General features: G+C 62.3%; 55 protein-coding genes and 1 tRNA gene (2 of these 56 running past the window's edge). 37 read left to right on the forward strand and 19 right to left on the reverse strand.

Annotated features, from left to right (window positions below; translation table 11 throughout):
• A protein-coding gene (locus ACE3PP_RS20150; protein WP_374385086.1) for an AraC family transcriptional regulator crosses the window boundary here: on the reverse strand, positions 1–4 show its beginning. It extends 1,100 nt beyond the left edge of the window; only the first 4 of its 1,104 coding nucleotides appear in the window; its start codon is at positions 2–4; its stop codon lies off the left edge, out of view.
• Between the two features lie 62 nt (positions 5–66).
• Between ACE3PP_RS20150 and ACE3PP_RS20155 the strand changes: the two genes are divergently transcribed.
• From ACE3PP_RS20155 to ACE3PP_RS20245, 19 genes are all read left to right on the forward strand, one after another.
• Positions 67–1,179: a sugar ABC transporter substrate-binding protein gene (locus ACE3PP_RS20155; protein WP_374385088.1), complete on the forward strand. Its 1,113-nt coding sequence runs from the start codon at positions 67–69 to the stop codon at positions 1,177–1,179.
• A 60-nt stretch (positions 1,180–1,239) separates the two neighbouring features.
• Positions 1,240–2,751 carry a sugar ABC transporter ATP-binding protein gene (locus ACE3PP_RS20160; RefSeq protein ID WP_374385089.1) on the forward strand — a complete coding sequence of 504 codons (1,512 nt, stop codon included), beginning with the start codon at positions 1,240–1,242 and terminating at the stop codon, positions 2,749–2,751.
• Positions 2,748–4,754, forward strand: coding sequence for an ABC transporter permease (locus ACE3PP_RS20165; RefSeq protein ID WP_374385090.1), 2,007 nt, complete (start codon positions 2,748–2,750; stop codon positions 4,752–4,754). Before ACE3PP_RS20160 ends, ACE3PP_RS20165 begins: the two co-directional genes overlap by 4 nt.
• Before the next feature lie 16 nt (positions 4,755–4,770).
• A complete protein-coding gene (locus ACE3PP_RS20170; protein ID WP_374385091.1) occupies positions 4,771–5,298 on the forward strand; it encodes a cupin domain-containing protein in 528 nt (175 codons plus the stop codon).
• 26 nt (positions 5,299–5,324) lie between these two features.
• A complete protein-coding gene (locus ACE3PP_RS20175; protein WP_374385092.1) occupies positions 5,325–6,236 on the forward strand; it encodes a 3-hydroxyacyl-CoA dehydrogenase NAD-binding domain-containing protein in 912 nt (303 codons plus the stop codon).
• 10 nt (positions 6,237–6,246) lie between these two features.
• Positions 6,247–7,179 carry a 3-keto-5-aminohexanoate cleavage protein gene (locus ACE3PP_RS20180; protein WP_374385093.1) on the forward strand — a complete coding sequence of 311 codons (933 nt, stop codon included), beginning with the start codon at positions 6,247–6,249 and terminating at the stop codon, positions 7,177–7,179.
• A gap of 40 nt (positions 7,180–7,219) precedes the next feature.
• Positions 7,220–7,987, forward strand: coding sequence for an SDR family oxidoreductase (locus ACE3PP_RS20185; protein ID WP_374385094.1), 768 nt, complete (start codon positions 7,220–7,222; stop codon positions 7,985–7,987).
• Positions 7,988–8,190: 203 nt separating this feature from the next.
• Positions 8,191–8,985 (forward strand): SDR family oxidoreductase, encoded by a 795-nt coding sequence (locus tag ACE3PP_RS20190; protein ID WP_374385095.1) that lies wholly within the window; start codon positions 8,191–8,193, stop codon positions 8,983–8,985.
• A gap of 19 nt (positions 8,986–9,004) precedes the next feature.
• On the forward strand, positions 9,005–9,952 hold the full coding sequence (locus ACE3PP_RS20195) for a 3-keto-5-aminohexanoate cleavage protein (RefSeq protein WP_374385096.1): 948 nt from the start codon (positions 9,005–9,007) through the stop codon (positions 9,950–9,952).
• Positions 9,945–10,952, forward strand: coding sequence for an ABC transporter permease (locus tag ACE3PP_RS20200; protein ID WP_374385097.1), 1,008 nt, complete (start codon positions 9,945–9,947; stop codon positions 10,950–10,952). Before ACE3PP_RS20195 ends, ACE3PP_RS20200 begins: the two co-directional genes overlap by 8 nt.
• 38 nt (positions 10,953–10,990) lie before the next feature.
• A complete protein-coding gene (locus ACE3PP_RS20205; RefSeq protein ID WP_374385098.1) occupies positions 10,991–11,980 on the forward strand; it encodes a sugar ABC transporter substrate-binding protein in 990 nt (329 codons plus the stop codon).
• A 101-nt stretch (positions 11,981–12,081) separates the two neighbouring features.
• A complete protein-coding gene (locus tag ACE3PP_RS20210; protein WP_374385099.1) occupies positions 12,082–14,211 on the forward strand; it encodes an ABC transporter permease in 2,130 nt (709 codons plus the stop codon).
• Complete coding sequence (locus ACE3PP_RS20215; protein WP_374385100.1) at positions 14,208–15,269, forward strand: hypothetical protein; 1,062 nt, start codon at positions 14,208–14,210, stop codon at positions 15,267–15,269. The genes ACE3PP_RS20210 and ACE3PP_RS20215 overlap by 4 nt, the downstream gene beginning before the upstream one ends.
• Positions 15,266–16,762, forward strand: a complete 1,497-nt coding sequence (locus tag ACE3PP_RS20220) for a sugar ABC transporter ATP-binding protein (RefSeq protein ID WP_374385101.1) — start codon at positions 15,266–15,268, stop codon at positions 16,760–16,762. Before ACE3PP_RS20215 ends, ACE3PP_RS20220 begins: the two co-directional genes overlap by 4 nt.
• A gap of 96 nt (positions 16,763–16,858) precedes the next feature.
• Positions 16,859–18,790 (forward strand): helix-turn-helix domain-containing protein, encoded by a 1,932-nt coding sequence (locus ACE3PP_RS20225; RefSeq protein WP_374385102.1) that lies wholly within the window; start codon positions 16,859–16,861, stop codon positions 18,788–18,790.
• A gap of 90 nt (positions 18,791–18,880) precedes the next feature.
• Positions 18,881–19,300, forward strand: coding sequence for a hypothetical protein (locus ACE3PP_RS20230; protein WP_374385104.1), 420 nt, complete (start codon positions 18,881–18,883; stop codon positions 19,298–19,300).
• Positions 19,297–19,938 (forward strand): helix-turn-helix domain-containing protein, encoded by a 642-nt coding sequence (locus ACE3PP_RS20235; protein ID WP_374385105.1) that lies wholly within the window; start codon positions 19,297–19,299, stop codon positions 19,936–19,938. Before ACE3PP_RS20230 ends, ACE3PP_RS20235 begins: the two co-directional genes overlap by 4 nt.
• Positions 19,925–20,239 carry an HNH endonuclease gene (locus ACE3PP_RS20240; protein ID WP_374385106.1) on the forward strand — a complete coding sequence of 105 codons (315 nt, stop codon included), beginning with the start codon at positions 19,925–19,927 and terminating at the stop codon, positions 20,237–20,239. Before ACE3PP_RS20235 ends, ACE3PP_RS20240 begins: the two co-directional genes overlap by 14 nt.
• 247 nt (positions 20,240–20,486) lie before the next feature.
• Entirely contained in the window at positions 20,487–21,968 is a 1,482-nt protein-coding gene (locus ACE3PP_RS20245; RefSeq protein WP_374385107.1) for a terminase large subunit, read from the forward strand.
• A 19-nt stretch (positions 21,969–21,987) separates the two neighbouring features.
• On the opposite strand, the gene ACE3PP_RS20250 is transcribed toward ACE3PP_RS20245, so the two are convergent.
• Positions 21,988–22,353 (reverse strand): hypothetical protein, encoded by a 366-nt coding sequence (locus ACE3PP_RS20250; RefSeq protein WP_374385108.1) that lies wholly within the window; start codon positions 22,351–22,353, stop codon positions 21,988–21,990.
• Positions 22,354–22,610: 257 nt separating this feature from the next.
• Here ACE3PP_RS20250 and ACE3PP_RS20255 point away from each other — a divergent pair, with 257 nt between their 5' ends.
• Entirely contained in the window at positions 22,611–23,240 is a 630-nt protein-coding gene (locus tag ACE3PP_RS20255; protein WP_374385109.1) for a hypothetical protein, read from the forward strand.
• Between the two features lie 56 nt (positions 23,241–23,296).
• Here ACE3PP_RS20255 and ACE3PP_RS20260 read toward each other — a convergent pair whose 3' ends face one another.
• Both ACE3PP_RS20260 and ACE3PP_RS20265 read right to left on the reverse strand, forming a co-directional pair.
• Positions 23,297–23,563, reverse strand: a complete 267-nt coding sequence (locus ACE3PP_RS20260; protein WP_374385110.1) for a hypothetical protein — start codon at positions 23,561–23,563, stop codon at positions 23,297–23,299.
• An 18-nt stretch (positions 23,564–23,581) separates the two neighbouring features.
• A complete protein-coding gene (locus ACE3PP_RS20265; protein WP_374385111.1) occupies positions 23,582–23,830 on the reverse strand; it encodes a hypothetical protein in 249 nt (82 codons plus the stop codon).
• Positions 23,831–23,948: 118 nt separating this feature from the next.
• Between ACE3PP_RS20265 and ACE3PP_RS20270 the strand changes: the two genes are divergently transcribed.
• The 8 genes from ACE3PP_RS20270 to ACE3PP_RS20305 all read left to right on the forward strand — a co-directional run bounded on the left by ACE3PP_RS20270 (position 23,949) and on the right by ACE3PP_RS20305 (position 30,541).
• Positions 23,949–24,632 (forward strand): hypothetical protein, encoded by a 684-nt coding sequence (locus ACE3PP_RS20270; protein ID WP_374385112.1) that lies wholly within the window; start codon positions 23,949–23,951, stop codon positions 24,630–24,632.
• A 277-nt stretch (positions 24,633–24,909) separates the two neighbouring features.
• Positions 24,910–25,344 (forward strand): hypothetical protein, encoded by a 435-nt coding sequence (locus ACE3PP_RS20275; RefSeq protein ID WP_374385113.1) that lies wholly within the window; start codon positions 24,910–24,912, stop codon positions 25,342–25,344.
• A 95-nt stretch (positions 25,345–25,439) separates the two neighbouring features.
• Positions 25,440–26,744, forward strand: coding sequence for a phage major capsid protein (locus ACE3PP_RS20280; RefSeq protein WP_374385114.1), 1,305 nt, complete (start codon positions 25,440–25,442; stop codon positions 26,742–26,744).
• The gene (locus tag ACE3PP_RS20285; RefSeq protein WP_374385115.1) at positions 26,744–27,277 is read left to right on the forward strand and encodes an HK97 family phage prohead protease; all 534 of its coding nucleotides are present in this window, start codon (positions 26,744–26,746) and stop codon (positions 27,275–27,277) included. The genes ACE3PP_RS20280 and ACE3PP_RS20285 overlap by 1 nt, the downstream gene beginning before the upstream one ends.
• Complete coding sequence (locus tag ACE3PP_RS20290) at positions 27,277–28,476, forward strand: phage portal protein (protein ID WP_374385116.1); 1,200 nt, start codon at positions 27,277–27,279, stop codon at positions 28,474–28,476. The genes ACE3PP_RS20285 and ACE3PP_RS20290 overlap by 1 nt, the downstream gene beginning before the upstream one ends.
• A complete protein-coding gene (locus ACE3PP_RS20295) occupies positions 28,473–29,153 on the forward strand; it encodes a hypothetical protein (RefSeq protein WP_374385117.1) in 681 nt (226 codons plus the stop codon). Before ACE3PP_RS20290 ends, ACE3PP_RS20295 begins: the two co-directional genes overlap by 4 nt.
• A 127-nt stretch (positions 29,154–29,280) precedes the next feature.
• Positions 29,281–29,478, forward strand: a complete 198-nt coding sequence (locus ACE3PP_RS20300) for a hypothetical protein (RefSeq protein WP_374385118.1) — start codon at positions 29,281–29,283, stop codon at positions 29,476–29,478.
• Positions 29,453–30,541: a tyrosine-type recombinase/integrase gene (locus ACE3PP_RS20305; protein ID WP_374385119.1), complete on the forward strand. Its 1,089-nt coding sequence runs from the start codon at positions 29,453–29,455 to the stop codon at positions 30,539–30,541. The genes ACE3PP_RS20300 and ACE3PP_RS20305 overlap by 26 nt, the downstream gene beginning before the upstream one ends.
• A gap of 47 nt (positions 30,542–30,588) precedes the next feature.
• Here ACE3PP_RS20305 and ACE3PP_RS20310 read toward each other — a convergent pair.
• From ACE3PP_RS20310 to ACE3PP_RS20325, 4 genes are all read right to left on the reverse strand, one after another.
• Positions 30,589–30,664 (reverse strand) — tRNA-Met (locus tag ACE3PP_RS20310).
• 32 nt (positions 30,665–30,696) lie between these two features.
• Positions 30,697–32,685 (reverse strand): RNA polymerase sigma factor RpoD, encoded by a 1,989-nt coding sequence (rpoD, locus tag ACE3PP_RS20315; protein ID WP_374385120.1) that lies wholly within the window; start codon positions 32,683–32,685, stop codon positions 30,697–30,699.
• 58 nt (positions 32,686–32,743) lie between these two features.
• Positions 32,744–34,663 (reverse strand): DNA primase, encoded by a 1,920-nt coding sequence (dnaG, locus tag ACE3PP_RS20320; RefSeq protein ID WP_374385121.1) that lies wholly within the window; start codon positions 34,661–34,663, stop codon positions 32,744–32,746.
• Positions 34,664–34,678: 15 nt separating this feature from the next.
• Complete coding sequence (locus tag ACE3PP_RS20325) at positions 34,679–35,128, reverse strand: GatB/YqeY domain-containing protein (protein WP_374385122.1); 450 nt, start codon at positions 35,126–35,128, stop codon at positions 34,679–34,681.
• 253 nt (positions 35,129–35,381) lie between these two features.
• Between ACE3PP_RS20325 and carA the strand changes: the two genes are divergently transcribed.
• The 5 genes from carA (at position 35,382) to ACE3PP_RS20350 (ending at position 41,661) form a co-directional block, all read left to right on the forward strand.
• The gene (carA, locus tag ACE3PP_RS20330; RefSeq protein WP_374385123.1) at positions 35,382–36,572 is read left to right on the forward strand and encodes a glutamine-hydrolyzing carbamoyl-phosphate synthase small subunit; all 1,191 of its coding nucleotides are present in this window, start codon (positions 35,382–35,384) and stop codon (positions 36,570–36,572) included.
• Between the two features lie 182 nt (positions 36,573–36,754).
• Positions 36,755–37,075, forward strand: a complete 321-nt coding sequence (locus ACE3PP_RS20335) for an endonuclease domain-containing protein (protein ID WP_374385124.1) — start codon at positions 36,755–36,757, stop codon at positions 37,073–37,075.
• A complete protein-coding gene (gene carB / locus ACE3PP_RS20340; RefSeq protein ID WP_374385125.1) occupies positions 37,059–40,292 on the forward strand; it encodes a carbamoyl-phosphate synthase large subunit in 3,234 nt (1,077 codons plus the stop codon). Before ACE3PP_RS20335 ends, carB begins: the two co-directional genes overlap by 17 nt.
• A gap of 155 nt (positions 40,293–40,447) precedes the next feature.
• Positions 40,448–40,921, forward strand: a complete 474-nt coding sequence (gene greA / locus ACE3PP_RS20345; RefSeq protein WP_374385126.1) for a transcription elongation factor GreA — start codon at positions 40,448–40,450, stop codon at positions 40,919–40,921.
• Positions 40,922–40,995: 74 nt separating this feature from the next.
• Positions 40,996–41,661: a hypothetical protein gene (locus ACE3PP_RS20350; RefSeq protein ID WP_374385127.1), complete on the forward strand. Its 666-nt coding sequence runs from the start codon at positions 40,996–40,998 to the stop codon at positions 41,659–41,661.
• A 71-nt stretch (positions 41,662–41,732) separates the two neighbouring features.
• Here ACE3PP_RS20350 and ACE3PP_RS20355 read toward each other — a convergent pair whose 3' ends face one another.
• Complete coding sequence (locus ACE3PP_RS20355) at positions 41,733–42,092, reverse strand: hypothetical protein (RefSeq protein ID WP_374385128.1); 360 nt, start codon at positions 42,090–42,092, stop codon at positions 41,733–41,735.
• A gap of 229 nt (positions 42,093–42,321) precedes the next feature.
• On the opposite strand from ACE3PP_RS20355, the gene ACE3PP_RS20360 reads away from it, so the two are divergent.
• Positions 42,322–43,230, forward strand: a complete 909-nt coding sequence (locus ACE3PP_RS20360) for an oxaloacetate decarboxylase (RefSeq protein WP_374385129.1) — start codon at positions 42,322–42,324, stop codon at positions 43,228–43,230.
• A 3-nt stretch (positions 43,231–43,233) separates the two neighbouring features.
• Here ACE3PP_RS20360 and ACE3PP_RS20365 read toward each other — a convergent pair whose 3' ends face one another.
• The 10 genes from ACE3PP_RS20365 to ACE3PP_RS20410 form a co-directional block, all read right to left on the reverse strand.
• On the reverse strand, positions 43,234–43,755 hold the full coding sequence (locus ACE3PP_RS20365) for a PAS domain-containing protein (RefSeq protein WP_374385130.1): 522 nt from the start codon (positions 43,753–43,755) through the stop codon (positions 43,234–43,236).
• Positions 43,752–44,240: a DUF1499 domain-containing protein gene (locus tag ACE3PP_RS20370; protein WP_374385131.1), complete on the reverse strand. Its 489-nt coding sequence runs from the start codon at positions 44,238–44,240 to the stop codon at positions 43,752–43,754. Before ACE3PP_RS20370 ends, ACE3PP_RS20365 begins: the two co-directional genes overlap by 4 nt.
• Positions 44,241–44,318: 78 nt before the next feature.
• Positions 44,319–45,644 (reverse strand): HlyD family type I secretion periplasmic adaptor subunit, encoded by a 1,326-nt coding sequence (locus tag ACE3PP_RS20375; RefSeq protein ID WP_374385132.1) that lies wholly within the window; start codon positions 45,642–45,644, stop codon positions 44,319–44,321.
• Positions 45,641–47,392: a type I secretion system permease/ATPase gene (locus ACE3PP_RS20380; RefSeq protein ID WP_374385133.1), complete on the reverse strand. Its 1,752-nt coding sequence runs from the start codon at positions 47,390–47,392 to the stop codon at positions 45,641–45,643. Before ACE3PP_RS20380 ends, ACE3PP_RS20375 begins: the two co-directional genes overlap by 4 nt.
• Positions 47,393–47,395: 3 nt before the next feature.
• The gene (locus ACE3PP_RS20385; protein WP_374385134.1) at positions 47,396–48,133 is read right to left on the reverse strand and encodes a hypothetical protein; all 738 of its coding nucleotides are present in this window, start codon (positions 48,131–48,133) and stop codon (positions 47,396–47,398) included.
• On the reverse strand, positions 48,123–49,478 hold the full coding sequence (locus ACE3PP_RS20390; RefSeq protein WP_374385135.1) for a glycosyltransferase family 4 protein: 1,356 nt from the start codon (positions 49,476–49,478) through the stop codon (positions 48,123–48,125). The genes ACE3PP_RS20385 and ACE3PP_RS20390 overlap by 11 nt, the downstream gene beginning before the upstream one ends.
• The gene (locus ACE3PP_RS20395) at positions 49,475–50,326 is read right to left on the reverse strand and encodes a class I SAM-dependent methyltransferase (RefSeq protein ID WP_374385136.1); all 852 of its coding nucleotides are present in this window, start codon (positions 50,324–50,326) and stop codon (positions 49,475–49,477) included. The genes ACE3PP_RS20390 and ACE3PP_RS20395 overlap by 4 nt, the downstream gene beginning before the upstream one ends.
• The gene (locus tag ACE3PP_RS20400; RefSeq protein ID WP_374385137.1) at positions 50,323–52,614 is read right to left on the reverse strand and encodes a glycosyltransferase family 2 protein; all 2,292 of its coding nucleotides are present in this window, start codon (positions 52,612–52,614) and stop codon (positions 50,323–50,325) included. Before ACE3PP_RS20400 ends, ACE3PP_RS20395 begins: the two co-directional genes overlap by 4 nt.
• Positions 52,615–52,620: 6 nt before the next feature.
• Positions 52,621–53,523: a calcium-binding protein gene (locus ACE3PP_RS20405; RefSeq protein WP_374385138.1), complete on the reverse strand. Its 903-nt coding sequence runs from the start codon at positions 53,521–53,523 to the stop codon at positions 52,621–52,623.
• A 170-nt stretch (positions 53,524–53,693) separates the two neighbouring features.
• Positions 53,694–54,896 carry a glycosyltransferase gene (locus tag ACE3PP_RS20410; protein WP_374385139.1) on the reverse strand — a complete coding sequence of 401 codons (1,203 nt, stop codon included), beginning with the start codon at positions 54,894–54,896 and terminating at the stop codon, positions 53,694–53,696.
• Between the two features lie 165 nt (positions 54,897–55,061).
• Here ACE3PP_RS20410 and galE point away from each other — a divergent pair, with 165 nt between their 5' ends.
• The 3 genes in view from galE to rfbD are tightly spaced (at most 7 nt apart) and all read left to right on the forward strand, a layout consistent with a single transcriptional unit that may run on beyond the window.
• Positions 55,062–56,054 carry a UDP-glucose 4-epimerase GalE gene (gene galE / locus ACE3PP_RS20415; RefSeq protein WP_374385140.1) on the forward strand — a complete coding sequence of 331 codons (993 nt, stop codon included), beginning with the start codon at positions 55,062–55,064 and terminating at the stop codon, positions 56,052–56,054.
• Entirely contained in the window at positions 56,044–56,661 is a 618-nt protein-coding gene (rfbC, locus tag ACE3PP_RS20420; protein ID WP_374385141.1) for a dTDP-4-dehydrorhamnose 3,5-epimerase, read from the forward strand. The genes galE and rfbC overlap by 11 nt, the downstream gene beginning before the upstream one ends.
• A gap of 7 nt (positions 56,662–56,668) precedes the next feature.
• On the forward strand, positions 56,669–56,989 hold the 5' end (the start) of the coding sequence (gene rfbD / locus ACE3PP_RS20425; RefSeq protein WP_374385142.1) for a dTDP-4-dehydrorhamnose reductase. It continues 573 nt past the right edge of the window; 321 of the gene's 894 nt are visible here — the first part of the coding sequence; its start codon is at positions 56,669–56,671; the stop codon falls past the right edge of the window.

Consider the following 56,989-nt stretch of genomic DNA (forward strand, 5'->3'; position numbering starts at 1 on the left):
CCAATCTCCCCCGCCGGCAAATTTCTGCGCATCCTCTCCCGAATAAACAAAGGGGAGGACAAATCCATGAAGTATCTAAACGGTGCCATGCGCGCCGCCCTGTGCGGTGTCGCCATGACGGCGGGTTTCAGCCATGCCGCGCTTGCGAAAGAGCCCTACAAGGTCTTTCTCAGCATGAGCTATGTCGGCAATGACTGGCAGGCCGAGGCTCAGAACATGGTCACGGCGATGGCTAAAGCCAACGCCGACAAGGTCAACCTGCAAATTCAAGTGGCCGGGCCGGTGGCGCAAAAGCAGATTCAGCAGATCGACGCGATGGTGCAGGCAGGGGCGCAGGCCATCATCGTCTATCCGATCTCGCCGACTGCACTGAATGCCTCGATCAAGAATGCGTGCGACAAGGGCGTTGTCGTCTTCGCATATGACAGCTCGGTCACCGAACCGTGCGCCTACAATGTGGTGACGGATCAGGTGGCACTTGCGACCGAGAGTGCTGAATGGGTTGCCGAGAAAATGGGGCACAAGGGCAACCTGATCTTCATGACCGGCGTGCCGGGAACCTCGGTCGATACCGACAGGAACAAAGCGGCGCGGGCTGTCTTTGCGAAATATCCCGATATCAAGATCATCGCCGAACCGAGCGGGATGTGGTCCCAGGCCGTCGCCCGCAAGGCGCTCACCGAGGTGCTGGCGACGACAAGTTGGGACAATATCCAGGGAGTCTGGGGGGCGACCGCTTGCGTGCAGTCCTGGTCGCTGCAGATGGAAGCCGGGATCGAGAAGCTGGTACCTTGCGGAACGGAAGGCACCAACGGCATGCGCATCATGATGCTGCCGAAAGGGTCGATCGAAGGGGCGACGGCACCCTATGCCCCCGTCGGCGCGCCCGGCATTTCGCTGGAAAGCCATCCCGGCGCGGGAGCGGTGGCGCTGAAGCTTGCCATCGACGTGCTGGAAGGCAAGAAGGTGCCGAAGACCACCCTGATGCCGCTTGAAGCGGTGACTTCGGAGAATGCGAAACTCTGCAAGACGGGCAGTTTCGAGGAGTTGGCAGCGGGTTGCAACGTTTTCGACCCCGGCATGGTGTCGTCAGGTTGGTTTGCAAACATTGCGAACCCGGCGACACCCGAAGTGGGCTTTCAGGCGGCGCTGGTCGGCCAGCCCGAAGTCAAAAACTGATCCTGCCTCCGGCGGGCGGTGCATCAGCACCGCCCGCCAGCATGCGTCAAAGGCCCCAACGTGTCCGCCGCCATCGCGCTTGACGATCTGAAGAAATCCTACGGCTCGACCCAGGCGCTTTCCGGCGTCAGCCTGTCGGTGGCCGAAGGCACTGTTCACGCCCTTTTGGGCGAAAACGGTGCAGGAAAATCGACACTTGTCAAAATTCTCTCCGGACTTGTCCGGCCAGACAGTGGACGGATCTCGCTATTCGGGCAGGAAGTCAAGTTCGATGGACCGGACAGCGCCAGCGCCCTCGGCATTGAAACAGCATTTCAGGAAGTGCCCCTGATCCCCGACCTGACCGTCACCGACAATCTGCTGATGCCCCGCCAACCGCGGAAATGGGGCGTGCTTCTTGATCGGAGGGCGGCCCGCGCCCAGATCGCGGCGCTGCAGTCCGAGTTGCACATCGACGACATTGACCCCGCCGCCCTCGCCCGTGAACTGAGCCTGTCCCAGCGCCAGAAGGTCGAGATCGCCCGCGCCATTTCCCGCAAGCCACGCCTCCTGATCCTCGACGAACCCACCGCCGCCCTGTCAAAGGCCGACGTCGACTGGCTCGGTGCACGCATTGCTGAACTTAAGCGCCGCGGCACGACCGTCATTCTGGTCACCCATCGGATGGCCGAAGTGCATGAATTCTGTACTGCCATGTCGATCCTGCGCAATGGCGGGCATGTCGGCACCTTCACGGTTGGCGAATTGCCCGACGACAAGGTCTTCGGCCTGATCATGGGCCGGTCTGTTGATGCCAGCTTTCCGCCTAGGCCCGCCAACACGGCGATGACTGACACCGCGCCGCTGATTGAAGCAAGGGATCTTAGCGTCGGGCATCAGCTTCAGGGCGTCACCCTTTCCGTGCGGCCTGGTGAGATCGTTGGCGTGGCGGCCTTGCAGGGCATGGGGCAGTTGGAGCTGTTCAACGCATTGTTCGGAGCCGAGCGTCCGACAGCGGGCGAGATTGTGGTCGGTGGCAGTCAGGCGCATTTCCGCTCACCTGCCGATGCCATTGCGGCGGGGATTGCGTTGGTGCCCGAGGATCGCAAGATACAAGGCTTGGCCCTGCACCGCAGCGGCGTCGAAAACGCCGTGACCCCGGTACTCACAAGGTTCGCCCGATCGGGATTGCTGGACCGCACGCGTGAAGCGCGCGAGGTCGACGCTGTCTTTTCTGCGGTCAACCTGCATCCTCGCGCGCTTTACCAGACACCGGCCGAATTCAGCGGGGGCAACCAGCAGAAGATCGTGCTGGCGAAATGGCTGCTGACGCAATGCCACACACTTCTGGTTTTTGATCCGACGCGCGGCGTCGATGTCGGCACCAAACACGAAATCTATGCCCTGCTCCGCCGGTTTGCCGATGCGGGGGGCGGAGTTCTGTTCCATTCCACCGAGTTGCCCGAACTGATCGGCACCTGCGACCGGACGCTTGTGCTTTACCGGGGCCGCATCGCCGCCGATGTATCCCATGCAAATTCCGATGAAGCCGGGATCGGTGCACTTATGCTGGGCGCGGAGCGGGCGGCATGAGTGACGTATGGGTCCGTCGAAACCAGGGGATGCTGATTGCCTTCGGCACGCTGGTGGCAGCCTTTCTGGTCCTGAGCCTGAATCTGGCGCGCGGCTTCGGCTATTATGAGGTCGCGAGCACCTTCGCCAGCACCACGACACTCGCCATCGCCGCCATCGGTGCCACCATCGTCGTGATCTCGCGCGGGCTCGATCTATCGGTCGGCACGGTGATTTCGCTTTCGAACTGCCTCATTGCAGTCAATGTCGGCGACAGCGCCGGTTCAATGGTGCTTTGGGTGGTGCTCGCGGTTCTGGCGGGAGCAGCGGTGGGCCTTTTCAACGCGATCTTCATCGTTCTTTTCCGCCTGCCTTCCATCATCGTGACCTTGGCCGCGATGTTCATTGTCGAGGGGCTGACCCTTCTGGTCATGGAACAGCCCGGCGGAATGGTGCCGCCGGGTTTCTCGGCATTCTTCCTCTCGGATGCCATTGCCGGCCTCCTGCCAATGCCCGCCCTGCTTCTGTTCTTAGTGCTGGGTTTGTGGATGCTCATCAAGTCGTCGCGCTTCGGCACCTTTATCTATGCCATCGGCAGCGATGAAGAGGCGGCGAGGGCCAAAGGTGTGCCGGTGCGCCGCACCAGGATGACGGTCTACATTCTTGCCGGTGCCCTCTACGGGTTGGCTGGGGTGTTCCTGACCGCACAGACCGGATCGGGCGACCCAACGGTCGGACCGCCGATGCTGTTGCCAGTCTTCGTGGCGGTCGTGCTGGGGGGCACGGCCTTTTCCGGCGGTCGGGGTGGACCTTTGGGAACGATCTTCGGGGCATTCACCCTGATGCTGATCGTGAACCTGCTTCTGGTCTTCAACGTCCCCACCTTCTATTCAACCGTCGTCGAGGGCGGACTTCTGATTCTTGCTGTACTGGCTGCGTCGGGCGGACAGCTGCGCCGGGCCGGGCAGTCGTTGAAGCTGGCGGCGCGGCGGACGTTCCTGCGCGATAGCCCCTTCCGGCCCAGCAACCATCAGCCTTTGGCCGAGCAGCGACAGGACGATACCCTGCCCGGCACCCTCTGGGGCAACTGGCTGCGCAGGAACCGGGCGGACATTCTGTCCGCATTACCCGCCTGGGCAGGCCTTGTTGCCGTGTTGATCCTGACGGCGGTGCTGTTTTCTGGCCGCCTCGGCCTTGGCAGCTATGTGAACTCGTTGTTGTTGCTGTCGTGCTTCCTTGCCGTGCTGGCACTCGGGCAAGGCGCGGTGGTGATCTCGGGCGGGCTGGATTTGTCGGTCCCGGCGGTCATCACCTTCAGCGGCGTGATGATGTGCGAATGGGCCAGCGCGGGAGGCGGGCTGTGGTCCGTGCCGGCGATCCTGGTCACCTGTACCGCAATCGGCGCGGCAAGCGGGTTTGGCGTCGGCGCGATCGGCATCCATCCCCTGATCATGACGCTGGCCGTGAACGGCATTCTGGAGGGAATGTCTCAGGTCATCACCGACGGCACGCCGCAGGGAATGCCGCCGCACGCGATAAGCTGGCTGATGACCGGCAAGTGGCTCGGCGTAACCCCGGTGATCTGGTGTCTCGCGGCCTTCGCTGTCTTTGCTCACTTGCTGCTGTCGCGCTCGACGCTGGGCCGCAGGCTTTACATCACCGGCTCAAGCCCCACGGTCGCCTTCTTCTCCGGCGTTCCGGTCGTCCGCGTCCAGGTGGCGACCTATGCGCTCAGCGCATTCTGCGCGGCCCTGGTGGGCATTCTGCTGGCAGGCTTCAGCGGACAGGCATTTCTCGACATGGGCCGGCCCTATCTTCTGCCCTCTATCGCCGTTGTGGTGATCGGCGGCGTCGCTATGACCGGCGGGCGCGGCACCTATCCGGGAATGCTTGGCGCCGCCTTGCTGCTGACCGCGCTCTCGACCGTGCTGCAGGGCATGTTGATGCCGCTCGCCATCCGCAACGTGATCTTCGGCCTGGTCATCCTGGTTGCTGTCCTGGGTCTGCGCGAGAAATATCGATGAAAGAGGAGAGAACCCCATGCTGAAACAAGTCCGCCGCATCGTCACCGAAAACGGTCCAGACGGTAAGTCGCGCGTGATGACCGACGGCATCGCCGACAATGTATTCAGCGTCTTGACCGAACTGTGGATCACCTATCCGGGCCCGCACGACCACAAGACCCCGGTCGATCTGGCGCAGCAATCCAAGCAACTGGAGCCGCCAAAGGGCGGAACGCTCTTCCGCTTCTTCCAGATCGGACCCGACAGCGCTACCTCGCACCTGCCGTGGGAAGAACGCCAGAAGCTCGGCCGCGAATGGTTCGCTTCGATGAACGGAGCGCACCTGCAACCCGACACGTCGAAGCATGAATCGATGCATAAGTCGCATACGACCGACTACATCATTCTGCTTTCCGGCCAGATCACCCTGATGCTGGACACCGAGGAACGCGACCTCAAACCCTTTGATGTGGTGATACAGCGCGGCACCAACCATGCCTGGATCAACAAGGGCACCGAGGACGCACTGCTTATGGCGGTGCTGGTAGACTCGCCTGAATCGTGACCGCCTCCCGAATGACTGTCTCCGGCATGAACGGCATCGCTGTCGTCGGCGCAGGTAGCATCGGCGCAAGCTGGGCCGCTCTGTTTCTGGCCCATGGACTGAACGTGACCGCCACCGATGCACGGCCGGAGGCTGGCGCGGAACTGACGCGCGCGGTTGACGCGATCATGCCTGCTCTGGAGCGGGACGGCACAAAGCCTGGCCGCTTGACCTTTACCCGCGACCTTGCCGCCTGCTGCGAAGGCGCAGACTTCGTGCAAGAGAACATCATTGAGCGCGAAGCCGAGAAGACTGCCCTCATCGCTCAGATCGACGCGATCTTGCCCCCCGATGTGGTCATCGCTTCATCATCCTCGGCAATTTCCGCCACTGTGCTTCAGAGAGCGTGCCGCCATCCGGGCCGCGTGATCATCGGCCACCCCTTCCATCCAGCCCATCTGGTGCCGCTCGTTGAGCTGGCGGGAGGAACTGGGACCGAAAATTGGGCACTGGACCGGGCCGAGGCCTTCTACGCAGCGCTGGGCAAACTCCCCGTCCGGCTGACCAAGGAGATCTACGGCCATATCGCCAACCGCCTGCAGGCGGCTATCTTCCGCGAGGCAATCCACCTTCTGCACACCGGCATCGCCTCGGTACGCGATATCGACCGCGCGGTAACCGAAGGTCCCGGTCTCCGTTGGGCGCTCATGGGGCCGTTCCAGACCTATCACCTGGCAGGCGGCCCGAATGGCATCCGCGACTTCATGACCCAGTTCGCACCGATGCAGGAACGGCTTTGGGCGGAACTTGGTCAACCCGTGCTCGATACGCCGCTTCGGGACGCGGTCATCGCGGCTGTCGAGGCCACCTTCGCATCAAAGTCCATTTCCGAGTTGGCTCAGGAGCGCGACCAGCGCCTAGGTGCGTTGCTCAACGCCCGGCAAGTCGCCACAGCATAAGGAACATCCGATGTGCGCGCAGAAAGTCATCATCAGTTGTGCCATCACCGGGGCGATCCACACCCCGTCGATGTCGCCTTATCTTCCGGTCACACCCGATGGAATCGCCCGCTCGGCCATCGACGCCGCCGAGGCCGGCGCCGCCATCCTTCACCTGCATGCCCGCGACCCGGCGACCGGCCGCCCGACATCTGAACCGACAGTCTATGCGCAGTTTTTGCCGCAAATCCACGCCGCGACCGATGCCGTCATCAACCTGACCACCGGCGGCGGGTTGACGATGACCATTGATCAACGCCTTGCCGCACCGATGCACTTCCGGCCGGAGATGTGTTCCCTGAACATGGGGTCGATGAACTTCGCCATCTTCCCGCTGGCCGAGCGCCCGACGGAATGGAAACACGATTGGGAACAACCCTATCTGCGCGGCACGAAGGATTTCATCTTCCGCAACACTTTTGGCGATATCGAGGGCATCATCGAGCGGCTGGGCAAGGACCACGGCACCAGATTCGAACACGAATGCTACGACCTAAGTCACCTCTACAATCTCGCGCATTTCGTCGATCGAAAGCTCATCGAGCCACCGTTTCTTATCCAGACGATCTTCGGCATTCTGGGCGGTATCGGTGCCGACTGGGAAGCGCTGGCGATCATGAAGTCCACCATCGACCGGCTGTTCGGCACAGCCGCGGAATGGTCGGTCCTCGCGGCAGGTCGCAGCCAGATGCCCTTTGCCACGGAGGCCGCGATGCGTGGCGGGCATGTCCGCGTCGGTCTGGAAGACAGTCTCTACATCGCGCGCGGGCGCCTGGCCTCCTCGAACGCCGAACAAGTCCACAAGATTCGGTCTGTCGTCGAGGCTTTGGGGCTGGAGATCGCCACGCCCGCCGAAGCGCGCGCCCTTTTGGCGCTGAAGGGGCGGGAGCTGATCAACCTCTGACACCCGATTTTCGGAAGAACACGAATCCGCAGGGAGCGATATGGAACTTGGATTGAGGGGCGCGAAGGTCATTGTGACTGCAGGTGCAGCCGGAATAGGTCGCAGCATCATCGAGCGATTCTTGTCGGAGGGAGCTGAAGTCGCGACCTGCGACATCGACGAGGCGGCGCTGAAGACCTTGCCGTCGGTCCGGTTTGCGGCCAAGGTCGACGTGGCCGACGAGCCCGCCCTCGTCGCCTTTATCAACAATGCCATCGGCGCGCTTGGCGGACTCGATTGCCTGGTAAACAACGCCGGTATCGCCGGACCGACGGCGGCCATTGAGGATATCGATAGTGCTGCCTGGCATCGTACGCTGGATGTGGTCCTTGGCAGCCAGTTCTTGACCGTGGCGAACGCGGTCGGAGCGCTCCGTCAAAGCGCAAACCCATCGATCATCAACATGTCCTCGGTCGCTGGACGGCTCGGGTTTGCAATGCGTACACCCTATGCTGCCGCCAAATGGGGCGTGATCGGACTGACGAAGTCGCTGGCCATCGAGCTTGGCAAGGACGGTATCCGTGTGAACGCGGTGCTTCCGGGCATCGTGGCCGGTGACCGTCAACGACGCGTGCTGGAAGCCAAGGCGCAAAGGCTTGGGGTTACGTACGCGGAGGCGGAAGACCTGGCGTTCAGCTACACGTCGATCAAGGAATTCGTCCCGCCCGAGGCCATCGCCGACCAGATCCTGTTCCTTGCCTCGCCGACCGGGCGATTTGTATCCGGCCAAGCGATCTCAGTCTGCGGCGACACAAGAATGCTGCTGTAGAGTCCGTAGACACTTACGTCGCTCTTCCAAGTGATGAAGAACGGGGGTCTAAGGGCCTGCGTAGTTCTGCCCTCCCAAAAATAGACTAAAGAGACGTTATTTTCCAGGTAATATGGACTTTTAAAACATAGTTATTCCCTGCCGGATCAGCTACCTAGCATCAACATTGCTAAGAAAAGTCAGACAGGGGATGGATCCGCTTGGTGGGCAGCACGAAGGCGCATGCGATCGATGTGCGTGATCTCAGAGTTCTGGTAACGGCCGGTGCCGGTGGCATTGGGCGGGTGATCGCAGAGGCGTTCGCCGCCGCAGGGGCCTGCGTCCATGTTACCGATGTCAGCGAAAAAGCCCTGGCAGATGTCATGGCCGCCGGCAGTGGCATTACCGGCACGGTGGGCGATGCGGCAAGCACGGAGAACGCGGATGCGGTCGCGCGCGACGTCGCAACGCAATTGGGCGGCCTTGACATGCTCATCAACAATGTTGGTATCGCCGGCCCCACCGGCGGTGTCGAGGCATTGAGCGATGCCGACATCGACCGCACGCTCGACGTCAATCTGAAATCCCATTTCCACTATCTCAAGCGCTGCGTGCCGCTGCTGAAGAAATCGTCGCGCAACCCTTCGGTGCTGGCGATGAGTTCCGTCGCCGGGCGGCTGGGCTATGGCTACCGGACGCCTTACGCGGCCACCAAATGGGGCATCGTCGGGCTCGTGAAATCACTGGCCGTGGAACTCGGGCCTGACGGCATCCGCGCTAATGCGATCCTGCCCGGTGTGGTCAACGGACCGCGCATGGACGGCGTGATCGCAGATCGCGCGCAAGCCCTCGGCATCAGCTTTGAGGAAATGCGCCAATCATATCTCAACAAGATCTCGTTGCGGCGCATGGTGGATGCCGAAGACGTGGCGCATCTCGCCTTGTTCCTCGCCTCCGATCTCGCACGCAACATCACCGGCCAGGCGATCAGCGTCGATGGCAATGTGGAATATCTTTAGAGAGCACGGATAGACGGGCATGCGGACCAACAAGCGCAAAGTCATCATTACCTGTGCGGTCACCGGATCGGTGCACACACCGTCGATGTCGGAACATCTGCCGGTGACGCCCGACCAAATCGCCGAGCAGGCGATCGAGGCAGCCCGCGCCGGCGCCGCTGTGTTGCATCTCCACGCTCGCAACCCCGCCGATGGCAGCCCGACGCCGGACCCTGCCGTTTTCGATCTTTTCGTGCCGAGGATCGCGGCCGAGACCGACGCTATTATCAATATCACCACCGGCGGCAGCACACGCATGTCGTTGGAGGAGCGCCTGGCCTATCCCCTGCAGGCGCAGCCGGAGCTCTGCTCGCTCAACATGGGCTCGATGAATTTCGCCTTTCACAAGGCCGGGCGCGGCATCACCACGTGGAAGCACGCGTGGGAGCAGCCCTATGTCGAGGGATCGGAGGATCTGATCTTCCGCAATACGTTCCGCGACATCAAGAAGGTGCTCGCGCAACTCGGTGATGCACATGGCACGCGGTTCGAATTCGAATGCTATGATGTCGGCCATCTCTACAACCTCGCGCATCTCGTCGATGAGGGCTTGGTCAGGCCGCCTTTCTTCCTGCAATGCGTGCTCGGCATCCTGGGGGGACTCAGTGCTGATCCGGAAAACCTGTTCCTGATGCGGAGCACGGCGGACCGGCTATTTGGGCGCGAGAACTATGCCTTCTCGGTGTTAGGCGCCGGGCGGCACCAGATGTCGCTCATCACCATGGGTGCGATCATGGGTGGGCATGTGCGGGTGGGGCTTGAAGACAGCCTCTATCTCAGTCGCGGCCTGCTGGCCTCGTCCTGCGCGGCCCAGGTTCTGAAGATACGCCGCATCCTGGAGGAATTGTCGCTGGAAGTGGCAAGCCCGGAGGAGGCGCGCGCCATGCTGCAGACCAAAGGCCAAGACAAGGTGGCATTCCGTGACTGATATCGCGGCAACACCCATCGCCAGCCGCCGCCGGAGCAGCCTGCTCGAAGTCGTGGTGGTCGCGGTGACGTTGCTGCTGGTGATCATCTTCTCATTCGCCACCGAAGGTTTTGCCACACTCGGCAATCTCCGTGTCCTGGTCTCGAATTCTGCCTCACTGATGATCCTTTCCTGCGGCATGGCGGTGGTGATCATCTCGCGTGGGCTCGACCTGTCGCTGATCGCACAGATGGTGGCGGGTGCTTGCACCTTCAGCATCCTGATCGGCGCCGGGGTGCCGGGCTTCGCCGCAATCCTTATCACTATTCTGGTCATGGTGCTGGTCGGCGCCCTCAACGGTTGGCTCAACGCCTATGTCGAGATTCCGCCGATGCTGGCGACTCTTGCTTCGGCGATGCTCACTACCGGCCTCTTCCGCTTCGCCATCCTGCGCGGCGAGTTCCTGCTGCTGCTGCCCAAGGAGAATCCGGCCGTCGTCCTGCTGGCCGGCGACCTGGTGCCAGGCGTGCCGGTGCCAGTCGCCCTCATGATCGCCACATTGATCGCTACTTCCCTGTTCCTGCGTTACACCGTGGCAGGCCGCATTGCCTATGCTATGGGCGACAATTTCCAAGCCGCGCGGCTGACCGGCCTACCCGTCCGGCCGGCGGCTGTCATTGTCCATGTCTTTGCCGCTCTCACGGCGCTGCTCGCGGGCCTGGTGGTTGCCTCGGCCAGCGGTACGGTCGACTTCCGCATTGTCACCAATGGCAGCCTGCTCTTCGAGGTGATCCTGGTCGTGGTGCTGGGTGGCATCCCCTTGCGCGGCGGGCGTGGCGGTGTGCGCAACATCCTGGTTGGCGTGGCGCTCATCGCCGTCTTGCGCAACGGCATGACCTTGCTCGATTTCACCACCCAGACTCAGGACATGCTGAAAGGCCTTGTCCTCATCATAGCCGTCGTCATCGACCGCTATCTCAACCCGCGCGAAATCGAAACCGATACCGTGGGCGATCTATAAGAACGGCAAAACAACAGGAGGAAATGATGTCGTACAGAATGGGGAACAAATTGATCAGGGCCGGGATCGGCATGCTCGCCGGAATCGGCCTCTCGCTGTCGCTTGCCGCCTCGGTGAGCACACCGGCGGCGGCCGATCCCAACATCAAGGGAAAGAAGGTCATATTCGTGCCCATCTCCATGGGCATTTCGCTGACCGAAGCCTGGGCGAAGCGGATGCGCGAGCATGCCGCCATATATGGCTATAGCTTTGACGTGCGCGATGCGGCCTTCAATACCGGCGCCATGTCGGAACTGCTGGCTAAGGCAATCAGCGAGAAGCCGGATGTGCTGGTGGTCCACAACCCCACCGTCCAGCTGCTGGCACGCCAGATCAAGCAGGCCGAGGCGGAAGGAATCAAGGTGCTGCAGATCAACCTGCAATCCAACCAGCCGTCCAGCGCTTTCGTCGGCGCCAACTGGGAGCGCATTGGCCGCGAGATCGGCGAGGATATCGTCAAGGAATGCGGAGCCGGCAGCGGCAAGTCGGGCAAGGTCGCGATCATTCCCGGTCAGCTCACCGCCGCCGACAGCGTCATCATGAATGAAGCGGCCTTCAAGGTCTTCGAGAGTCATCCGGAGATCAAGGTCGTCTCCAACCAGGCCTCGGACTGGGAGCCGGAGAAGGCCCGCCAGATCACGGCAACGGTACTGCAGCAGAACCCCGACCTCTGCGCCATTTTCGGCCATTGGGACGTACACACGATGGGGGCCGGTGCGGCCGTCAAGGATGCTGGACTGCAGGACAAGGTCCTGGTCTATGCCACGGGCGGCGGCGATGACGTCACCTGCAAGGCAGTCGAAGACAAGGTGCTTCACCGTGTCTGGAGCTATGACGCGGACGGCCAGGGACGTGACGCCGCGACGATGATCGATCTTCTGCTGCAGGGGGCTGCCGCAGCGGACGGTTCGATGATGTCGATCGAATCGCCCATGAAGATCATCAAGGCCGGGGACCCTAACGCCGCCAGCCTCTGCTGGAAGCTGTGAGGGGTTATCCTGGAACGAACCCGTCGCGGTCACTGCGTGCGGGGAGCCTTTTAGCTCCCCGCACGCTGCCTATCCAGTTTTTGATTTTGTAACAGCGCCACATGTCAACCGAGATCGACTTCACCAATCTGCCGCGCCAAAGAGTACCGGCCTTCGTGCTGTCGCCGCGCCGGATCCTCTCTGATCTGCTGGCCAAGGGCTGGATCGAGAGTGCCATTCCCTTTCTGGCGCTGAGTTTTGTCGTGGTCGGCATTCTCGCGAGCACGGATGGCTATTTCGCCGCCGCCAACCTCCGCAACCTCGCTCAATATGCGGCAGATGGCGGCCTCGTTGTTCTGGCGCTCCTCATCGTCGTCGCAGTCGGCGGCATCGATCTCTCCGTGGGGTCGAATTTCGCAATGTCGGCCTTTGCCGCCCTGTTTGCATTTCACATCCTGAATCTGCCGTTGCCGGCGGTGCTGGCGATCAGCCTCGCGACTGGCACCCTCATCGGCGGTATCAACGGCATCGTTGCCGGTCTGATCGGCTGCGGCGCGCTGCTCACCACGCTCGGCACCATGATCACGACCCGAGGTGTCTTCACGTTGGCCTCGCAGGCCTATCTCGTTGATATCTCGACCAGTATGCATGCGGATGATCTCTGGGACTGGATCGGGTTCGAGAAAGTGCTGACCATGCCAGTTGGTTTCTGGGCCTGGCTCCTTGTGGCGATCGCCGTCTTCGTCATGTTCCGCCAGACGCGATTCGGCTGGCATGTGCTGGCGGTCGGCGGCAACCGCAAGGCTGCGCGGCATGGCGGCATCCAGGTCAAGGCGACAGTGTTCTTCGCCTATGCGCTCGCCGGCCTCATCGTCGGTCTTGCCGGATTCCTGTTCGCCGCGCGGCAGAACAGCATCGGCGCCGATACCGGAATCGGCATGGAGTTCTTCGCCCTCACCGCGTTGGTGGTCGGGCTCGGCGGTTTCGTGCCGGGTCGTGGTGCCGTCGTTTCGGTGATGATCGGCTTTGCCACAGTCTACCTCCTCAACAACGCCATGATAAATGCCGGCTTCCGTGGTGATTTCGTTCAGTTTAGCCTTGGCGCTATCATCATTGCGGTCCTCGCCATCGATGTGAAATTCCGCAAGAACCGCCACCGACTGCTCGCGTCTACCTATCTCGATCCCGTAGCGATGGAGCTCGCCCCAGTTGCCGGTATGGCTGGACTGATGCCGCACGAGACGACGCCCAAGCTGCGCGGCGCCGAGATCCTGGGCGCCGGGCAGATCGATGGGCCGGAAGACGTCCTACTGGATGCCGAGGGCAATCTCTTCTGCGGCACACGGAATGGCAATTTGCTGCGGCTGCGCCCACCATCTTATGAGGCAGCGGAAGTGTTCGCCCGGATCGGCGGCCGGCCGTTGGGTCTTGCCTTCGACGCGGAAGGTCGCATCGTCGTCTGCGTTGCGGGGCGCGGCTTGGTGCGCGTGGCTATGGATGGCACGTCTGAACTGCTGACCGACCAGACGACCCGCAGCCTGATGAGCGTCCAGGACGACAGCAGTATCCGCATGGCCGATGATCTCGACATCGCCCCGAATGGAATCATCTATTTCACCGATGCGACCAAGCGATACGATATCGAGAGTTGGGGCCTCGATCTGCTGGAAGGACGGCCGAATGGCCGGCTGCTCAGCTATGACCCCAAATCCGGCAAGACACGAACCGTCTGTGACAATCTGATCTTTCCCAACGGCGTCTGCCTCACCCATGACGGCCGGCACCTGCTGGTTGCCAGCACTTGGGCGAGTTCCATCTTGATCTTCGATCTGGCCAATCTCGGTGCCGGACCGCGGGTCTTCCTGCAGGGGCTGCCGGGTTACCCCGATAACATCAACCGTGCCTCCGATGGCGGCTACTGGGTTGCCCTCGCCGGTATGCGCAACCCCGTCATCGACCAGGCAATGAAGTATCCGGGCCTTCGCCGCCGCATGGCCAAGCGCGTACCGCCGACGAACTGGCTGTTCGGCAATCTCAATATCGGCGGCGTACTGAAGATCGATGGCGCTGGCCGCATTGTCGATGCTCTTTGGGACGCGCCGGACGGCCCCCTCTACATGATCACCTCGATGCGCGAACATCGAGGGTCGCTTTATCTGGGCGGTGTCACCAATGACAAGATTGGCCGCTTGCGCTTGGCCGACGCCGATCGCGGCTGGTGCGGGGGCGAGAGTTATTGGGGGAAGAGATGAGCTTGCTGCGCCGGATATTCAGGGGCCATCAGCCACGCAGCGCGCCCGCGATGACGCTGGAAGGCGTGCTGGGGCCCAACAGCGCACTCGATGACGCGGCCGGCATTGCCGTCGACGCGCCGAATGCGCTCGCCATTGCCAGTGCCGGGCATCTGCTATTTTCATCCGGGTCGGCGATCTATGCACTTGCCGAATGGAACGACGCGCCACGTCTGTGGCGGATCTTCGAGAGGCCGGTGACGGCACTTTTTGCCAGTCCCGGCGGGCTCGTTGCTGTCGGCCTTGCCGACAACACGCTGCTCGTGCTTGATCCAGCAGGTCAGTTGGTGCCCGGCTGGTCGACGCCCGCAGATCTTGCCACGGTGAATGACGGCCTGTTCTTATCCGAAAGCGAGTTGGCTTTGGTCGAAAGTGGCTATGGCGGGCCGGAAGACGCTCTGGCACGGGCCGCCTGGGAAACTCAGCCGCGCGGTCGCGTCCTGCTGATAGGCGCGGACAGCGAGAGCCGGATTTTGGCCGGTGGCCTGCATGCGCCATTGGGTATCGCCTGCGACGACAAACGGAACCTCCTCGTCACGGAATTGGAACGGGCACGGATCCTCGATATCACCGGTAGCATTCGGCAATCCGGCTATCCCGGCTATCTCGGCCGCCTGCGACAGACACCCGGCGGATATGTCGTGACCTGCCTCGCCCGGCGCGATCCCCTGATCGAATTTCTCAAGACGGAGCATGATTTCGTCGCGGAGATGCGGGCGAAAATCAGGCCGCATCACTGGATTGCGCCCCGGGTCGATCCGAACTTCAGTCACGATTTTCCGATCGAGATGGGGGCTACGCGCCTTTTCGGCGAGATCAAGCCTTGGGCGCCCTCCTTTTCCTATGGTCTTGTCATCTCGCTGGACAAGGCGCTTATGCCGGTTGGGGCTGCCCATTCGCGCGCCAACGGGCGCCGTCATGCCATCACGGATGCCCTGGCCTGGAACGGGAATACCATCGCCATTTCTCTGGGCAGTGGCGAATTGCTAAACTTAGGCAGCGGGAACAAGCAGTCATGACCGCCCAGCCAATTGTCCGCCTCGAGCGCGTCACCAAAAAATACGGCGGCATTTCTGCGCTGGCTGATGCCAATTTCGATCTATATCCGGGCGAGGTGCATGCGCTGGCCGGCGAGAATGGCGCCGGCAAGTCGACCTTGTGCAAGCTCATCGCCGGCGTCATCACACCGAGCGAAGGCCAGCTCTGGATCGACGGGCAGCCGGTCAGCTTCGCAGCACCCAAGGATGCGCGCCGCCACGGCATCTCGATGGTCTATCAGGAAACCAGCCTGGTGCCGCAACTGACCGTCGCCCAGAACATGGTTCTTGGGCGCGAACGCATGTTCAATTCGGTGCGCAAGGTGCGCAACGCGGCGCGCCAGGTGCTGCAGCGCCTCAATTTCAACGTCGACCCGTCGCAGCTCGCTGGCTCGCTTTCGGCGGCGAAGCGACAGATGGTGGAAATCGCCCGCGCGATCTTCAACGAAGCACGCGTCATTATTCTCGACGAGCCGACCGCCGCATTGACGCCGGAAGAGACCGAACATCTATTTGCCTTGATGAGATCGCTGCGCAAGCGCGGGGTCGCCATCATCTTCATCTCCCATGCCCTGGAAGAAGCACTCACCCATGCCGACCGGATCACGGTGCTCCGGGATGGCCGCATAACGGTTACCGGACCGGCCAAGGACTTCGATCGCGAGCGCCTGATCCATCATATGATCGGCGAGGAGTTGGCGGAACGATCGAGCACCGCCGCGCTGGCACGCAGCTCCACGACAGCTCTGCCGATCCTGCGGGTCGAGAACATCCGCATGGGCAGCATGGTCAACAATATGTCATTCTCGGTGTTCCCCGGCCAGGTCACCGGCATCGCCGGCCTGATCGGCTCCGGCCGCAGCGAAGTCGCCAAAGTAATTATGGGGCACACGAAGCGCAATTTCGGTGGCGGGCGGATCTGGCTCGAAGGTCGCGAAGTGCGCTACAGCGTGCCGTCGCAGGCGATCGCCGACGGCATTGCCTATGTGAGCGAAGACCGCAAGCTGGATGGCTTCTGCGACACACTTAGCATTTCGGAAAACATTGGCCTCGGCTGGCTTGCAAAGTTCGGGCGTGCCCGTTTGCTGGCGCCGCTTGCCGAGATGCGACGCACGGCGCAGGAATGGGTCGGGCGCCTGGCGATCCGCAGCATCGGCGGCGATCAGGCTGTCCTATATCTCTCCGGTGGCAACCAGCAGAAGGTCGTCATTGCGAAGTCGCTGGCGCAGAAGCCGAAGCTCGTCATCTTCGACGAACCGACGCGGGGGGTCGATGTGGGAGCCATTGCCGAGATCCATCAGATCATCCGGTCGTTTGCCGACGGCGGTGCCGGCGTCATCCTGATTTCTTCCTACCTGCCGGAAATCCTCGACCTTTCTGATCGGATTCTGGTCGCCAAGAGCGGCACGATCGCGGCTGAGTTCCAGCGCGACGAGGCAAGCGCCGCCCGCATCCTGCAGGCGGCCATTCACTGAATTGGGCGTGAGAGTCTGGCAACGGCGTGGGCTTTGCGATAGTGCTAGGGCTTTACCATCCGGACCGTTCCCGGAGCGTCGAGGAGACCCTACCCCGTGTCCATAGACGACCTTGCCGCCGCGCTGGCGGTACTCGAGAAAGTCGCCCTGGCATCACCTGATGCCGAGGTGGACACGGCACTGGACCAGATGCGGACCAGCCTGCGAGGTGCCGAGGGTGACGAGCTCTTCGAAGGCTTTCAAGGTCATGTGAATGCGATCCGACGTATCATCAGCGGACATGCCCTGACCGAGCGGGGCCTTAACTTGCTGATCGAGACGACACACGATCTGTCCAGCACGCTTACCGTCCAGGATCTGCTGCAAACTATCGTGACGCGCGCGCGCAGTCTGGTTGGCGCCAATATCGCTTGGGTAACGATCCAGGACGAGGAGAGTGGCCTGTTCCGCACCGTGACGGCGGAGGGACACCTCTCGCCGACCACCGCGCTGATGACCAGCCGTGTCGAATATGGTGCCGTCAGCCTGATCCTCAAATCGAAGAGCTTCTTCGAAACGCAGGACTATCTCCATGACCAACGGTTCCGACACCTCCCGGAACTGGACCGGGTGTTCGAGACTGAGAACATCGTCTCACTGACTGGATTGCCGATCCTCTCGGAAGGCAAGGTGCTGGGCTTCCTGTTCGTCGCCGACCGCTATAGCCGGAAACTGAGCGGCCGCGAGATATCCGTGCTTGGTTCCTTCGCTCTGCATGCCGGTGTAGCCATGCGCAACGCCAATCTCTTCATCATGCTGAAGGAGGCGTTGGGCGAGGCGGAGCGCAACCGCAGTGCCCTCATCGAGCACATCCAACGCGTGGAGAACTCGGCAGCGGCCCATGACGAGATGACCCATCTGTTGGCCTCTGGCGCCGAGCTTGATTCTTTCCTGAAGAAGATGGCGGGACAAGTTGGGGGCGCTGTCTTTCTTTGTGATAAGCAGTTGGCAATCCGCGAGGAGTTCGCATCGGCTGCCTATGGAGGCAGCCTGGCGGCCGATCTGAAGTCTGGCAAGATAGATCCTGCTCTGCTCATCAAAGCAAATTCCGAGTCACGGCACACCGGTCGCTCGGTCCTTCTGGTGAGCCGCTCCAATGAGCAATGCCGTGCCATCGCATTGCACGGCGGAACGGAGCGCAGCGAAAGTCTCCTCATTTGCAATCAGGGCGAACTCGACGCGATAGAGGTGCGCAATCTGGAACGTAGCGCCGTGGCGCTGTCGATCGCCAAGCTGTGGAATGAGCGGCGGGAGACAGAGAAGCTCATCGCTTCCTCCACTCTGCTCCGTCACTTGGTCATGGTATCGCCGCCCGACGAGGCCACTATCTCGGCCGTACGGGATCGGCTGAATCTGCGCGCCGATTCATCCGTTCAGCTGGCGCAAATCGTCCTTTCCGGTCTCGACCGGGCGGCGCAGACGGCCCAGATCCGTGAATCTGCCGCAGGACTGAATATTCTCGTCGATCTTCTTGACGATACGTATCTTGCCGTAGGTACAGAAGCGCTCATCGATGTTTTCCTGCACAACCTTGTTCGCGCGCGTCGTGGCTGGGAGGCCGGCGGCATCAAATCCGATCTATTCACCGATCTAAGCCTGACGGGAATCCACTTTGGCCGTGTCAGCCGGGCCCTCAATGTCCTGCGCAATATGAAGCCGCTTGACCGGTTCCTCGGGCAGGGCGATGTCAACATGTTCGCAAAATTGTTTGAAGTCGGAGACGCACGCCGCATCGCGAGCTATCTCGATGAGACTCTGCGGGCGATCAATGCAGGGTCGCCACGACAAAGGGAACAGTTGAAACAGACGCTGCTTTGTTACTTCGACAGCCAGCACAACATCAAGCTGGCTGCGGAAACTCTCGGCGTGCACGTCAACACAATGCGACAGCGGCTGGACACGTTGCGGGAGGTTACGGGCGGCTGGGATGACCCGATAAAGGCGCTCGAACTGCATGTTGCGCTGAGACTGGATGCCATCAACACCTAGAGGCATCAGTCCGTCTTCAAGCAAGAGAAGCGGCAAGGCCAGAGCCGCATTTTCCAACGCCCACCACGGGCGAGATGGGGCCGGAAGGAAATGGTGGGCCCGGAGGGGCAGCAATCGAAAAGCCAAGTCAAGGACTTGGACTGTCAAACCAGCGAAAATCGTCTCATTGAAGCACAAGAGCTTTTCGCCAGATCGTCAAACCCCGAGCCGCCCGATTCGGAACGAAAAAGCCCCGACGGGCCGGCAAGCACCGTCGAGGCTGATCTTCGAAATCTAGGGCAGTCGCAGAATACTCCCACCATCAGCGACGATCAAGCCATCTGGCAAGAATACACGATCGTTCACCGCCAACCTCGCACGGCGGTCTACTGGAACACCAATGACCACGTCGTCATTCGCCAAGAGCCGCTTGAGCTCGATGAAGATGATGTCGTCGTCACGATCGATCCGGCGCACCTGCCGGCGCTGATAGAGCGTCTGAAGCAGATGCTCGAGCAGGTGGCGATATGAGCAAGAAGAAGGATCAAAACCGCTGGGGGCGCATGCCAAACGCTGCCACCTTCGATCCCAGGCTGTGCGACGAGGCCAAGCTGGTACTGATGGCTTTCGCTTCCTACGCCGACGCCGATGCCGTGTGCTATCCGGGCCTCGACACTATCGGCGACCGGTTGGATATGAGCCTCCGCACCGTCCAGCGGCATGTGAAGGACGCTACCGATTGCGGCTATCTGGAATACTTGGGCAAGAAAACCACGCCCAAAGGTCACTATGTCAAGCACTGGCGCCTTCTCTATCCAGACCCTGAAGCGAGCCCCAAGATCATCCGCGGCCTGGTTGCCAGAAGCAAAAACAGGAAGGGAAAAACGTCACCCGGTGACGCTTTTGTGGCCCCCAACCACGAGGAAAAAACGTCACCGGGTGACGTTTTCACCCCCGAAAACGCGTCACCCGGTGACATGGAAAAACGACACGATGAGAGCGAAAAAGCGTCACCCGGTGACGCTTCCCTCTTAGAAGTAGCCCATCTTAGAAGTAGCCCATCTGAAGTAGCCCAGTTTACGGCGCGACAAGCCGCGCCGTCCGAAGACGACGACATTCCCCTTGGTGATGACTACGGGTGGGAGGGCAATAGCGATGAAGCGGCCTGATCCGTTCTACCGATCCGCCACCTGGAAGCGGCTCCGCCGGCTTGCTCTTGAGCGGGATAGGGGCACCTGCACGGTCAAAGGCTGTGGTGCGCGTGCCACCCACGTCGATCACATCGTGAGCAGGCGCCAGGGTGGTGCTGATGCCCTCAGCAACCTGCGCAGCCTGTGCAGCACCCACGATGCCCAGATCAAGGAACGCCCCGACGGCACCCGCAAGCGCGGTGGCGTGGCCGTGGTGGTTGGCTGCGATGCCGATGGGTGGCCCCTCGACCCGGCGCACGACTGGAACACGAAGCGATGACGACGCAAAAAATCGCTCATAGCTGGGAGCTTCCGACCGTCCGGGAGATTTGCCTTGAGTTAGTTTCAGATCGCGAGGCCCACTGATGGGCGCTCGAGGTCCCGGCGCAAAGCCGGTGCGGGCCGGTCTGCGGGGAGGTTCTGGACCGTCCCGCAAACCTTCCCGCAAAGCCCCTGCCCGGCCCGCCTGGAAGCGTTCGGGGCTGTCCAGGGGGCAAAGGGTCATCAAGTTCGTCGAAACGCTGCGGGTGACGCTGGGGCCGGACGCCGGCAAGCTCTTCCGGCTCCGGGACTGGCAGAAGAGGATCATCCGGCGGGTCTATGACGGCAGCAATGCCGACGGCACCCGCTTGGTGCGCATGGCCCTGCTAACGATGGGCCGGAAGAACGGGAAAACCGCCTTGGTCGCCGCCCTCGCCCTGGCGCATTTCGTCGGACCCGAAGCCGAACCCCGTGGCCAAATCGTCTCGGCCGCCGCCGACAAGCAGCAGGCGGCGATCATTTTCCGAGAAATGAAGGCGATGATCCTGGCAGACCCCGGCCTGTCCGACCGGATCCTGATCCGAGATTTCAATCGCGAAATGGAGGACGCCGAGACCGGCTCGACCTATCACGCGCTGTCATCGGACGTCGCCACCAAGCACGGCCTCAACCCCTCCCTGGTGGTCTATGACGAGCTCGCCCAGGCTCCCGATCGGCAGCTATTCGACGTGCTCGAAACCAGCCAGGGCGCCCGGGCCAATCCCCTGTTCTGGGTGATCTCGACGCAATCGGCGGACCCGAACTCGGTAATGTCGGAACTGGTAGACCATGCCAAGGACGTCGAGGCCGGGGTTGTCGAAGATCCACGCTTCGCCGGTTTCGTCTTTGCGGTGCCGGACGATGCCGACCCGTTCGACGAGAGCCAGTGGCACCTCGCCAACCCGGCGCTGGGTGATTTCCGCAGCCTTGAGGAACTGCGGGCCTATGCCGCAAAGGCCAGGCGCGCTCCGGCCCGCCTGCCATCGCTCCGCAACCTCTATCTGAACCAGCGCACCGATTCGGTCGCCGGCCTGATCAACGCTCTCGACTGGAAGGCCTGCGCCGGCACCGTCGACCCCGATTCGCTCACCGGCGCCGGATGCTTCGGCGGCCTCGACCTCAGCCAGTCCAAGGACCTCACGGCACTGGTGCTGTACTTCCCCGATAGCGGCGCCGTGCTGGTCCATGCCTGGACGCCCGGCGACACCCTGCAGGAGCGCCAGGAGAAAGACCGCCAGCCCTATGCGATCTGGCGGGACAACGGTGTGCTCTATGCTCCGCCCGGCCGCGTGATCGATAAGCAGATCGTGGCAGCAAAAGCGGCCGAACTGTCGGAACGGTACGATATCCAGGGCATCGCCTACGACCGCTGGCGCATTGAGGAATTGAAGGCGCAACTCGACAAAGACGGCATCGAATTGCCACTTGAGGAATGGGGTCAGGGCTTCCGCGATATGTCCCCAGCGATCGACACGCTCGAAGATCTCGTGCTGGAGGCCAAGCTCCGGCACGGCGGCAATCCGCTGCTGACTTCGCATGTCGCCGCAGCGGTGGTGGACGTTGACCCGACCGGCGCGCGCAAACTCAACAAGCGCAAGGCGCGGTCGCGGATCGATTGCCTGCAGGCGCTTTGCATGGCGGTGGGGCTAGCCGCGCGGGCACCGGCAGAAACCGATTATGATTTCGATCGGTTGGTGATCGCGGTGTGATGGGTCATTGCGGCCTAGATCATTGGAAGCCGGGCGGCAACTTGTCGACGCATCCGAGATCCTTCCAACTCTTCGGATCGGCAGCATCGCCACCAAGGAATTCCTTGCAAGCGCGCCAATCGCCGACTTGAAGTTGCGCGGGAGAGATTATCGGTTTTTCCGGGATGCCGATCCCGAACCAAGTAAGAATTTGAAGGACTGCGAGAGCGCCGCCACAAGCAGCGGAGACAAACGTGATGATAGCCGCCGCCTTCTGCCATCCGACAAACTGAATCGCGCTACGTGTGACGATCGGCTTGTGGTTGAACATCAGCTCGGCGGTATCGATATCGACGCCAAGCTCAAACTTGTCGCCGTACTGGAAGATCGTTTCGTATTTTCCCATGACCTACTCCCTGCAGTCGTTCTTGACAGTCTCTCGGAAGGCGCGCATCGTGTCCATGGTGCTCAAAACACCTTGATTGCATAGGCGGCCACCGTCCCGACAGACTGGTGAACCCAAGCCTTACATTGTCGGGGGTGCGACGGAATAAGGCCCGCAAGGGCACGAAGAAGTCCGCGCGACCTATGCCGCGTTTTGAGCCCCCGGCGCCAGGCCGGGACCCTGGCACATGGCCTCAAAAGCCACGCATAGGAGCCATCATGAGCACGAACGCCACCCGTCACCGTGCGGCGAGGACCGCGACCCCCAACGACAACTACATCCTCGAACAATGGCGCACATGGAATGCCGCGCGGATAGAAATTTCAGCTGCTCGGAAGAAGTTAGCTCGTCTCGAGGCAAAGTTGCCGGAAGACTTGAAAGCTTGTGCGGTGAAAGTCGGCACGAGCAAAGAACGTTGGATACGACTCTGCAGGACCAATGCAGAGATCGACGAAGCATCGAAATACCAGCTTGCCACTGCCAATGGCCTAGTGCCGATGGAAAAATCCGCGCGGGCTTACAAGGCAGAGCTGAGGGATATCCAGAAGCGCCGACGTCAAGCCGTTGAGAAGCTCGGGATCAGTAAGCTTCAAACCGAGGTACTTCCACCTCTCCTGAAGACGTGGTCGGAGGCAGAGAATCGCCTGGAGAAGGTCAGAAATCCTTCCCCCTTGGCCTCCGCCATTCGACTGCATATGCAGATGGCGAACGTCTCCGAGATCTTTGACGCTTATCAAATGCGATTTAGCGCAGCAATTCTGCGCGACCTGCTGCCTGCATTGCCGGCAGAAATGACCGCTGTAATCGCTCCGCTGGTTCGTCGGGTGCAAAGGCTCGCAGGAAGCTAACAGCAAGACGGAACGAGCCACCCCAGCCCCGCCCTTACCGGCGGGGCTTTTCATCTTCAGCGGTAGCAGGCCGGCTGCAATTCCTGCTGAGACAACGTGCAACTTTCGACAGCATCTCGTGTGAAGCCCTTTGTCTTCATGCATGCTTGCATGGACTCTCGAACGGGCATCGGCGCTGTCGACGCGCCAGCATCAACAGGTTCGCCGGGAAACATCTTCATGACCTCGAACTTGCATGCGTCGAACGCCTCACTCTTCTTGCTTCCGTCATCGCAGCCGCCAAGGATGGCGGCCGCGAAAATGATCAGCTGCACTGCCCTCATGGGAATAATCCGGGGACTTCACAAGACGATCGCGGAGACCGGCAGGTCCTCCCCGGCTTCATCCGCTATTGCTCGATCTACAGCCTCGATCTGAGTCTGAACTTCCAAGAAGTCTGGCCCCCAAGCACTGCCGGCATCTGACTCCTGGGACCGCCCCATGCGCTGTCCCTGGGCCTCTTTGGCAATGTCCCTGCGTCGGCTCACGAGCGCTTGGCGCAACTCTCGAAGAGCGATGACGAATTCGTTTTCCAGGACCTCGATTTCCATCTTTCCCTCCCTGATTGCAGCACCATCCTGGCACAACCGGAGAATGTACGGAAAGGGCCCAGGATTCTGGCGTTTTTATCTTTGGGCGTAATCTGCGGGATATTCCCAAAGATTCTTCTTGACGTTCTCCAATGGCCGGCTCAATCTCTGGGGACTCCCCAAGGATTTTCTGGAAGATATCAAGATGAAGCTCAACGATCTTTGCGCCCACTTCGTGCCGCTACTCGAACTGCCGCTCTCGGACTTCACCGAACTGCTGCGGGCGCTGAAAGAGCAGAGCGACCATTTCGATATCACCAAGTATCCCGAAATGATCGAGCGGAGCGCGCTTTACGATGACTCCGGGGTCAATGCAGAAATCCTGAAAGCGCGGGCGGGCCCCGGTGGCGGCCTCAATGCCGATCCGTTTCTCGCCGCGTTCTTCCTGACTGCTTTGCTCGTCAACGGTGGCCGAAAGGATGTCGCCCACCGGACGTGGCGGGCTTGGCACATGCACGTCGCCGGCTCGGTCCTCACGGGTTGGGGTGACAACCCCAAATTTGACATCAAGACTTGCCCCCTGACCGGCCAGCACCTCTTTGGGAACGCCTTCAAGGTCATTCTCGGCGATGAACATATCGCCAGAACGATCGAAGAGATTCGCATCAGTTCCGCGCAGTTCGCTGAAATTCAGTACGACGGTGGTGCGGTTTCCAGGTTCGAGGGCAGCGGCCATAAGCTCCGATCCTCGACCGGCGTCAGCACCACGATCGCACTTTCCGGCGCCGCCATCGCAAGCATCGCCGATCTACTAAAGCAGTAGAGGAGATACATTCACCGTTCTACGCAGATCGGAGTTTCTTTGCCCCTCGCTCTATCCGGCGGCCCCGCGGTCGGGCCGAGCGAACAAAGCGCCGACCACCGAGCGCGAGGGGTCTCATCGTTAATCGAGGGCGATGAGGATTTTCATGCATGTGGAATCGGCACATGACCGCATCAATTTCGCCCGCGTCGTGAGACGCCGGCCCATAGCCAACGCCGTGATGGCGCCGGCAATCCCGGAAGGATGCTGCAGCATCCTTCCATTGATGGAGAGGTAAATGAACCAGGATCTACATTCGACCATCTACCCCAAGCGTGGCATCAGCCCCGCAGCGGCCGGTACCGACAACACCGCCTACGTTTCGCAGATCATCGATCGCCTCGGCTTCGACAGCCTCGAATTCCTGATCCTGATCGGTGCCAACACCGACGCCGACGCCACCTTCGCGGTGCTCTTCGAGGATGGCGATGATCCGGCCCTTTCCGATCATGCCGCGGTCGACGATGCCCAGCTTCTCGGCACCGAGGCCTTGGCCGGCTTCACTGCCGCCAATGATGACAACAAGGTCAAGAAGATCGGTTACGTCGGCAGCAAGCGATACTGCCGTGTGACGATTACGCCGAGCGGCAACAACTCCGGGAATATCTACATCGCTGGTGTCTGGTTGCTCGGTCATCCCCGCGAAATGCCGACGGCTAACCCGCCGGCCTAAACAGTTTGCCCGCAGCGTCGTGATGACGCCGCATCCCCGCCCCGGTCAGCACCGGCCCCACCAGCTGACCGGGGCACTGATGGAAAGGTCAGAAGATGAATCGACTTGAAGAACTCCGCGCGAAGCTTCGGAAACTGACCGCAGAAATGCGCCAGATCACCGACAACCCCGCCGCCAACGGCGAACATTCCCCCGAACAGAACGCCAAGTTCGACGCCCTCAAGGCCGAGGCCGACAGCGTCGAGAAGCTGATCGAACGTGCTGCGGTACTGGACGAACTGGAGCGCCGCTCCGGCGGCCCACAAGTCGTCACCAGCGGCGATGCCCGCTTCGATGATCTCTGTGGCCGGGTCAGCCTGTGTCGCGCCATCGCCTCGACCTTTGAAACGGGTATCGATGCCGGCCTCGAAAAGGAAGTCAGCACCGAGCTCGCCCGCCGCACCGGCAAGACGCCGCAGGGCATCCTGATCCCGCATCATGCCTTTCTCGAGCGCCGTGTCGGCCAGGTCGCTGCGAATAGCGTCTATGGTGGCGCCCTGGTACCGGACCAGTACCGCCCGGACCTCATCGTCGATCGCCTCCGCAATGCGTCGGTGCTTTCGCAGCTTGGCGTCACGACGCTCTCCGGCCTCATGGGCCGCGTCGTCATCCCGAAAATCACTGGATCGACGTCGGTGGAATGGATCGGCGAAAACGAGGAAGCGACCGAATCCGATATGGAATTCGGCAGCATGGCGATTTCACCCAAGACGGTTTCGGGCCAGGTCGCGATGAGCCGATCGCTGCTGATGAACAGCAACCCCTCGATCGAAAGCCTGGTGCGCAGCGACATCGCCAAGATAGTCGCCGAAGCTGCGGACGCTGCGGCCCTCACCGGAACCGGCGTCAAGGATCCGAAGGGCATTCTGAACTACACCGACCTGCCCACCGTCGCGATGGGAACCGATGGCGCCGGCTTCGGCACCAATCCCGCAAGCCTCGACAAAATCCTCGACCTCATCGCCAAGGTGGACGTCGCCAACGCCCTCAGCGGGAACTTGAAGTTCCTGATGAATGGCAAGACGCTCACCACCATCGCCCGCGCCAAAGACACGACGGGGCAGCAGCTTCGCGAAGCGGCAACCCTTCCCAACAGCCTGATGGGCTATCCGGTCGGCCGATCGAATGCGGTGCCATCCAATCTCACCAAGGGCAGCGGCACGAACCTCTCGGCCCTGATCTATGCCGATTGGAGCCAGATGATCCTGGGATATTGGGGCGGCCTCGATATCCTTGCGAATCCGTACAGCCGGGCGGCCAAGGGCGCGGTCCTGCTGCACCTCTTCCAGGACCTCGACGTCGGCGTCCGCCACATTGAAGGCTTCGCCGCCATCGAAGATCTCATCACCGCGAGCCTCTAATGGCTGGCCCTGAAATGGAGCGGCGCGCTATCACAGAGATGCGCGCCGCGGGGCGGCGACTGACCGGTTACGCCGCCCGTTTCCATGCCGAAGCCCGGATCGCGAATTTCATCGAGGTCATCAAGCCTGGCGCCTTTGCCGACACACTGCGCAGCAATGGCGACATCCTCGCCCTGGTCGATCACGACACCAGCAAGGTGCTCGGTCGCACCCGCAGCGGCACCTTGAAGCTGATCGAGGATGCCCGCGGCCTCGAATTCGATCTCTCCCTTCCCGACACCCAGCTTGGCCGCGACATGCTCGCCCTGGCCGAACGCGGCGATCTCGGCGGCATGTCGTTCGGGTTCCGCGTGCCGGCCGGTGGTGAGACATGGGAGGGCAAGGCCAAGCGCACCCTGACCCGCGTCGACCTTGCCGAGATCTCCGTGGTGCAGGCGTGGCCGGCCTACGACGCCACCACCGTCCAGGCGCGAACCAAGGCAACGATCAACCGCGCGGCCTACATGCGCATGGTGACGGAGAGCTTTCGCTGATGAAGATCCTCGATCTCTTCCGGCGCGAGAAGCGCAGCGCGGCCGATCGGTTCTCATCGATCATGGCGGCCCATGCCGGCGTGCCCCTGGTCGCCCTCAGCAGCATCGGCGCAGAGAACCTAAGCATGGTTTACGCCGCCACGCAGGCCATTGCAGGCGGCCTCGCCTCCCTGCCTGTCTGGGTCTATCGCGTGACCCCGAAGAGCCGGCAACTGGTCGACGATCATCCGCTGATGTCCTTGGTGCGCAGCGGCGTCAATCACCACCAGACCTGGCCGGATTTCATCGAATGGCTGGTCGCCGAAATCCTGCTGCAGGGCAACGGTCTTGCCCGCATCGAAACCGACGGCAACGCCCGCCTCACGGCCCTGTGGCCCTGCCCCTGGCGCAACTCTTCGGCCATCCTCACCGGCTCGGGCCGCCTGGTCTATGACGTCACGGAAATGGCCGGCATCTATGGTGCCGGCGGCAGGATGCTGCGGTTCGGGCAAGACGATGCCTTGCATGTTCGTGACCGCAGCGATGACGGCATGATCGGCCGCAGCCGGTTGAGCCGGGCTGGCCGCGCCTTTGCGACGGCGATGGCCACGGACGAACATGCCGAGGCGTCCTTTCGAAATGGCATGACGCCGAGCGGCGCTTTCTCTTTCGAGGGCAAGCTATCCGAGGCAGCGTTCGCGAGAGCCAAGCAGATCATTGAGGAGAGATTCGCCGGCACCAGCAATGCCAAGAAGGTCTTGCTACTGGAGAACGGGGCCAAGTACGCGCCGATCTCCGTTACACCCGAAGACGCCGAGCTTCTGGAAAGCCGCCGCTTTAGTGGCGAGGAAATCGCGCGCATCTTCGGTGTGCCGCCCGCCATCGTCGGCGATCTCACGCACGGCACCTTCACCAATTCCGAGACCGCCGGCCGCTGGTTCGCACAGCACACCTTGCGGCCCTGGGCCAGGAAGCTGCAGGCGGCGATGGCTCGGGCTCTCTTCACCGAGGAAGAACGCCGCGATCACGAGATCGAATTCGACCTTTCCGACCTCTTACGTGGCGACCCGGAAAGCCGGTGGAAATCGCATCAGATTGCAGTCGCGGCCAAGATCCTGACGCCGAACGAAGTCCGCGAGATTGAGGGATTCAATCCGCGCGAAGGCGGAGAGGAGTTCAGCGAACCAGCGGCTGCGATACCGAATGGAGGTGTCGCATGATCGCTATCCACCTTCACGGTGCCGCCGGGCAAATGTTCGGGCGCCGCTTCGATCTCGATATCAAAACACCATCCGAGGCTCTTCGCGCGCTGTCGCGGCTGCTCGCCAAGAAGAACTTCACGGAATTCCTGCGCCAGGGCGAATGGCGGGTCATCAAGGGCCCGACGAAGTCCGCTATTCGCGAGGGCCGCGATCTCGAGGCCGATCATCTCGACATGCTGTTCGGTCAGAAGCGGGAATTGCACCTCATACCTGTTGCCGCGGGTTCCAAGAAAGCCGGCATCGGCAAAATTATCGCCGGGGTCGTCATCATCGCGGCGTCAATTGTGACCGCCGGTGCAGTGGGTGCTTTTGCCACCGTCGGCATGGCGGCGACATTCGGCTCCGCTACGGCGGCAACCGCCGGCACCTTTGCCATCACATACGCCAACGTCGCCATGTTCGGCGCCTCGCTCCTACTGGGCGGCATCAGCCAGATGCTGGCCGGCAATCCCAAGGCGCAGCACGTCAACAGCCGCGAAGACAGCACGCAGCGGGTCTCCGGGCTGTTCAATGGCCCGGTCAACGTCTCCGAGGAGGGCCAGGCGCTGCCGCTGGTCTATAGCGGTCCGGATGGTGTCATCGTCGGGTCGGTCGTTCTGAGTTCCGGCATGACGACGGAACAGCGTGCCGCATGATGGCCTTCGTTCAAAGCTGTCAGATCATCTTCATTGCGCTCGGCATGCTATGGCGGCGCTGCAGGAAGGCATTCACTGACGGATATCGGGACGAGGTGCACCGTCGACGGTCGCGAGGCCTGCCCCGATGACGACGCCCCGGCACTTCACCCAAACCGATGTCGCCCGTGCCTGTAGGGGCGCGATGGCGGCCGGACTGCCCGTGGCCCGGGTTGAGATTGATCCCATAACATGCAAGATCATGGTCATCGTGGGGGCTGGCACGGCGCCGGAAGCGGCTACCGAGGCCAATGAGTGGGATGGCGCCGATGATGAGACGGCCTAGGCTGCCGTACGTGCAGGAATTCAAGGATCGGCACGGCAAGGTGCGCCGGTACTTCAGGCGCCCTGGCTTCAAGCCGCTGCCACTGCCCGGCCTCCCCGGCTCAACCGAGTTTCAAGAGGCCTACCGTGCCGCGTTGGACGGTGCCGGCGGTAAAATTGAGATTGGCATCGATCGATCGGCGCCTGGTTCGGTTGCCGCCGCGGTGGCCTCCTACATCGCCTCAGCTGCATTCGTGGCGCTGGCGGATGAGACACGCCGCACGCGGCGCAACATCCTCGAGCGGTTCCGAGAAAAACATGGCGACAAGAGAATCGCGAAGCTGGAGCCACATCACATCCAGAAGATGGTGCTCGACAAAGCTGCGACACCGAGCGGCGCGCGCAATTTCTTAAACACGCTCCGGGCATTGATGCAGCATTGCCTCTTGGTCCGACTGATCAAAATCGACCCGACGATCGGCGTGAAGCGGATCAAGATCAAGACGGATGGCTATGCGACCTGGAGCGAGGACGATATCGCCAAGTTCGAGAAGCGGCACGCGATCGGCACCAAGGCACGCTTGGCGCTCGGGCTATTGCTCTTCACCGCCCAGCGGCGCGGCGACGTGATCCGCATGGGCCGGCAGCACGTCGACAATGGACTGATCCGGGTCAAGCAGAGCAAGACCGGCATCAACCTTCAGATCCCGATCCATACCGACCTGCAGGTCATTCTCGACAAGACGCCCAGCGAGCATCTGACTTTCCTCACAACCGCATACGGCCAGCCCTTCACGGCCGCGGGCTTTACGAACTGGTTCCGGGAGCGCTGCAATGAAGCTGAGATACCCAACGGCCTATCGGCTCACGGCCTACGCAAGGCGGCGTGTCGACGGCTCGCTGAGGCCGGCTGCAGCGCCAATGTCATCGGGTCCATTAGCGGTCATGTTTCGTTGAGGGAACTCCAGAGGTATACTGCGGCAGCGGATCAAAAGCGCATGGCGGCCACCGGCATGGCCACCGTGACCAAGGCATTCCCGACCGGATCGGGAACATCGAGTGTCAAACCCAAGAGGAAGGTTTGACAATTCCGCACTTAAGTCTTTGAAACGAAAGGGCAGAAAGATGAGAATGGTGGGCCCGGAGGGACTCGAACCCCCGACAACACCGTTATGAGCGGCGCGTTCTAACCGCTGAACTACGGGCCCCAGAGGAGGCGGCGGATGCGCCGCCTCACCCTTTAGGTGTCGAGGAAGCTGCGGAGCTTCCGCGAGCGGCTGGGATGCTTCAGCTTCCGGAGCGCCTTCGCTTCGATCTGGCGGATACGTTCGCGGGTGACCGAGAATTGCTGGCCGACTTCCTCGAGCGTGTGGTCGGTGTTCATGCCGATGCCGAAGCGCATGCGGAGCACGCGCTCTTCGCGGGCGGTGAGTGTCGCCAGCACGCGCGTCGTGGTTTCGCGCAAATTCGCCTGGATGGCGGCATCGAGCGGCAGCACGGCGTTCTTGTCTTCGATGAAGTCGCCCAGATGCGAATCTTCCTCGTCGCCGATCGGCGTTTCGAGGCTGATCGGCTCCTTGGCGATCTTCAGGACCTTGCGCACCTTTTCGAGCGGCATCAGCAGCTTTTCCGCCAATTCCTCCGGCGTCGGTTCGCGGCCGATTTCGTGCAGCATCTGGCGGCTGGTGCGCACCAGCTTGTTGATCGTCTCGATCATGTGCACCGGGATGCGGATGGTGCGGGCCTGGTCGGCGATCGAGCGGGTGATCGCCTGGCGGATCCACCAGGTGGCATAGGTCGAGAATTTGTAGCCGCGGCGATATTCGAACTTATCGACCGCCTTCATCAGGCCGATATTGCCTTCCTGGATGAGGTCGAGGAACTGCAGGCCGCGGTTCGTGTACTTCTTCGCGATCGAGATGACGAGACGAAGGTTCGCCTCGACCATTTCCTTCTTGGCGCGGCTGGCTTCGCGTTCGCCCTTCTGCACCGTGTTGACGATGCGGCGGAAATCGCCGATCGGCAGGTTGACGAGCGTCGCGATCTCGGAGATGCCGCCGCGGATGTTCTTGGCCTCGTCCTTATGGTCGGTCGCGAATTTCTTCCATCCCTTGCCGGTCAGCTTGCCGACCTTGGCGATCCATTTCGGATCAAGCTCGGAACCGTAATATTTCTGCAGGAACTCCTCGCGCTTGACACCCGCCTTGGCGGTCTGGCGCATGAGCTGGCCTTCAAGTCCCATGAGGCGGCGGTTGAGGCCGTACATCTGGTCGACCAGGGCCTCGATGCGGTTGTTGTTGAGCCGCACCGTGCGCATCAGCTCGACCATTTCGAGCTTCTGCTTCTCATAGGCCTTTTCCGAGCGCGGGTTGAGTTCCTCGCCCGCTAGGATCGTTTCGAGGCGCTTCAGCTGCACCTTCTCGAGCTTCTTCTGCAGCGCCGCGATCTTGTCGAAGGTCTCAAGGACCTGCGGCATCAGCGTGAGCTCCATCGAGGCGAGCGAGACCGCGGCTTCCTCGCCTTCCTCGCCTTCGGCACCGGCGGGCTTGCCCTCGCCTTCGCCCTCAGCCTCGGCTTCCTCGGCCTCGGCTTCTTCGCCTTCGAGGTCGGCCTCGTTCTCGCGCATCATCTCTTCTTCGGTGCCGGGCACACCGCCCATGCTGGCATCGAGATCGATGATGTCACGCAGCAGCAACTCGCCGGCTTTCAGCTTGTCGCGCCATTCGACGATGCAGCGATGGGTGGTCGGGCTTTCGCCGATGCCGCCGATCATCATGTCGCGTCCGGCTTCGATGCGCTTGGCGATGGCGATTTCGCCTTCGCGCGACAGCAGCTCGACCGAGCCCATTTCGCGCAAATACATGCGCACCGGGTCGTCGGTGCGGCCGACATCGCTGTCGCCGAGATTGCCGGCGGCCTTGCCTTCTTCTTCCTCTTCGCCGCCCTCGGCCTTGCCTTCTTCCTCGCCCTCTTCGCTTTCCTCATTCTCGACGACATTGATGCCCATGTCATTGAGAAGCGCGAGCGTGTCTTCGATCTGCTCGGAAGACATCTGCTCCTGCGGCAGGACGGCGTTGAGCTCGTCAACGGTGACGTAGCCGCGCTCCTTGGCCTTGGCGAGCATCTTGCGGACGGCGGCATTCATGCCGTCCATCAACGGACCCTCGGCGGTCTCTTCCTTGGGCTTGGCGGCGTCGGCCTGGGGTTTCGCGGTCGGTTTGGTTGCCATCTAATGTCACCTGAGCTCTTTGAGCGTCTTTGTCAGTCGTGCAGGGCGGAAGGCCCGTTCAATTCTTGAATAGCGGATCGAATTCGGCGAGATCCAGGTCGCGCCGTCTACTCTCGGCTTCCAGCTTCTGCTGTTGCGCCGCTTGGAAGCGGTCGAGGTTCTCCTGAGACATATCTTCCTCCAGGGCCCGTGCCGCCGCTTCCAGCTCAACCGCAATCTCGGTCTCGCGCAAAATGGCCATAACGTGCAAAAGCCCCGCCTCAGCCTGGGGAACCCCGGCCGAAGGAAGGGCAAATCTGATCGTTCCCGTGTGCCGAACCAGAGCTTCAATCGCGGCGGAGAAACCTTGATCCATCAAATGGTTCCTGAGCTCGCTGGCGTCAAGGTCCGGATACTGGGAGGCGAGGTCTAACAAGGCCCCCTTCAGCTTGTCAAGCTGACGGTCCGGAATGGCGACCAGCGCCGCCGCTTCGCCGTGGCGGTGCAGCAGATCCGGATGGTTAATAAGGACCGCCAACATCACTTCGAAGGGCAGGCGCCGCACATTGGCGGTCCCCCGTCTGGCGGCCTCGCCCCCAGCGTCGAAATGCTGAAAAGGCATGCCTGGCAGGCGTCCTCCGGCCTGGAACCGGCCCGGCCGGGGCTGGCGTGGCGCGGCGCCGCCCGCCCTGGGGGCATTTTGGGGGGCGAACATCTGGTCCAGCCGGCTCAGGGCCTCGCGCCGGTAATCCTCCTGGACCCCCTTGTCCGCAATGCGCCCGATGGCGCCGAGGAGATCGCGCCGAAAACCTGAGCGCCGCTCGGGGGTATCGAGGGACCGGCCGGCCAGCGTTTCGGTCCACAGTACGTCGACCAGGGGCTGGGCCTTTTCAAGGACCTGCCGCATCGCGCCTGCCCCGCCACCCGCCCCGCCGCCATTGGCGGGTCCCCGGATGAGATCGTCAGGATCCTGGCCTTGCGGCAGCCAGGCAAAGCGGAGCGACAGGCCGGGTTTGAGGAGCGGCAACACCCGCTCGACGCCGCGCGCCGCCGCCTTCTGCCCGGCGGCATCGCCGTCGAAGCAGAGGATCGGCTCCTGCGCGAACCGCCACAGCAGCTGGATATGGTCTTCGGTCAGCGCCGTGCCCAAAGGCGCCACCGCATGGGGAAAGCCACCCTCAGCGAGCGCGATCACATCCATATAGCCTTCGACGACGATGATCTCGTTCTTGTCGCGGGCGGGCTTTTGGGCGTGGTTGAGATTGTAGAGCGTGCGGCCTTTGTGAAAGAGCGGCGTCTCCGGGGAATTGAGGTATTTCGGCTTCTCGTCGCCGAGCGCGCGGCCGCCGAAGGCGATGACCCGGCCTTTGGCGTCCATGATCGGGAACATGACCCGGCCACGGAACCGGTCATAGACGCGGCCCGTATCCTCGTTCTTCACCAGCATGCCGGATTCGAGCGCGATGCTCTCGGGGATGTTTTCCTTAGCGAGCTTGGATTTCAGCGCCTCGAACCCGTCCGGCGCAAACCCTAAGCGAAAGCGCTTGATCGTCTCCGGCGTCAAACCCCGGCGGCGGAAATAGTCGAGCCCCGCGCGGCCGGCGCTCCCACCCAACTGGGATTCGAAGAATTTGGCGGAAAGCTCCATGACGCCGGCCAGCGTGTCCTGGCGTTCGGCGCGTTCGCGGGCTTCCGGATTGTCGCGGGGAATTTCCAGCCCCGCTTCGCCCGCCAGCTTCTCGACCGCGTCGCGGAATTGCAGGCCTTCCGTCTCCATGACGAAGGTGATGACATCGCCATGCGCCCCACAGCCGAAGCAATGGTAATGCGGCTCATCCGGCCCTTCATAGACGTGGAAGGACGGGCTTTTCTCGTTGTGGAAGGGGCAGAGCCCGGTTGCTTGCAGGCCGCGCCGGTTGAGCCGGACGCGGCGCCCTACGACGTCGAAAATCGAGACGCGGCGGCGCAGCTCTTCCAGGAATTGCGGCAGCAGCGCCATGTGAGGCGGCGTCCCTTAGCCGAGCTTCGCCTTCACCAACGCGCCGACTTTGCCGAAGTCCAATTGGCCGGCATAGCGCTCCTTAAGAACGCCCATGACCTTGCCCATATCCTTGATCGAGCTTGCACCCGTCTCTGCAACGATGGCGGCGATGGCGGCCTGGGTATCGGCCTCGGAAAGCTGCTTGGGCAGATAGCGGTTGATGACGTCGATCTCGCCCTGCTCCTTGGCGGCGAGCTCGGGGCGGTTGCCCTTGGTGTACATCTCGATGCTCTCCTGGCGCTGGCGCACCATTTTCTGAAGCATCTCAATGATTTCGGCGTCGGAAATGCCGTTCATGTTGCCGGGGCGGGCGGCGATGTCCTTGTCCTTGATGGCGGCCGTGATCAGGCGCAGGCCGGAAAGGGCCTCGTCCTTGGCCTTCATCGCCGTTTTGACATCATCATTGATCCGCTGCCGCAGCATGGCCGCCACCTGTTTGTTCTGAAGATTGTGGAAAGGTCGGACCATATAGGATTCGCCCCCACGAGTCCATGCGGCTGATTGCTCACAAACCATTGAAAATGCTGACAATTCTTTTCAACAGGCCGCTTGACGCGGGGACTGTCACGGCTTAGAAACTCCCAACTTGCGGCCGGCGCCCGGCGATCCTTAAGCTCAAAGCGGCTGCCCAGGTTGGCCCGCCTCCCATTTCTTGAACTTAAGCAAAGGCCCGCGCATGACCGCCGCGACCAACTCTGCCCACGCGCCCGCTTCTGACGAGACCCCCGTTGCGACGGCCGTCATCGTTCTGGCCGACGGGACCGTGCTGAAGGGCCGAGGCCTGGGCGCCGAAGGAAAGGCCGTCGGCGAGATCTGCTTCAACACCTCGATGACCGGCTATCAGGAGATCATGACCGATCCGTCCTATGCCGGTCAGATCATCAGCTTCACCTTCCCGCATATCGGCAATGTCGGCGCGAACCCTGAGGATGTCGAGACGAGAGCCGTTGCCGCGCGCGGGGCGATCCTCAACCTCGACATCACCGAACCCTCCAGCTGGCGCTCGACCCAAGGCTTCGATGCCTGGCTCAAGGCCAACAACCTTTTCGCGGTGGCCGGAATCGACACCCGCGCCCTCACCCACCGCATCCGCGATGCCGGTGCGCCCAACGGCGTCATCGCCTTCAACAACAAGGGTGAGTTCGACATTCCGGCCTTGGTCAAGGAAGCCAAGGCTTGGCCCGGCCTCGACGGCATGGACCTCGCGAAGGATGTCAGCTGCCGGCAGACCTATCATTGGGAGGGCGGCCTCTGGCAGCTCGATGGCGGCTATCAAAAGGCACCGGCACCCAAATATAAGGTCGTCGCCATCGATTATGGCGCCAAGGATAACATCCTGCGCTGCCTGGCGGACGCGGGCTGCGATGTGACCGTGGTGCCGGCCAATGCCACCACCGACGACGTGCTGCGCCATCAGCCGGACGGTGTCTTCCTCTCCAACGGCCCGGGCGATCCGGCCGCGACCGGTCAGTATGCTGTCCCGGTGATCAAGGACCTGATCGCCAAAGACCTGCCGATCTTCGGCATCTGCCTCGGCCATCAGATGCTGGCACTGGCGCTCGGCGGCAAGACCTCGAAGATGCATCGCGGCCATCGCGGCGCCAACCATCCGGTGAAGGACCTCCAGACCGGCAAGGTCGAGATCACCAGCCAGAATCACGGCTTCGAAGTCCAGGCGGACAGCCTGCCGAAGGATGTCGAAATCACCCACCGCTCGCTCTTCGACGATTGCGTCGAAGGGTTGGCGATGAAGTCAAAGCCGGTCTTCTCGGTCCAATACCACCCGGAAGCCTCCCCCGGCCCGCAAGACAGCCACTACCTCTTCCACCGCTTCGTCGAAAACATCGCGAAGTCGAAGAAGAAGTGATGATGGCGGCACGAGAGAAATCCGGGACATACCCCCCTCCCCACCCCTCCCCCTCAAGGGGGGAGGGAGATCAGACCGATTCCAGCCGAGCTATCGAGTCCTCTCCCCCCTTGAGGGGGAGAGTTAGAGAGGGGGGTGCCTCTCCGCTGGCACAGGCCGCAAGCAAGAAGCTGCGCAGCAACATGACCGAAGCGGGAAAGAATTTGTGGCGCCTGCTGCGGCGAAAGCAATTCGCCGGCTTCCGGTTCCGCCGCCAGGCCCCGATCGGCCCTTACGTCGTCGACTTCTTCTGCCCGGCCGCCAAGCTCATCATTGAGCTAGATGGCGGCCAGCATGCCGACCGCATCGAACACGATCAACGACGAACTGACTATCTGACGCGCGCGGGTTATCGCGTGCTGCGCGTCTGGAACAACGAACTCAACGAGAATGAACAAGGCGTTCTGACGATCATCGGTCAGGCGCTCGGATTGGACGAGACCCATCATGCCCAAACGCACTGACATCAAATCGATCCTCATCATCGGCGCCGGGCCGATTGTTATTGGGCAGGCTTGCGAGTTCGACTATTCGGGCGCACAGGCGTGCAAGGCGCTGCGGGCTGAAGGGTACCGGGTCATCCTGGTGAACTCGAACCCGGCCACGATCATGACCGATCCGGACCTTGCCGACGCAACTTATGTCGAGCCGATCACGCCGGAAGTCGTGGCGAAGATCATCGAAAAAGAGAAGCCGGACGCGGTGCTGCCGACGATGGGCGGGCAGACGGCGCTCAACACGGCGATGGCGCTGCATAAGTCGGGGAAGCTCACGGAACTCGGCGTCGAGCTGATCGGCGCCAATGCCAAGGCCATCGACATGGCCGAAGACCGCTTCCTGTTCCGCGAGGCGATGGACCGCATCGGCCTCGAAAGCCCGCGCGGTCGCCAGGTGGAGAGCATGGACGAAGCGCTTGAGGCGCTCGATTATGTCGGCCTCCCCGCCATCATCCGGCCGAGCTTCACGCTGGGCGGTACCGGCGGCGGTATTGCGCCGACCAAGGAAGATTTCATCCGCATCGTCGAAGGCGGCCTCAAGGCCTCGCCGGTCGGCCAGGTGCTGGTCGAGGAATCGGTCCTCGGCTGGAAGGAATATGAAATGGAAGTCGTCCGCGACAAGGCGGACAATTGCATCATCATCTGCTCGATCGAAAACATCGACCCGATGGGCGTCCATACCGGCGATTCCGTGACCGTCGCCCCGGCGCTGACGCTGACCGACAAAGAATACCAGATCATGCGCAACGCCTCGATCGCGACGCTGCGCGAGATCGGCGTCGATACCGGTGGTTCGAACGTGCAGTTCGCCGTCAACCCCGATACCGGCCGCCTCGTCGTCATCGAAATGAACCCGCGCGTCTCGCGCTCGTCCGCTCTGGCATCGAAAGCGACCGGATTCCCGATCGCGAAGATCGCCGCGAAGCTCGCCGTCGGCTACACGCTGGACGAGCTCAAGAACGACATCACCAAGGTGACGCCGGCTTCGTTCGAACCGACGATCGACTATGTCGTCACCAAGATGCCGCGCTTCACCTTCGAGAAGTTCGCCGGCGCCGAAGCGGTTCTGTCGACCTCGATGAAGTCGGTCGGCGAAGCGATGGCGATCGGCCGTTCGTTTGCAGAATCACTCCAGAAAGCGCTGCGCTCGATGGAGACAGGCCTCAACGGGCTAAATGAGGTTGCGCTGGAAGGCGAAGACAAGCCGACCATTCTGGCGCAGCTTGCCAAGCAGACGCCGGACCGCCTGCTGGTCATCGCCCAGGCCCTGCGCCAGGGTCTCACCGTCGCCGAAATCCAAGGTGCGTCGAAGTTCGACCCCTGGTTCATCCGCGAGGTCGAGAAGCTGGTGAAGGTCGAGGCCGAGGTGAAGGCGAACGGCCTGCCGCAAACGAAGGCGGGCCTCCTGCGCCTCAAGAAGATGGGCTTCTCGGATGCGCGCCTCGCGCAGCTTGTCGGCAAGAAGGCGGCCGAAGTGACCGCGCACCGGCTGAAGCTCGACGTCCATCCGGTTTATAAGCGCATCGATACCTGCGCCGCCGAATTCGCCTCCGACACGCCCTACATGTATTCCTGCTATGAGGGGAACGGCCTGGAGCCGGCCCAGTCGGAAGCCAAGCCCAGCGCGCGCAACAAGGTCATCATCCTTGGTGGCGGCCCCAACCGTATCGGCCAGGGGATCGAGTTCGACTATTGCTGCGTCCACGCCGCCTATGCGCTGAAAGAGGCCGGCGTCGAGACCATCATGGTCAACTGCAACCCGGAAACCGTGTCGACCGATTACGACACGTCCGACCGCCTCTATTTCGAGCCGCTGACGGCCGAGGACATGATCGAGATCGCCCGTGTCGAGCAGAGCCAGGGCAAGCTCTTGGGCTGCATCGTGCAGTTCGGTGGGCAGACGCCGCTGAAGCTCGCCGCGGCACTCGAAGCCGCGAACATCCCGATCCTCGGCACCTCGCCCGATGCGATCGATCTCGCCGAAGACCGTGAACGCTTCCAGCAGCTGCTGCATACGCTGAAGCTGCGCCAGCCCAAGAACGGCATCGCGCGCTCGACTGAGGAAGCCGAAAAGATCGCTGGCGAGATCGGCTATCCGGTCGTCATCCGCCCCTCCTACGTGCTGGGCGGCCGCGCTATGGAAATCGTGCATGAGATCGGCCAGCTCAGGCGCTATATGCGCACCGCCGTGCAGGTCTCCGGTGACAATCCGGTCCTCATCGACTCCTATCTTGAAGATGCGATCGAGGTCGATGTCGACGCGCTCGCCGATGGCAGCGACGTCTATGTCGCCGGAATCATGGAGCATATCGAGGAAGCCGGCATCCATTCCGGCGACAGCGCCTGCTCGCTGCCGCCGCACACCTTGCCGCTGCAGGTCATCTCTGAACTGCGCCGCCAGTCGGAGAGCCTCGCCAAGGGGCTCAATGTCGTCGGCCTGATGAACGTTCAGTTCGCCATCAAGGGCGCCGACATCTATGTGCTCGAAGTCAACCCGCGCGCCAGCCGCACGGTGCCCTTCGTCGCCAAGGCGACCGGCCTCCCCATCGCCAAGATCGCCGCCCGCGTGATGGCCGGTGAGAAGCTGAAAACCTTCAACCTGAACACCAGCCTGCGCCATCATGTGGCGGTCAAGGAAGCGGTCTTCCCCTTCGCCCGCTTCCCCGGCGTCGACATCATCCTCGGCCCGGAAATGCGCTCGACCGGCGAGGTGATGGGGCTCGATTCCAACTTCGCCCGCGCCTTCCTCAAGGCCCAGCTGGGTGCCGGCCTCAATCTGCCCAAGAGCGGGACCGTCTTCATCTCGGTCAAGGACAAGGACAAGCCGGCGATCGTCCCGGCGACCAAGCGCCTCCTGGATATGGGCTTCGACGTTTGCGCGACCCCAGGTACCGCCGCCTACCTCCGGAACCAGAACCTCAACGTGCGCGCGATCAACAAAGTTCATCAGGGATCGCCCCATATCGTCGAGGCGATGCAGCGTGGCGAGATCAAGCTGGTCTTCAATACGGTCGCCGGCAACAAGGCGGTCGGCGACAGTTTCAGCTTGCGCCGGGCGGCCCTGATGGGACAGATTCCCTATTACACGACCTTGTCGGGTGCCCTGGCGGCGGTCGATGCGGTTGGTGCCCTGGCTGCGGGGGAGCTTGCAGTCGCGCCCCTGCAATCGTACTTTAAGAGCTGAACCGGAGAAGTGGCCGTCAATTGTTAACGGCCTACCGGGGTTTTTACCTCGGTCCCACTGGACAAGTCAGGCTCACCGGGTAGCGACGCGTTTTCCCCGCCGGGAATGCCGCCGCGCCCGAGGGGTTGTTTTGCTTTTTTGCTGTGGATTTGACCATGTCGAAGATTCCGATGACCGGGGACGGGTTTACCCGCCTCGAAGAAGAGTTGAAGCAGTTGAAGACGGTCGAACGGCCGGCGGTGATCCGCGCCATCGCGGAAGCGCGCGAGCATGGCGATCTCTCTGAAAACGCCGAATACACCGCGGCGCGTGAGCGGCAATCGTTCATCGAGGGCCGCGTGATCGAGCTTGAGGACAAGATCTCCCGCGCCGAGATCATCGACGTCTCGAAGCTGACCGGCAAGCAGGTCAAGTTCGGGGCCACGGTGACCCTCATCGACGAGGATACCGAGGAAAAGACCGTCTACCAGATCGTCGGTGAGGACGAGGCCGATATCAAATCGCGCCGCCTCTCCATCTCGGCGCCGCTGGCGCGGGCGCTCATCAACAAGACGGTCGGTGAATCGGTTGAGGTGACGACGCCGGGCGGTTCGAAATCCTACGAAATCGCCAAGGTCCAGTTCAAATAACGGCCCTTTGCCCTGCCATGAACGGCCGCTGCGGACATCTGCTTCGCGCGGCCGTTTTCGTTTTAGCAGCCTTGATGCCCGGCGCCGCTTTCGGCGATGCGCCCCCCTATGTGCTGGCGATGAGCTGGCAACCGGGCTTTTGCGCCAGCGATGCCGGGGCGGTCAAAGCTGAATGCGCGGGCGGTATCAAACGCGAGCTGACACTGCATGGCCTCTGGCCCAATGCCGACCGCAACGGCGACGGCCGAATGGACGAGGCGGATGACTATTGCCTGGGTCCCGACCGCGCGCGGCTGATGCGGCTCGACAAGGGCGACTGGCGGCGTCTGCCCCCGGTCGACCTCGACCCAGACCTTGAACGGCAGCTTGCCGACATCATGCCGGGGACCCGCTCGCACCTGGAGCGGCACCAATGGGTGAAGCATGGGAGTTGCAGCGGCCTCTCGCCCCAGACCTACTTCGCGACGGCGATCGCCCTCGGAAAAGGGGTGAAAACGGGTGCCTTCGGGGGGCTTTTCGGGGCCAAAGCGGGGCAGAAAATCAGCCGAAACGGGATACTTTCTGTCTTCAGCACGACATTCGGAGCGGGGGCGAGCCGCGCCTTGCAGCTGGTCTGCCGCCGCGCGGACCTCGTCGAGATCCGCCTCCACCTCAAAGGCACCGGCTCCCTGCCCGACGCCCTCGATACCGGCGCCCGCGCCAGGGGCAACTGCCCCGCCACCATCTACATTGCGCCCTGAAAAGCAAAACCCCGCATGCCTTGCGGCAGCGGGGTTTCGTCAGCGGCGGGCCCGAAAGGGCCGCCAGCGGATTACATCGCCGGGCTGGCGAGTTCGCCGTCATAGAGCGAGAGCAGCGCCTTCACTTCGTCGGAATCGCAACCCTTGTTCCAGACCAGCACGCGGGCGTCGGTCTTGGCGGCTTCGATCAGCGTCAGACGCTCACCGGCCGGGATTTCGTAGTTGATCTTCTTGTCGATGTAGGTCGAGACCTTGCTCCAGGCCGCCGGATCCAGCGTCGTCTCGGTGCAGAGCTCGTGGGCGCGGATCGCCTGGTGATACTGGCTGTAGATCGCGGTCTGATCCTGAGCGGCGGCGAGGCCGGCCACACCCAGAACGCTGCCCGCCACCAGAGCGGCCGCCGACAGGCGGATCACGATACGGTTTGACATGGTAATTATCCCTCTTTTGAGCGCATGGAACGCAAAACCGGCCCTAGTCTCGTGCGACCGGCCCGAGAATTCAACAGGAATTTGCCGAAATACCCGTGCGGTAACGCGTTGGGCGTAGACAAAGTTCCCGGCCGCAAACGGGAAAATCCCCCTTCGCGACGGAGCCTGGCAGGCCGACTCGGCCGGCGCCGGTATGATCGGCCGAAAACCGACCTTAGCCGAGGTATCCATGCGCCGGACCACACGATTCCGTCAACTGATCGACCAGCCGGAGATCCTGGTTCTGCCCGGAGCGCATGACGCCCTGTCGGTGCGCCTCATCGAGCAGGCGGGCTTCGAGGCGTTCACCGCCGGCGGCTATGCAGCGACCGCGAGCCTGCTCGGCGCCCCCGATATCGGACAGCTGGGCCTTGCTGAAATGGCTGACCATTACGCGCGCCTCTGCGACACGACCCCCCTCCCCGTTCTGGCCGATGCCGATACGGGCTACGGCTCGCCGATCGGGGTCGGGCGGACCATCCGCGCCTATGAGCGCGCCGGGGTCGCGGCGCTTTTCATCGAAGACCAGGTAGCACCAAAGCGCTGCGGGCATATGGAGGGCAAGCGGGTCATCCCCGTCACCGAGATGGTGGCCAAGATCAAGGCGGCGACCGATGCCCGGATCGATGGCGATCTGGTGATCATGGCGCGAACCGACGCCCGCGCGATCGAGGGGCTGGATGCCGCGATCGAACGCGCGCAGATCTACCGCGAGGCCGGCGCCGATCTCATCTTCGTCGAGGCGCCTCTGACACCCGACGAGATGGCGCGCATCTGCAGCGAGATCGCAGCGCCCTGCATGGCGAACAATGTCGAGGGCGGCAAGACGCCGCTGCTCTCCGCCGATCAGCTTGAGGATATCGGCTATGCCTGCGTCGCCTTCCCGGTCGCGGCCACCTATACCATCGCGCATGCGCTGCGCCGGCTCTACACCGCCTTGCGGGAAAGCGGCGATACCGGCAGCCTGCAAGCCGAGATGCTGAACTTCGCTGCGTTCCACGACATCGTCCGCTTGCCGGCCTTGCGCGAATCAGAGCGCGCCTGCGAGGGCTTTGCCCGCGATCTCATGGAGCGCCTGGCATCGGATGGCAGGGACTGACGCCTAGCGCCGCTTCACCGGCTGTATATCCGGAATCTGCAGCCGGTCGAAATCGTCGTAGGCCTCGGTCGAGACAAAGGAACCGGCCGGATCGGCCCCGCGCGACAAGGGCAGGATGGCGAACTCATAGCTGTTCACCCGCCCATCCGTGTAATGCAGATGATTGACGCCGATCACCGGGCAGCGCTCGGCATGAACGAAGCGGTAGCAATCGGACCAGTCGAGACTGTCGCGGGCGCTGTAGACCAGTTCGTCGAGATAGCGGCCGCTGAAATCCTGGCGGCTGAAATCGGCGACCGCCGTGCCGACCAGACGAAAGAGAACCCGGAACGGCTCTGGCTCGATATCGCCGACCAGCAGGAACGGCAGCACGTCGCGGATCGCTGCGGGATCGATCTCGGTCCGCTGAATGGGAACGCCGTCGCGCAAGGTCCCTTGCCAATAATCGAAGAGGCGCGCCGTCGAGGGAAAGCGCGCCTGCTCTGAATCCGCGAAGCGATGAACGCCTTCCGGCAAATCGGTCATGGCACCTCCTTGAGGTCCACGCCAAGACGCGCTGCCCAATCGACAAGCCGCGCGCGGTTGACGCCGAAATCACCGTATCCATAGTTGGAGCGGCTGTAGATGGCGATGTCGGCATGAGCCGCATCGACCGGGATGACCGCCACATTCACCGTGTCGGGAAAGCGGAAGATGAGCGAGCGCTGCACGAAGACGAAGCGCAGGCCGTCCTCGCTGCGTTGAACGAGTTCTGTGCGATCGGCCGCAGGAAGCGCCGTTGCGACTTTCTCGGCCAACTCTGCGGCCGGCATTGCCATCCGGCCCGGCTGGAAGTCAGACGGCGCCGCACAGAGCGAGGCCGGACAAGCAAGCGCATCATTCGGCGTGTCGGATCGTGACAGAGTCTCGAATTCGACGAAGCCCGTCTCGGCATCGCAGGCACTGGCGAGCAGGCAAGAGCCGACCACCAATAAATAGAAAATGCGACGCGTGATCGGAGAAATCGGCATGCTGGTTCCGGTAGAAGGCGTAGTTGCGGCCTACATACCCCTTGCCGGCCGGAATGGCCAGAAGGACCAATATCCCATCTATTCCTCGCGGAACGCGCGGTGCCAGGTGTCTGTCAGCGGCGACGTGAAATAGTCGATCGCCCGGCGCGGACCGGTCGCTATCAGCACTTCGGCCGGCATGCCGGGATAAGGTGTCACATTCATGCCCGGCGGCAGGGAAGAGAGATCGAGCTTCACGCGGGCGATGTAATAGGCGACGCCTGAGCGTTCTTCGACCAACCGATCGGCGGAAACCGTCAGCACTTCGCCATCGATGGCCGGGACCCGCCGCTGCTTGTAGGCAAGCAGCTTCACCTCCGCCTTCAAGCCGGCGTGGACGGAGTCGATGTCATCGGTCTTCACCTTCGCCTCGACAACCAGCTGCTCATCCTGCGGCACGATGTCGAGGATCGGCTTGCCCGGCTCGATGACGGCGCCCGGACCGAATACCTGCATGTTGACGATGCGGCCGCCCTGCGGCGCACGCACGTCCATGCGCTTCGACACGTCCTGCAAGGCCGCGAGCTTGCCCTCATAATCCGTACCTTCGGAGAGGACCTGCTGCAGTTCGGCATTCACTTCCGTCGCACGGGTCGAGCGCAGATTCTCAATCTCGATCTTCAGGCCGGCAATCGTATCCGACGCGCGCGCGATATTGGACGTCAGTTCGCCGATACGGCCGCCCAATTGCGCGACGTCGCTTTCGAGGCCACGCAGTCGCGGAATCACGGCGAGACCCTTGGTATAGAGTTCCCGCACACTGACCAACTGCTTCTCGGAAATGGCACGCATTTCCTGGGCCGCCGCGATCTGGCTCTTCAGACCGACAATTTCGTTCTGGGATTCGCCGATCTTCTTTTCGCGCATGCTGGCGCCTTCCTCGTAGGCCGAGGTACGCGCTTTGAAGAGCGCCTGCTGCGACGCGATCAAGGCGGCGACCGCCGGATCCGCCTGGGCAGCTGTCAGCTCGGCCGGGAATTCGATCTCGTCGCGACCTTCCTGCTCGGCTGTGAGACGCGCGATCCGGGCGAGGCGGGAGAAATGCTCCATCTGCAATTGGTTCATTTGCGCGGCGATCTGTGTCGGATCGAGGCGGATGAGAACGTCGCCGGCCTTCACCTGGTCGCCGTCACGCACGAGTATTTCCCTGACGATGCCACCTTCGAGATGCTGGACCGATTTCTTGTTGCTGTCGACAACCACGGTACCGTCGGCGATCGCCGCACGATCCAGCGAGGCCAGCAACCCCCAGGCAAGGAAGCCGCCAAAGCCCAGGAAGACAATGGTTGAGCCCAAGATGACATAGCGCCGAAGCGACGGTTCCGGATAGGTGAGGCCCGGATGGCCGAGTTCGATGACACTCATGATTTCACCAACCTTGCCACGCCCGCGGTGGGCGCCAGGGCACCTTCGGCCTTGCCGGATGCCGTTACCGAGCGCAGCACATCCGCGCGCGGTCCGAACTGCGCCATGCCACCGTCGCGCAACACCAAAAGCTTGTCGCAGATGCCGACAATCGACGGTCGGTGCGTAATGAGAACGATGGTCGTTCCATCCGCTTTGGCCGCCGCCAGCGCATTCATCAACGCCTGTTCGCCGGTCTGGTCGAGATTGGCGTTGGGCTCGTCGAGCACGATGAAGGCCGGGTTGCCGAAGAGCGCGCGGGCAAGACCGATGCGCTGGCGCTGGCCGCCGGAGAGCGAATAGCCCTGTTCGCCGATCTCCGTGTCGTAGCCATGCGGCAAGGTGCCGATGGTTTCATGTACATCGGCGCGCCTTGCGGCCGCGACGACGTGCGCCGGATCGGCCTCGCCCATATGGGCAATGTTTTCGCGCACCGTACCCTCGAGCAGCGAAACCGATTGCGGCAGATAGCCGACGGCCTTGCCGAAGGACTGGCGGTCCCAGTTGACCACGTTCTGCCCGTCGAGATAGACGGCACCCTGGGTCGGTTTCCACACACCGACAAGAAGACGCGCCAGCGTCGATTTGCCGGCTGCCGAGGGACCGATGACCCCGAGAACTTCGCCCGGTTCGAGCGCGAAGGTGATGTTGCGCAGGACGGCGCGATCAGAACCGTTGGGGATGAAACCCAAGCGATCAACCACCAAGCGTCCTTCGGCATTGGTCAGCGCCATACCGGCCGGCCGGTGTTCGACACGCCCGATAAGATCGCGCAGCCGCGTGTAAGCGCCGCGTGCAAAGATCCATTGCCGCCAGCCTTCGATGAGATGATCGAACGGCAGCAGCATGCGCCCCATGATGATGGAGGCCGCGACCATCGTACCGGGCGAGGCCATGCGCTCGATGACCAGGATGGCGCCCGACGACATCATTGTGATCTGCAGCATGTAGCGCAGCGTCTTCGACAAAGCCGACATCGCCCGCGAGCGGCGATTGCCCTCGTCGAGGCCCTGCAGCACTTTGTACTGCGCATGCTCCCAGCGCTTGGCAATCGCCGGCAGCATGCCCATCGCCTGAATGACTTCGGCATTGCGCAAAGCGGCCGAGGTTTGGCCGGTGCTCTTGACCGATGCCTCGTTCGCCTCGGCGAGCGGCCGGCGGGCAACCATTTCCATCGCCAGGCTGAGGCTGACCAGCATCAGGGCGGCACAGATGGCGATGACGCCATAGACCCAATGCAGCATGAAAAGGACAGTCAGGAACAGCGGCACGAACATTGCCTCGAACGGCACGCTGATGGCCGAACTGGTGATAAACTGGCGGAGATCGCCGAGATCGCGCAGCGCCTGACCCGGATGATTGTTGTGGCCATCGAGATTGTCGGCAACCGCCGCCTCGAGCGTTGCCGAATTGAGGCGCCGTGCCAGCCGGTCGCCAAGGACGTGATAGACGCGGCTGCGGATATATTCGAGGCCGCCGAGGAGGATGAGGCCGCCCACCGCAACGACGATCAGGGCCGTCAGCGTATCGAGACTGCGGCTGCCGAGGACACGGTCATAGACCTGCACCATGAAGAGCGGCACGATCAGCTGGCAGATGCAGATGAAGAAAGTGAGAAAACCGACATAGGCAAAGCCACCGCGCAAGGCGCGGACCGCCGCCTCGAACGGATTGATATGCAGGCTGCTCTTGGTCTTGCTGGCGGCCATATTCTAAAGACCCTGCAAGATGAGATGCGCCAGGAACGCCAAGGTCGTCGCCGTCGTCACGGAAGCCCAGACCCACAGCAGCAGCGGCTTGCGCTGGTGCGATTTGTGCTCGACCACGGCGAGCCGTTTGTCGAAACCCTGCATGAGCGTGTCGAAGCGCAACTGGAAGACTTCGATCGCCTGCAGGCGGTGATCGATTTCAGGCAGTGCTTCGTCAAGCTTTTCGAGCGATTGCGCAACACGCTCATTGAGCGTTTGGTCCAGCCCGCCACGTTCCTTGGCGACCGACACAAGTTGCTTGATTTGGCCCTGCAGGCGCTGATCGCGCGCCCGGATTTCGCCGAGGACGGCGGCACTCACATTGGCCGGCGCCGCCGCGCCATTCTGCTTCTTGAGTTCGACCGAGGCGGCACCGTCGGCCGTGAAGGCCGTGACGGAAATGGGCGAGGCCCGGTCGATCTCGCCGATCGCCGGCACATTGGCGACGAACGCATAGCGGCCATCGCCGATCCCGTTCGCGACGAGATCCGGCCGCGGCTGATTGGCCTCCAGGCGCACGATCAACTGCTCGCCTTGACGGATTTCGACGTACAGCCGCTCGGATGGGTCGGTCGTGTTCCAAGCCCAGCCATAGAGCCGGTCCGGTTCGATCGCGTCGATATAGCCCTGGATATGGGCGGCGCCATTGGCTGGCTGGCCTTGCGGGCTCAATTGCGTGACGCTGTCCGCGTTAGCCGACATGGACGGCACTCCCTTCCGATTTCTTTCCCGCACGGCGCGGTTTCGTGGCCGGTTTCTTTGGCGGCGCCGCTTTCATCCTCGACGTCTCGGCGCCCAGCAGGCGGCGATAGAGCGCCACATGTTCGGCGGCACAGGTTTCCAAGGTCCGCCGCGGCGCGATACCGTCCACCAACTCTTCCCACAGGTCTGGCTCGGCCAGCGCCCGCTCCATCGTGTCGGCAAGGGCGGCGGCATCGCCGGGGCGGAAGGTCAGCCCGTCGACACCGTCCGTCACCGATTCAGCCATGCCGCCCATGTTGCTCGCGATCACGGGACGGCGATGAACGAAGGCCTCGTCGATGACGAGGGGCGCATTCTCCCACCACACAGACGGCGTCACGACCCAATCGACGTCGCGCATGAGGCCCGCCATCTCTTCCGCCTGATAGGCGCCATGCCAGCGCACACACCCATCGACCTTGGCCAGCGCCTCTTTGAGGTCGGCCTTGAAGGCATCGCTCTGAAACGGTGCCCCGCCGTGGATGTCGACCCGGAAGCTGCCGGGGCGGCGCTGGTTGAGGAGCCGTGCCGCCTCGAGCAGCACCAGAACGCCCTTGTTGGGATTGAGATTGCCGAAATAGGCGAAACGGTTGCGTCCCTCTTCGCCACGCATTTGCCGATGCGGCGCGATTTGAGACTCGGGCCGCGCATTGCGCATGACGTCGATCCGATCCGGCGCCAGTCCCCAATTGATATAGCGGCGGCGCAGGAAATTGCTGGGCGAGAGGAACCGGTCGACGACGGAGAAATGGGTCTTGATGTGCCGCTCGCGGAGAACGAAATGCTCCTGATCGAGTTGCGGGAAGCAGCGGTGGCACGCGTCGGGCGTCGCCTGCTGGCATGGACGGCGCTCGCCCGTCGTGATCATCTGGCCGTCATGGGCGCAGATGGCGTAATAGTCGTGCAGGGAGAGGACGATCTTCGCCTTCGGGAGAACGCGGCGCACCAGAAACAGGATCTCGACGCCCATCAGCAGAATATGATGGAAGTGGACGATGTCCGGCTTCAGCGTCGTCAACATCTCGCTGAATTCCGGCACGATGCCGTGAAGATCGATCTGCGACAGGTAGAAATTGTCGAAATGGCCGGTCCACATCAGCATTTCATTGCTGCCGGCACCGATCCCCTGGAAGACCGTACCCGGACGCTGCTGCCGATGGTTCTGGTCGACGCAGCCGATGAAGAGTCCGTCGACATCCCCCTGCCGCACCATCTGGCGATGGAGATCGAGCGCGAAGATCTCGGTCCCGCCCGGATGGAGGGCCGGATGATTGTGGCAAAGATGGAGGACCTTGAGTTTCGTCATGCCGGGTTCCGTCGCGATAGTGCGGGCTTGCCGTGTTGAAACACGCAAATGTCCTGATAGTTCTCAGCCGAGCGGCCACTCCAGTGACCGAAGGCGATCGGCCGGGCCAATTGCAGTCCCTGTTCCCGCGCCGTCGCCAGGAGCCAGTCATTGTCATAGGCGACAGCCGCCATCGGATGCGCGCGGTCGGCGATATAGGCAGGACCATCCCCCTCCAGATGGAAAGCGGGCCGCGCCTTCTTCGCTTCAACCAGGCGGCGGTTGCTGCCGTCAAGCACGAAAGCTGTGAGGAAAAGCCTGCCGCCGGGACAAAGGATTCGCGCGGCCTCGCGGAAATAGAAGTCAGTGAAAGCCGGGTCGAGATGCGTCACCACCGACGTCATGAAGATGAAATCGGCGCTTTTGTCGGCGAAGGGCAGATTGCCCGTCTCCGCGAGAGCGCCCGCCGGATTGTAGAGTTCATTATTGAAGTCGAGATGCTGGAAGCGGAAATCGGGATAGATGCCGCTGATATTCTCGCGGCACCAATCGATACCTTCGGCGACGACATCGAAACCGTCATAGGTGCCCGTGGGCGCTTCGAGATATTGGGTGAGCGGCAATGCCATGCGGCCGATGCCGCAGCCGATTTCCAGCACGCGATGCTGTGGCCGCAAACCGCCCAGTTCGACGAAATGGCGCAGGAACTCACAGCCGATCGCCAGAAAGTCGCCATCGCCGACGAAGTTGCGCTCCTGCGGCGGGATCGGCAGGAATCGGTTGCGCCGGATCGATTTGAGCAGCGCCGCGAGAGCCGCCTCTTCCAGCGCTTCCGACTCGGCACCTTGCGAGCGGGTCAAGGCGTTCACGAGACAGCTCCCGCTTCTGCCGCTTCAAAGCGCCCCATCAGCTCGGACATGGATTGATCCCAGCGCCGGCCGGCGAGCCACCGATTGTAGAGACCGGCCACCGAGCGTTGATAGCCGGCATGGCGGTTGATCGATTTGCGCTCGAAATGAAAGAGCGTTGCATCGGGGCAGAAATAGATCTCGCCACCGGCCGCGCGCAGCTTCAGGCAGAGATCGGAATCTTCGTAATCGCCGATGATGTAATCCTCGGTAAAGCCACCGACCGATCGAAAGCTGTCGGCGCGGACCAGCAGCGCCGCACCCGTCACCGCCGGCACGGGACGCGTCGACAGGGCGGGCGCGAAGTCGCGCGGGGCGCCCTTGAAGTAATGCAGATTGAGCCAATGCCCGCCGGCATCGCGGGCAAAGCGCATGCCCGCATGCTGCAGCGACTGGTCGTCGAAAAGGAGGCGCGCGCCGGATGCCACCGCCTTGGGCTGGCCGAGCAACGGCGCCGCCAGCCGCTCCAGCCAGCCGGATTCTTCCGGCACGACATCGGAGTTGAGGAGCAGCAGGAATTTTCCGCGCGCGACGGCCGCCGCCGCATTGTTGGCGGCGGCATAGCCGAAATTCCCCGACATGATGAGGATCGTCAGCGGCAGATCGTAGAGCTGATGCAGGCCGCTCAGGAAATGGACGAGGTCCGCGCGCTGTTCGGGCGAATCGAGCACGTAGATGATCTCGGCGCCGCGCAACGTCGGATCGACCGCGAAGGCGCCGATCTGGAAGCGCAGATAATCCAGATTGCGATAGAGCGGCACGATGATCGAATAGGTGGGGTTGGCGACCTTGGTGCCCAACTCAACGATGTCGGGGGTCTTGCGCATGCCGAGATAATCCGCGTGGAGGCGCGCCGCGGGCGGTGCGATCACCTCGGCAATGGCCTGGGTGGTGAGACATTCGGGCGGCACCGCGCCGAGGATGGCATCGCGCAGCTGCGCCGCGTTGCCGATTGCCGGCCGTGCCAGCACGTCGAGTGTCGCACCGGAGGCGAGATGCAGCTCGATCTTCGCCTGGCCATGCAGACGGCCGGCCGCCGGCAGGAAAGCGGCAAAGCCGTTGGTGAGCGGCCTGCCATCGTAATGCTTGTCGATATCGGGACGCGGGAAGCGCAGCCAGGTCTCGTCGAGCCGCTGCGGTGCCATGCCAGGGCAGGAAAGCTCGGCCCGGACAACCAGCTGATGCGGATCGCGCAGCCAGCCACGCAGGAAGATGCCGCCGGCCCCATCGGAGACGAGAAGATCGATTCCGGCGCCGATGGGCGTCGCCTTGTCATAGATGTCACGCTTGGCCGCCGGCTGCAGCAGTTCCAATTCGCGCAGCAGGATCTCGGCACTGGCATCCAGCGCGGCCGCATCGGCGAGCGCGCGGACGACGAAACCCCGCACGGGTCGCGCCTGCTTCCGGTTGGCGCGCAGCCAGCTGAGGAAGGGAAGATCGGGCAGCTCGCCCACTTTCCACGCCGCCACCTCATGCTCACCCAGGGCCACCAGCAGCGAGCCGGCACGCAGCATGGCGCGCTCAAGCAGGAACAACGTACCGTTGCGGCCGAAGGGCTGCGGCTGGTGCTGGACGGCGCCGATGCCGCGCTCGCCGACGACGAACAGATCCTTGATCGCGCCGAAGCCCGCCGGCAGCGTGCCGCTCGCCAGGGCGAAGCGATCGCTGACGACGGCCTGCGGCTGAAGCGAAGCCGGCGTACCGACGAGATCGCTCGTCAGCGCCCGGCACAGGCGGCCATAGCCGACATCGTGGCGGAGATCGAAGAGATCGCGGCAGACATCGAGCATCTGCCGCATCAGCCGCAAACGGCCGACGGAATCGAGGCCCAGCAGCAAGGCGCCACGCTCGAGCGGTGCAAAATCGCCCGGCACGACAGGGGCGATCACGCCGGTCTCGCGGCTCGAAAGGTCGATGCGGGCGCCGGCCGAGGGATGGAAGATGATCAATTGCCGATTGCCGCCGTCACTGAGGGGCAACGCCACCTTGATGACGGGGGGTGGCAGCGGCTTCCCGCCGCTCTGCACGGCGATGCTACCAGCACCATCGACGATGACGGCACAAAGTCCACCCGGCACCTGGAAGCCCGATGGGCGCAGGGCCGCACTGCCGATCGCGGCCGGAAGCTCTGAACTCTTGTCGATGGGCTGTACCAGCATGCCTTGCGCAACCACCCGATCGGTCCAAATGATCGACAGAAAAATGGCGCCGGAACGTTTGGCCGCTGTCGCGACCGGTTCCGGCGCCACCGACTATCAGCTGATGACGAAGAAGGCGCTTGGGTTGGCCTGGACGTCGGCCACCTTGACGCCGACCAGGGTCACCTGATCGCCGCTGCCAAAATCGATCACCGTGTTGCCGCCGACCTCGTGTGCCAGCGACGCGACATCGCCTGCATCATGGAGATCGAGACCGTTGATGTTCTTCGAGACGCGCAGGATGTCCTCGCCTTCCTCGAAGTCCATGACCACGTCCTGGCCGCCGCCGCCGTGGAAGACGAACGTGTCGTCCCCCGCACCGCCGCGCAGGAAGTCGTTGCCGGCGCCGCCGTCGAGAATGTCGTCGCCGTCACCGCCCGAGAGCCGGTCGGAGCCATCGCCACCCACCAGGTGGTCATCGCCCTTGCCGCCATCGAGGCTGTCATTGCCGGCCCCGCCCTTCAGCAGGTCGTCGCCGTTGCCGCCGTTGAGGCTGTCATTGCCGGCGCCGCCTTCAAGGCGGTCGTCGCCATTGCCACCGCGGAGCGCATCGTCGCCATCGCCGCCGAACAGCTTGTCGTCGCCGTTGCCGCCGGTGAGGTCGTCCTTGCCGTCACCGCCGAACAGATTGTCGTCGCCGCTGCCGCCGTTGATCCAGTCATCGCCGCCACCGCCGAAGATCGAATCTTCGCCGGAACCGCCGTTGATGTAATCGGCGTCGGCACCGCCGAAGACCGTGTCGTGGCCGGAACCGCCCAGAATGTGATCGGACCCGGTGCCGCCATTGATGAAATCGCTGCCGGCCCCGCCATTGATCCAATCGTGGCCACTGCCGCCATCGATGAAATCTCTGCCGCCGCCGCCGGCTATCGCGTCGTCACCGCCGCCGCCCAGGATCACGTCCCCGTGGCTGGTGCCGACAAGACGGTCGGCGAAATCACCGCCCGGTATTGTCGCCATCTTGTCTCTCCTCGTCGCTTGGATGGATGGTCGTGGTGCCGAAACCGCTGGTAATTGAACAGGTCGCGACGAGCTCTGCAACTGATCTATTGTGATAAAACTATGATCGATATTTGCGCCAATGTAATTCTGCGACCTTATACTTTGGTGGCAGCTGCGAAGAGCCACATTCACCGGCCATCGGTTGCAATTTTCTCCCACTGCGGCAGCAACAGTGTTTGAGAAAAGGCCATTTCAGCGCGCTTTCTGGCAGCCGCACGCAACCGATGGGACTCATCGACCGACGCCAGCGCGCGCTGAATCACTTTTTCCAAATTCAATACATCACGAAAGTCGGTCAAATGTGCGCAGATGTCAGTTCCAAGTACCTCGCGCACCGGTTCTGTATCAGAGGCCACGATGTGACAGCCGCACGCCATCGCTTCGACCAACGACCAGGACGGTACAAAGGGCACCGTCAGATAGACATGAAGATCTGAAATCTGCAGTAGCCGACGATATGAGTCGCGCGGCAACGTGCCCATGAAATGCACGCGTTCAATTGCGAGCTGCGGCAATTCCCGCAGCGCTTTGGCCTTATATGTATCGCCATCAGGCAGCATGCGCGAATAGTAGGTCGCGTCTTCACCGGCAATGGCAACATGGAGATCCTTATCCATGCGGAGCAGGCCGTCGATGGCCTGCATGAACTGGGGGAAGCCGCGATAGGGCTCCATCCCCCGCGTCGCGAAGGTTAGCAATCTCTTAACGTCGGAGAGGTCCAGCGTTCCAAAATTGCGCGACGCCGCGCGATTGGGAACGAAGTAGTCCGTATCCACACCATCGTGAAGTATCCGCAATTTATGCTGATAGCTTTGCGGCAGTGTACGCGCCTGAAATGCCGTTGGTACAAGGCCTAAATCGACATCCTCCAATTGCATCAGGAGCGGCGCGTTGAGAGTCCGAATCCGGCAGGCATTATCTGGCGTGACAGCGTTGGGCTCTAGATAGTCGGCGTCACTGCCATGCGGATGATAGTACCATTCGAAATAGCCGACGAGGCGCGCAGTTGGAAATGCTTCGCGCAGATAGAGTGACGTGCCCCAGCCACAATGTGCGAAAATCACATCCGGTATGAACAAGTCCGCGCGCAGCTTATGCGCCGCTTCATAGACTGCCTGTCCATTGAGCACGCCTGCCTCGAATGCGTGCAGATAGTGATGCGTGTTAGGTGACGCCGATCTTTTCGGACGAAACGTGCGCACATCAATATCTTCCGATGCCACTTCCTGAGAAGTTATGAAAGCAACACGATGATGCATCGATTTGGCAAGGTGCGTCGCGAGTGCGCCGAATTGGCCGGGGAAGTCGCGATGGACGAAGAGAAAATTCACAGGCAACTCCGCATCACTGATCTGTCACATAATTCGTTCAACGCACATCTTCTTGCAAGTCTCGGCAGAAGTACATTCGCTTGGCCTTTACGAATATTGTAAATAGTGCCGAACTACTTTTCCTTTGCTACCCTCTTTTCGATCAACAGCGAAAGAGGTGTTCTGATGCGGCCTGTGTTGGTGACTGGCGGTGCTGGTTATGTCGGCTCTCATGCTTGCCGCATGCTCGCTGCAAGCGGCTATCTTCCAATCACACTCGACAATCTGTCGACGGGGCACAGCTGGGCCGTGAAGTGGGGGCCGCTCGAAGTCGGCGATATTGCCGACCGTCAATTCGTCAACGCCGCCCTCACCCGCTATCGACCGGTTGCCGTCATGCATTTCGCGGCCCTCTCCTTGGTCGGGGAATCGGGGACGGTGCCGTCCCGCTACTACGAGAACAATGTCGGCGGCACGCTGGCTCTGCTGCAGGAGATGCAGGCAGCCGGCATCGACCGTTTCATTTTCTCGAGCACCTGCGCCACATATGGAGAACCGGAGCGATGCCCGATCGCCGAAAACAATCCGCAGGTGCCGATCAACGTCTACGGACGGTCGAAGCTGATGGTCGAGACCATCCTCAAGGACTTTGCCGCGGCCTACGGCCTGCGCGCGGCCGCCCTGCGCTACTTCAATGCCGCCGGCGCTGCGGCCGATGATGGAATCGGCGAAGCGCACCAGCCGGAGACGCACCTTATCCCCCTGGTGATCGGCGCTGCTCGCGGTGAGCGCGGCCCCGTGCAGATTTTCGGCACCGACTATCCGACGGCTGATGGAACTTGCGAGCGCGACTACATCCATGTGAACGATCTGGGTGCCGCACATGTACGGGCGATCGAGTTCCTGGCGAGCAATGCGGGCTTCCACGCTTTCAATCTGGGCACCGGCCGACCCTATTCTGTCCGTCAGGTCATCGATGCCGTGGCCCGGGAGGCAGGTCATGCCGTAGCCCAGCAAGTGGCGCCTCGGCGGGCCGGCGACCCGCCCTCGCTCTATGCCGATCCGAAGCATGCCGCCGAGAGTCTCGGGTGGCGGGCCACCGGCTCCTCTCTTGAAGCGATCGTCTCGAGCGCCTGGCGCTGGCATACGAAGACCGAGGAGGTTCGCCTTGCCGTATGATCCCGTGGCGACCACTCTGCCGGACGGCGTAAGACTCATCCAAGGGCGGCGGTTCAACGATGCGCGCGGCTGGTTCATGGAGCTTCACCGCCGCCAAGGAAGCGAAGAACTGCCCGACTTCTGCCAGGACAATGTCTCGCTTACCAGCCAACCAGCCGTGGTGCGTGGTTTGCACTTCCAACGGCCGCCGCATGCGCAGGCCAAACTGGTCACGGTTCTGGCCGGCGCCATATTGGACGTCGTTGTGGACTTGCGCCGGGGATCACAGCATTTCGGCCGACCGACTAGCATCCACTTGTCGGCATCCAGCGGTCAGCACCTGCTGGTACCAGCCGGGTTCGCGCATGGCTTCTGTTCGCTGCAGCCGGAAACCTTGATCCACTACAAGGTCTCCGCCCCCTATGCACCGCAGGCCGAAGGCGGGATTGCCTGGGACGATCCGGATCTGGGCATCGATTGGCCGTTCACGACTGCCGAGATTCTCGTTTCCGAAAAGGATGCCTTGCTGCCACGCCTGCGTGACCTCTCTCCGATCGATTGGGGTCATGTGCCGATGGACAGCGCGCCCGAAGTGGTGCCGGCATTGCCGAGGCGCGCGCGTGCCTGAGATTCCGATGCGCAAGATCGCCATCTTCGGCCGCAATGGTCAATTGGCGCGGGAACTGGCCGACCTCGCCTGGCCGCGGCGTATTCGTCCGTGTTTTCTGGGGCGCGGCGAGGTCGACATTCTCAGCGTGGCGGATGTCACCCGGCAGATTCGTGCCCTCGACCCAGTCGCCGTGATCAATACGGCCGCCTATACGGCGGTCGACCGGGCCGAGGCCGAGCCGTTTCTCGCGCAGCAACTGAATGCCGAGGCACCAGCGGTGATTGCCGGGGTTGTGGAGACGTTGGGCATTCCCCTGGTCCATATTTCGACAGACTATGTCTTCTCC

The sequence above is a fragment of the Dongia sp. genome, from assembly GCF_041910485.1.
In the GTDB taxonomy this organism is placed as follows: Bacteria; Pseudomonadota; Alphaproteobacteria; order Dongiales; family Dongiaceae; genus Dongia.

Coding starts and splice junctions, on each gene's coding strand:
- ACE3PP_RS20155 (WP_374385088.1), top strand. CDS start 67: ATGAAGTATCTAAACGGTGCCATGCGCGCCGCCCTGTGCGGTGTCGCC.
- ACE3PP_RS20165 (WP_374385090.1), top strand. CDS start 2,748: ATGAGTGACGTATGGGTCCGTCGAAACCAGGGGATGCTGATTGCCTTC.
- ACE3PP_RS20170 (WP_374385091.1), top strand. CDS start 4,771: ATGCTGAAACAAGTCCGCCGCATCGTCACCGAAAACGGTCCAGACGGT.
- ACE3PP_RS20175 (WP_374385092.1), top strand. CDS start 5,325: ATGAACGGCATCGCTGTCGTCGGCGCAGGTAGCATCGGCGCAAGCTGG.
- ACE3PP_RS20180 (WP_374385093.1), top strand. CDS start 6,247: ATGTGCGCGCAGAAAGTCATCATCAGTTGTGCCATCACCGGGGCGATC.
- ACE3PP_RS20185 (WP_374385094.1), top strand. CDS start 7,220: ATGGAACTTGGATTGAGGGGCGCGAAGGTCATTGTGACTGCAGGTGCA.
- ACE3PP_RS20195 (WP_374385096.1), top strand. CDS start 9,005: ATGCGGACCAACAAGCGCAAAGTCATCATTACCTGTGCGGTCACCGGA.
- ACE3PP_RS20205 (WP_374385098.1), top strand. CDS start 10,991: ATGGGGAACAAATTGATCAGGGCCGGGATCGGCATGCTCGCCGGAATC.
- ACE3PP_RS20210 (WP_374385099.1), top strand. CDS start 12,082: ATGTCAACCGAGATCGACTTCACCAATCTGCCGCGCCAAAGAGTACCG.
- ACE3PP_RS20215 (WP_374385100.1), top strand. CDS start 14,208: ATGAGCTTGCTGCGCCGGATATTCAGGGGCCATCAGCCACGCAGCGCG.
- ACE3PP_RS20220 (WP_374385101.1), top strand. CDS start 15,266: ATGACCGCCCAGCCAATTGTCCGCCTCGAGCGCGTCACCAAAAAATAC.
- ACE3PP_RS20230 (WP_374385104.1), top strand. CDS start 18,881: ATGGTGGGCCCGGAGGGGCAGCAATCGAAAAGCCAAGTCAAGGACTTG.
- ACE3PP_RS20235 (WP_374385105.1), top strand. CDS start 19,297: ATGAGCAAGAAGAAGGATCAAAACCGCTGGGGGCGCATGCCAAACGCT.
- ACE3PP_RS20240 (WP_374385106.1), top strand. CDS start 19,925: ATGAAGCGGCCTGATCCGTTCTACCGATCCGCCACCTGGAAGCGGCTC.
- ACE3PP_RS20250 (WP_374385108.1), bottom strand. CDS start 22,353: ATGGGAAAATACGAAACGATCTTCCAGTACGGCGACAAGTTTGAGCTT.
- ACE3PP_RS20255 (WP_374385109.1), top strand. CDS start 22,611: ATGAGCACGAACGCCACCCGTCACCGTGCGGCGAGGACCGCGACCCCC.
- ACE3PP_RS20260 (WP_374385110.1), bottom strand. CDS start 23,563: ATGAGGGCAGTGCAGCTGATCATTTTCGCGGCCGCCATCCTTGGCGGC.
- ACE3PP_RS20265 (WP_374385111.1), bottom strand. CDS start 23,830: ATGGAAATCGAGGTCCTGGAAAACGAATTCGTCATCGCTCTTCGAGAG.
- ACE3PP_RS20275 (WP_374385113.1), top strand. CDS start 24,910: ATGAACCAGGATCTACATTCGACCATCTACCCCAAGCGTGGCATCAGC.
- ACE3PP_RS20280 (WP_374385114.1), top strand. CDS start 25,440: ATGAATCGACTTGAAGAACTCCGCGCGAAGCTTCGGAAACTGACCGCA.
- ACE3PP_RS20285 (WP_374385115.1), top strand. CDS start 26,744: ATGGCTGGCCCTGAAATGGAGCGGCGCGCTATCACAGAGATGCGCGCC.
- ACE3PP_RS20290 (WP_374385116.1), top strand. CDS start 27,277: ATGAAGATCCTCGATCTCTTCCGGCGCGAGAAGCGCAGCGCGGCCGAT.
- ACE3PP_RS20295 (WP_374385117.1), top strand. CDS start 28,473: ATGATCGCTATCCACCTTCACGGTGCCGCCGGGCAAATGTTCGGGCGC.
- ACE3PP_RS20300 (WP_374385118.1), top strand. CDS start 29,281: ATGACGACGCCCCGGCACTTCACCCAAACCGATGTCGCCCGTGCCTGT.
- ACE3PP_RS20305 (WP_374385119.1), top strand. CDS start 29,453: ATGGCGCCGATGATGAGACGGCCTAGGCTGCCGTACGTGCAGGAATTC.
- rpoD (WP_374385120.1), bottom strand. CDS start 32,685: ATGGCAACCAAACCGACCGCGAAACCCCAGGCCGACGCCGCCAAGCCC.
- dnaG (WP_374385121.1), bottom strand. CDS start 34,663: ATGGCGCTGCTGCCGCAATTCCTGGAAGAGCTGCGCCGCCGCGTCTCG.
- ACE3PP_RS20325 (WP_374385122.1), bottom strand. CDS start 35,128: ATGCTGCGGCAGCGGATCAATGATGATGTCAAAACGGCGATGAAGGCC.
- carA (WP_374385123.1), top strand. CDS start 35,382: ATGACCGCCGCGACCAACTCTGCCCACGCGCCCGCTTCTGACGAGACC.
- ACE3PP_RS20335 (WP_374385124.1), top strand. CDS start 36,755: ATGACCGAAGCGGGAAAGAATTTGTGGCGCCTGCTGCGGCGAAAGCAA.
- carB (WP_374385125.1), top strand. CDS start 37,059: ATGCCCAAACGCACTGACATCAAATCGATCCTCATCATCGGCGCCGGG.
- greA (WP_374385126.1), top strand. CDS start 40,448: ATGTCGAAGATTCCGATGACCGGGGACGGGTTTACCCGCCTCGAAGAA.
- ACE3PP_RS20350 (WP_374385127.1), top strand. CDS start 40,996: ATGCCCGGCGCCGCTTTCGGCGATGCGCCCCCCTATGTGCTGGCGATG.
- ACE3PP_RS20355 (WP_374385128.1), bottom strand. CDS start 42,092: ATGTCAAACCGTATCGTGATCCGCCTGTCGGCGGCCGCTCTGGTGGCG.
- ACE3PP_RS20360 (WP_374385129.1), top strand. CDS start 42,322: ATGCGCCGGACCACACGATTCCGTCAACTGATCGACCAGCCGGAGATC.
- ACE3PP_RS20365 (WP_374385130.1), bottom strand. CDS start 43,755: ATGACCGATTTGCCGGAAGGCGTTCATCGCTTCGCGGATTCAGAGCAG.
- ACE3PP_RS20370 (WP_374385131.1), bottom strand. CDS start 44,240: ATGCCGATTTCTCCGATCACGCGTCGCATTTTCTATTTATTGGTGGTC.
- ACE3PP_RS20375 (WP_374385132.1), bottom strand. CDS start 45,644: ATGAGTGTCATCGAACTCGGCCATCCGGGCCTCACCTATCCGGAACCG.
- ACE3PP_RS20380 (WP_374385133.1), bottom strand. CDS start 47,392: ATGGCCGCCAGCAAGACCAAGAGCAGCCTGCATATCAATCCGTTCGAG.
- ACE3PP_RS20385 (WP_374385134.1), bottom strand. CDS start 48,133: ATGTCGGCTAACGCGGACAGCGTCACGCAATTGAGCCCGCAAGGCCAG.
- ACE3PP_RS20390 (WP_374385135.1), bottom strand. CDS start 49,478: ATGACGAAACTCAAGGTCCTCCATCTTTGCCACAATCATCCGGCCCTC.
- ACE3PP_RS20405 (WP_374385138.1), bottom strand. CDS start 53,523: ATGGCGACAATACCGGGCGGTGATTTCGCCGACCGTCTTGTCGGCACC.
- galE (WP_374385140.1), top strand. CDS start 55,062: ATGCGGCCTGTGTTGGTGACTGGCGGTGCTGGTTATGTCGGCTCTCAT.